A 56,732-nucleotide genomic window follows, 5' to 3' on the forward strand; every position below is an offset into this window, starting at 1 on the left:
GCACCGTCACCGCCGACCAGTTCAGCCTCATCGCGGGACTGCCGATCTTCCTCGTCGCCGTGGTCGGCGGACTCGGCGCGGTCGGCAACGGACTCTTCGCGGGCACCGCCTTCGTCGGCCCGACGAACGCCCTGATCGCCATCGCCCCGGGCACCGCGAACCTGGTCGCCCTGCTCCCGGGCCTCGCAGGCGTCGGACTCGGCCACAACCCCGACGGCATCGTCTCCCGCTTCCGCCGCCAGTGGGAGCCCCTCGCCCGCGACCGCATCGCCCTGCCCGCCCTGCTCTGCGTCCTCGCCCTGGCCTGGGCGCTGCGCTTCGAGGACGTGATCAACGACTGGACGTACTACGGCGGTTCACTCCTCCTCGCCTTCGCGCTGCGCACCTGGGCGGACGCCCGGCAGGCCGTTCCGGTCGAGCCGGAGATCGCCGTCGAGTGGTGGGGCCTACGGCGTGAGTGGCGCCCCGAGGACGAGGAGGTGCTGGCCCGTGGCATCGCTGCAGGTTAGCGGAGTGACCGTCTCCTACGGCGGAAACCGCGCTCTCGACGGGGTCGCCCTGACCGCCGAGGCGGGCCGGGTCACCGGACTCATCGGACCCAACGGGGCAGGAAAAAGTACCCTGTTCGACGTCGCCTCCGGACTGCGCAGACCCTCCTCGGGGCAGGTCCGGCTGGACGGCCGGGACGTCACCCGGGCCCGGCCCTCGGCCCGCGCCCGGCACGGACTGGCCCGCACCTTCCAACGCCTGGAACTCTTCGGCCGGTTGAGCGTGCGCGACAACCTCCTCGTCGCCGCCGAACTCGGACCCGAACGCCGCCGGGCGGACCAGGTCGTCACCGAGATCCTGCACCGCCTCGATCTCACCGGCCTCGCCGACACCTCACCGGACGCCCTCCCCACCGGAGTCGGCCGCCTGGTCGAGGTCGGCAGAGCGCTCGCGATCCGCCCGAAGGTGCTGCTCCTCGACGAACCCGCCGCCGGACAGGACGCGGAGGAGACCGAGCGCTTCGCGGAACTCCTGCGCGCCCTCACCGAGGACGGCACCGCCGTCGTCCTCGTCGAGCACGACATGAGCCTCGTGATGGCCGTCTGCGACGAGGTGTACGTCCTCGACCTCGGCAAGATCATCGCCGCCGGCCCGCCCGAGGTGATCCGCAGCGACGAAACGGTACTCGCCGCCTATCTGGGGGACGCGTGAGCGCACTTCTCGAACTGCGCGGTATCCGCGCCGCCCATGAACGCATCACCGTCCTGCACGGCGTCGACCTCGACGTCACCGCCGGACAGGTGGTGGCACTGCTCGGACCGAACGGCGCCGGAAAGACCACCACCCTGCGCGTCGCCGCCGGAGTCCACCCCGTCGAGTCCGGCCAACTCGTGCTCGGCGGACGGGACATGACCGGCGCCGACCCCCGCGACCTGGCCCGCGCCGGAGTCTGCCTCATCCCCGAAGGACGAGGCGTGTTCCCGAACCTCTCCGTCCGCGACAACCTCCTGATGATGACCTTCACCGGCCGCAGCCGTGAGGAGATCGAGGAGATCGCGTTCGCCCGATTTCCCGTCCTCGCGCAGCGCGCGGGACAGGCCGCGGGCACCCTCTCCGGCGGCGAGCAGCAGATGCTCGCCCTCGCCCGCGGTCTCACCACCGACCCCGCCGTCCTGCTGCTCGACGAACTCTCCATGGGGCTCGCCCCGTTGGTCGTCGGCCGGCTCTACGAGCAGGTCGGCGAGATCGCCCGGCAGGGCGTGGCAGTCCTGGTGGTCGAGCAGTTCGCCGCTGCGGTTCTCGACATCTGCGACCATGCCGCCGTCCTCGTCCGCGGCCGGGTCGAACGGCAGGGCCACCCCGACGGCGGCCTGCGCGCCGAACTGTCCGCTCTCTACCTGGGGAGTTCCACATGACGTCCACCGAGACGCGAGCGGACCGCTTCGTCCGCGAACTCACCGTCCTGAAAATCCCCGACCCGGCCGCCGGAAGGGCCGCTCTCTGGCTGCGCGCGGGCGCCGTCCTGATGACGATCGGCGTCGTCCTCGGAGTGAGCGCCTACTTCATCTCGCACAACACCAGCGACCCGCTGGTGCAGAACGACGCTCTCACCCTCGGCCTCGCCGCGGTCGCCGGAAGCGTCGTCGGCTCCGCGCTCTTCCTGCGGTACTCGCTCACCGGCTTCCTGCGGTACTGGATGGCCCGTCAGTCCTACGACGTGGAACTCCTCGCCGACCGCCTGCTCGAAAGGGAACTCCGCCATGACCCCACCGGCACCGACGCCGCGCCCCGGTGACCAACTCGCCAGCACCGTCTGCGGCACCCGCGTGGTCGTCATCCGCGCACCCGCCGACGCACACCCCCAACTGGCCTGCGGCGGCAGCCCGTTGGTCCCCGCGGCCGAAGCGCCCCCGGCGAAGCCCGGACCGGCCGGCACCACCACCCTCATCGGCAAGCGGTACGTCGACGCCACCGGGACGCTCGAACTGCTCTGCACCGCCTCCGGCGCGGGCGAACTGACCTGTGACGGCGCCCCCATGACCCTGAAGGCGGCCAAGCCGCTGCCCGCCTCCGACTGACCGACCCACCCCCGAAGGAGCCGTCATGGACCGCGACGACCTCATCCTCATCAGCGTCGACGACCACATCATCGAGCCGCCCGACATGTTCGTGAACCACCTTCCCGAGCGCTACAAGAAAGACGCGCCCCAACTGGTGCACCGGGACGACGGAACCGACGTCTGGCAGTTCCGCGGCGTCACCATCACCAACTCGGCGCTCAACGCCGTGGCCGGCCGGCCCAAGGAGGAGTACGGCGTCGAACCGCAGGGCCTCGACGAGATCCGCCCCGGCTGTTACGACGTGCACGAACGCATCAAGGACATGAACGCGGGCGGCATCCTCGCCCAGATGAACTTCCCCTCCTTCCCCGGCTTCTCGGCCCGGCTCTTCGCCACCGAGGACGCCGACTTCTCCCTCGCGCTCGTCCGGGCCTACAACGACTGGCACATCGACGAGTGGTGCGCCGCCTACCCGGGCCGCTTCATCCCGATGGCGCTGCCCGCCATCTGGGACGCGGAGCTGTGCGCGGCGGAGGTCCGCCGGGTCGCCGAGAAGGGCGTGCACTCGCTCACGTTCACCGAGAACCCCGCGGTCCTCGGCTACCCGAGCTTCCACGACCCGTACTGGAACCCGCTGTGGCGCGCGCTCTCCGACACGGACACCGTCATGTCGGTGCACATCGGCTCCTCCGGCAGGCTCGCCGTGCCGGCCGCCGACTCGCCGCCCGACGTGATGATCACGCTCCAGCCGATGAACATCGTCTCCGCCGCCGCCGACCTGCTCTGGTCGCGGCCGGTCAAGGAGTTCCCGAATCTGAAGATCGCCCTCTCGGAAGGCGGAACCGGCTGGATCCCGTACTTCCTGGAGCGCCTCGACCGCACCTTCGAGATGCACTCCACCTGGACCCTCCAGGACTTCGGCGGCAAGCTGCCCTCCGAGGTCTTCCGCGAGCACTTCCTGACCTGCTTCATCACCGACAAGCTGGGTGTACGGCTGCGCCACGACATCGGCATCGACAACATCTGCTGGGAGGGCGACTACCCGCACAGCGACTCCCTGTGGCCGGACGCCCCCGAGCAGCTGCACGACGTGCTCACGGAGTGCGACGTCCCCGACGACGACGCCCGGAAGATCACCTTCGAGAACGCGATGCGCTGGTACTCCTTCGACCCCTTCGCGCACATCCCGCGCGAGCAGGCCACCGTGGGCGCCCTGCGCAAGGCGGCCGAGGGCCACGACGTCACCACCCGGTCCCGCAGCCACCAACTCATCGAGCCCGCCGAGAAGTTGGAGGCGTTCCGCTCCAAGGCCCGGGCGGCCGTGGCGGCGGCCCGATGAGCGACCTGGTCCTGACGGAACGGGTCGGCGCCGTCCTCGTGGCGACCCTGAACCGTCCCGAGGTCCGAAACGCCATGAGCCCGGAGCTGATTGACGAACTGTCAGCTGTGCTGCGAGAGGCGGACACCGACCCGGCGGTCCGGGCGATCGTCCTCACCGGCGCCGGAACGGTCTTCAGCTCCGGCATGGACCTCAAGGCGTTCGCGAAGGGCGGCGGCAGGTTCGACGGCCTGGTGTGGTTCTTCCGCCAGGGCATCGCCACCCCGGTGATCGCCGCCCTCAACGGCTCGGCACTCGCCGGCGGCTTCGAACTCGCGCTGGCCTGCGACCTGGTGGTCGCCGCAGAGGACGCCAAGCTGGGCATCGCCGAGGTCAAACGCGGCCTCTTCGCGGCCGGCGGCGGTACGACCCTCGCCGACCGGGTTCCACTGGCCGTCGCCCTGGAAATGGGACTGACCGGCGACCTCGTCACGGCGGCGGACGCCAAGCAGTTCGGCCTGGTCAACCGAGCCGTACCGGCCGAGAAGGTGCGGGAGACAGCGCTGGCCCTGGCCGAGCGCATCGCCGAGAACGGCCCTCTCGGTGTCGCGATGACGAAGAAGCTGATGCGGGAACGCCGTTGGGCAGAACCGGCAGAGGTCGAGGCGGTGTTCAGGAGCGCCGACGCGGCGGAGGGGGCGCGGGCCTTCGCCGAACGCCGTAGTCCGGTGTGGACCGGGAAGTGACCCAACTCCGGTGTCTTCGGCGACTGTTGGAGACACCGGAGTGATGCTCAGGAGCGGACCGCCTCCTGAGCATCGGCGGTCGCGTCATCGGTATCGCTGATCTCGTCGACCAGTCCCCAGCGCAGTGCCTCTACGGCGCTCAACTCCGCCCCGGACAGGGCGAGATACGCCGTCCGCTCCCGGCCGACCCGTACCGGGATGCTCGCCGTGCCGCCCGCACCCGGAATCAGCCCCATCCCGATCTCCGGCAACCGGATCACCGTGTCCCGCGCGGCGACCACCCGGCCCGCGAAGGCGGCGAGTTCGATCCCCGCTCCGACACAGGCCCCGTGCAGATGCGCGGTCACCCGCGGAGCGCACCGGTGCAATAGCGCGGCCGGGCTGCGATGGACCCGCACGAGATGAGCGTGCGCCGGATCACGGGACGTACCGAACTCGGAGAGGTCACCCCCGCTGCAGAACGTTGGACCGTTCCCGTACACGTCGACGCGGGTGACCGACGGGTCGGCCACGGCCACCTGGAGCGCCTCGCACAGCGCGTCCCGCGTCGCCGCGTCGAACGCGTTGCGCACCCAGGGCCGGTCCAGCGTGATGGCCAGCCGAGAACCGTCACGACCGAGCCGTACGGGAGTCTCGGCCGGGCGGTGCGTACGCCGGGGAGCGGCGGCCAGCCAGGACCGGAAGTCCGTTCCGCCCTGGAGCGTCGAATAGGCCAGGGATTCGAGAACCAGCCTGTCCGGGACCGAGAGCCCGCTGCCCATCCGTAGCACCTGCACCAGCGCGACGGCCGCGGCGGGCCGACCCTCGACGATGTGCCCCAGCTCCCTAGCCGTGGCCTGCGGATCCGCGCACGACACCCACGGCCTGGGCGGATCGGGGACACCGGTGAGCAGTACGTCGTACCCGGCGATCGAGTCCTTGGGTGCTGCGGCCACACCGATCACGACACGGTCGCGTGCGTCTGGTTCCCATGCGGGGGTGCGGTCGAGATCGACGATCACGAAGGGCGACTCCACGGTGATCTCCCTCCAGGCGTGGACCGGAGTGTAATTTGAGATCACCTGTGGAGAGAAGAGGGTTCGACTCATGGAGAATCACGCTCTCCGCGCATGGATGGACACTGTCGAGCCTTACCTGGCCCCCCTCTCGGACGTCGCCCGCTCGTTCACCGATCTGACGGGTGTGCCGGTGGATCTGCCGAGCGCACTGTTCCTCCGGGCTCAACTGGCAGGTCTGGAACGCCCAGGAAGGACCTCGGCCAACGGCTCCTGCCACCTCCTTCGCACCGCCGACGGCTGGACCGCGGTGAACCTGGCCCGCCCCGACGACCTCAACGCCGTACCCGCACTGCTGGCACTGCTCGGCTCTCCGTCCGCGGAAACCGGGGGCTTGCACGAGGCCGTACAGCGGGTCACGGCTGCCGAAGCGGCCGAGGCCGCACAGCTGTTGGGCATCGCCGCCGCAGTACCTGGATCGGTCACCCAGGACGCACGGCCGGCGGTTCGTGCCGAGCACTGGGGCGAGCGGCGTGTGCGTGCGATGGCCGATCTGCGTGTCGTCGACTTCTCCGCACTCTGGGCGGGGCCGCTGTGCGCCCGGCTGCTGGGGCTGGCCGGCACGCGGGTCGTCAAGGTGGAGAGCGCGACGCGACCGGACGGCGCCCGCCTCGGGTCGCCCGCCTTCTACCGCTGGCTGCACGACGGCCACGACAACCTGGTGGTGGATTTCGCCCCAGGTGCGCTGGACGAACTCGTCGCCGAGGCCGACGTCGTCATCGAGGCCTCGCGACCGCGCGCGTTGCGCCGACTCGGTCTTCGCGCCGAGGAGTTCCTCGCCGCCCGCCCCGGCCGGGTCTGGGTCGGCATCACCGGCTACGGACGCGAGAGCGGCCGTATCGCCTTCGGTGACGATGCTGCCGTCGCCGGCGGACTGACCGGGCTCGGCCCGAACGGCGACCCCGTCTTCCTCGGTGACGCACTCGCCGACCCCGTCACCGGTGTCTTCGCCGCCCACGCCGCGGCCCGTTCCCTCGCCGGGGGAGGCGGAGAACTCCTCTGCGTCTCCATGGCCGCCTGCGCCGCGACCCTCGCCGAGGCGTACACACCGGTCCACCCGCCGTGCTGATCAGGAACGTGGAGGTGGCGGGCCACGGAGCGGCGGTGGACGTACGGATCGAAGGTGGGCGGATCGCCGAGATCGGGCCCGGGCTGCTGGGCCGGGGTGAAGTGGACGGCCGGGGCGGTGCGTTGCTGCCAGGGCTGCACGACCATCACATCCATCTCGCGGCGCTGGCCGCCGAAGCCGCCTCCGTGCGTGTCGGGCCGGGGGACGTACGAGACCGTACGGCGTTCGCGGCGGCCTTGGCGAGTGGGCCGCCGGGGGAGTGGGTGCGGGCCGTCGGCTACCACGAGGGCGTCGCGGGGGAGTTGGACCGGTGGACGCTGGACGCGCTCGTCCCGGATCGGCCGGTGCGGGTGCAGCATCGTACCGGCGCGCTGTGGGTGTGGAACAGCGCCGCGCTCCGGGCGGCCGGGCTGGAGGGCGACGGACGGTTCTGGCGCGAGGACGAGCGGCTGCGCGGGTTCGTGCCGCCCGTACGGCTGGATCTGGAGGGCGTGGGACGGCGGGCGGCGGCACTCGGCGTCACGGGGTTCACCAACGCCGACCCGCACCCGGCCGGCGGACTCACCCAGATGCTGTCGGTCCTTCCACAACGGCTCCTGGTGATGGGCGTCGACGAGCCCGTGAAGCTGATGCTCGACGATCCGACGCTCCCCACTCCGGCCCAACTCGCCCGCACCATAGGGGAGATCAGGCCCAGGCCGGTCGCCGTGCACTGTGTGACCCGGGTGCAGTTGCTGGTGACACTGCTCGCTCTGGACGAGGTGGGTCCGGCCGACGGCGACCGGATCGAGCACGGGTCGGTCATCCCGGCCGAGACGATCCCGTGGCTGCGACGGCTCGGGGTGACGGTGGTGACCCAGCCCCACTTCCCCGTCGAACGGGCCTCCGCGTACGCCACCGACGTGGACACCGACGACCGCCCTCACCTCTACCGCTGCCGCACCCTGACCGAGGCCGGCATCCCCCTCGCCGCCGGTACCGACGCGCCCTACGGCACCCCGGACCCCTGGGCGGTCATGCGGGCAGCGACCGAACGGGACGACGGTGAACGGCTCCAACCGGAGGCGGCGCTACGGCTGTTCACCGGCGAACCCCGACATCCGGCCCGCACAAGGCGGTTGGCAGTCGGCGCGGTCGCCGACCTGTGCCTGCTCCACGTACCGCTGCGTACGGCCCTCGACGCGTTGTCCGGTGAACTGGTCCGCGCCGCATACGTGTCGGGCCGCCGCATCTCGCCCGCATGACCTCTACACGCTGTAGCCGCCGTCGACTCCCAACGCCTGCCCGGTGATGAACCCGGCCCGGTCCGAGGCGAGGAACGCGACCGCCTCCGCGATGTCCGTGGCGTCGCCGAAACGGCGCATCGGGATGTTGCGCCGGGTGACGGCGAGGGCGTCCTCGTCGAGTTCGCCGGAGCTGATCAGGCGGCCGGCGATACCGTCGTTGAGCATGCCGGGCGCCACACAGTTCACGCGGACGCCGTAGCGGCCCTCCTCGGCGGCCAGCGCCCGGGCCACCGCCTCGACCGCGCCCTTCGCGCCCGACGACAGTCCGTCCCGTACCGGGAAGCGGCGGGTGGCGACGGTCGTCACGGCGACGATGTTGCCCCGGCTCTCGCGCAGCAACGGCAGTGCGGGATGGGCGAGGTTGAAGAACGCCACGGCGTCGCCTTCGAGTTGGGCACGGTACTCACTCGGCGAGACCCTGCTCAGGTGCCTCATCGGCACGTGCGGACCTGCCGCGTACACGAGCGTGTGGATGCCGCCGGGTGTCTCCGCCACGGCCTCGGCCGTGGCGGCCTCGTCGGTCAAGTCCAGCCGTATCGCCCGCGCTTGACGGCCCAGCTTCCCCACCTCGGCGGCGACGGCGTCCGCCGCCTCCTGGTTGGCCCGGTACGTGAGGACGATGTCGCTGCCCCGCTCCGCGAGGAGCCGTACTACCGCCGCCCCGATACCGCCCGAGCCGCCCGCCACGAACGCGACACCTGGTCTGCTGGAGAAGTCCGGCACCGTAACCGCCTCACAATCCGAGGGACTTGGCGATGATGACCTTCATGACCTCGCTGGTTCCGGCGTAGATGCGGGTGATGCGCGCGTCCGCGTAGAGCCGGGCGATGGGGTATTCCAGCATGTAGCCGTAGCCGCCGAACAGTTGCAGACAGCGGTCGACCGCGCGGGCCTGCATCTCGGTGCAGAAGAGTTTGACCTTGGCGGCGTCGGGCCCGCTCAGTTCGCCCCCGACGAGTTCGAGCACCGCCCGGTCCAACATGGCCTGTGCGGCCTCGATCTCGGCTGCCACGGCGGCGAGTTCGAACTTCGTGTTCTGGAAAGAGGCGACCGGTTTCCCGAACGCCTTGCGCTCCTTGACGTAGGCGATCGTCGTGTCCAGGGCAGCCCGCGCCTGCGCGACCGAACCCACCGCCACCGTCATCCGCTCCTGCGGGAGGTTGTGGCCGAGATAGCCGAACGCGGCACCCTCCTCGCCGAGCCGGTTGGTGACCGGCACCCGGACGTCGTCGAAGGCCAGCTCCACCGTGTCCTGCACCTTGATGCCCAGCTTGTGCAGCACCCGGCCCCGAGTGAAGCCGGGCATGCCGTCCTCGACGACCAGCAGGGTGAGCCCGGCGCGGCGGTTGTCCGGGTCGGTCGCCGTACGGGCCACGACGATCACCAGGTCGGCGAGGAGCCCGCCGGTGATGAAGGTCTTCGCGCCGTTGAGGACGTACGAATCCCCGTCGCGCACGGCGGTCGTACGGATCCCGGCGAGATCGGAGCCCGTGCCCGGCTCGGTCATCGCGATGGCCGTCAGCAACTTCCCGGAGGCCAGGCCGGGGAACCAGCGCTCGCGCTGATCCCGGTCGGCGTAGGTGAGGAAGTACGGCAGGACGACATCGAGTTGAGTCCGGACGGTCCCCAACGTCACCAGGGCGCGGGCCGATTCCTCCTGGAGGACGACGTTGTAGCGGTAGTCGTCGAGGCCGGCTCCGCCGTACTCCTCGGGGACCGCCGTGCCCAACAAGCCCAGCGAGCCCAGCTGTTCGAAGAGCGTGCGGGGGAGTCGGCCGGTCTCCTCCCACTCGGTGTAGTGCGGGACGACCTCCTTGGCGATGAAGTCCCTGGCGAGCCGGCGGAATGCCTCGTGGTCGTCGGTGAAGACGTCTCGGCGCACAACATCCCCTGTCAGGAAGCGAGTTCGACGACGGTGGCGTTGGCGGTGCCGCCGCCCTCGCACATGGTCTGCAGGCCGTAGCGGATGCCGTTCTCCCGCATGTGGTGGAGCATGCGCGTCATCAGGACGGCACCCGACGCGCCGAGCGGATGCCCGAGCGCGATGGCACCCCCGAGCGGGTTGAGGAGGGCCGGATCCGCTCCGGTCTCGGCCAGCCAGGCCAGCGGGATGGGCGCGAAGGCCTCGTTGACCTCGAAGACGCCCACCTCGGAGAGTGCGACTCCGGCCTTGCGCAGCACCTTCTCGGTCGCGGGGATCGGTCCGGTCAGCATGAGGACCGGATCGGAACCGGTGACCACACCCGCCCGGTAGTGCGCGATCGGTGTCAGCCCCAGCTCACGGGCCTTCTCCGGGGTGGTCACCAGCAGAGCCGCCGCACCGTCGGAGATCTGCGAGGAGTTGCCCGCGTGGATCACCCCGTCCTCCTGGAAGGACGGTTTCAGCTTCGCGAGAGTGGCGCTGCTGGTCCCTCGCCGTATGCCCTCGTCCAAGGTCACCGCGCCCGCGCCCGCGCCCGTGTCCGTGTCCGCGGTCACCGGCACGATCTGCGCGTCGAACGCCCCGCCGTCCTGCGCGGCCGCCGCCCGCTCGTGCGACAGCGCGGCGAACTCGTCGAGGACACCCCGGCCAAGGCCCCACTTCCGCGCGATCAGCTCGGCCGAGACACCCTGGTTGAAGGAGAAGTCCTCGTAACGGGCGAGGACTTGGGGACCGTACGGCATCCCGCCGGCCCGCGAGGCCCCGAGCGGGACCCGGCTCATCACCTCGACGCCGCCCGCGACCACGACGTCCTGCTGGCCGGACATGACCGCCTGGGCGGCGAAGTCCAGGGCCTGCTGGCTCGATCCGCAGGCCCGGTTCACCGTGGTCCCCGGGATGGTCTCGGGCCAGCCCGCGGCCAGCACCGCGTAGCGGCCGATGTTGCTCGACTGGTCGCCCAGCTGGCCCACGCAGCCCCACACCACGTCGTCCACGACCTCGGGATCCAGGCCCGTACGGTCGACGAGGGCGCGGAGGACGACGGCGGAGAGGTCGGCCGCGTGCACACCGGCCAGACCGCCGTTCCGTTTGCCGACGGCGGTGCGGACCGCCTCCACCACCACTGCCTTACGCATTACGTCTCCTTTGTCGCTGTAGGCGCGGCTGTTCCCGGCACTGCCCAGCACCCCGTGTAGCGAGGCGGGCGCTTCTCCACGAAGGCGGCATACGCTTCCGGGACGTCTGCCGTGGCGAAGTTCATGGCCTGCGCCCGCGCCTCACCGGCAAGGGCCTCGCGCAGCGTGCGATCGGCGTTCTCGTTGAGGAGCGCCTTGTTCTGTGCGAGAGCGACCGGGGCTCCGGCGACCAGCCGGGCGGTCAGATCGCCCACGAAAGCGTCGATCTTGTCGGCGTCCACGACCCAGGTCACCAGGTTCAGCGCGCGGGCCTCCTCGGCGTCGATCGTCTCGGCCAGCAGCGCCAGCCGTTTCGCCTGCTGCAACCCCACCAGCTTCGGCAGCAGCCAGGAGCCGCCGCAGTCCATGGACAGGGCACGGCGCGCGAAGATCTGCGAGAACGCGCTCTCCGGAGTGGCCACGACGAAGTCGCAGCCCAGGGCGAGATTCCAGCCCGCGCCGACCGCCACCCCGTGCACCTTGGCGATCGTGGGGATCGGCAACTCGTGCAGCATCAGCGTGACTTCGGTCAGAGTCCGCATCCGGTACAGGGGGTGCTCGTCGCTGACGCCCTTGCGGATGTCGGCCCCGGAGCAGAACGCGCCGCCCGCACCGGTGAGCACGAGCGCACGTACCGTACGATCGCTGCCCGCCGCGGTGAGCGCCGTTCGCAGAGCGTCCCACAGGTCGGCGTCGATGGCATTCTTGCGCTCCGGCCGGTTCAGCGTCAGCGTCCGGACACCGTCGGCGTCGCTCGTCAGAAGCACCGGCGGCCCGCTCAACGCACCGCTCCCTGTGCCCGGAGTACGGCGATCTCCTCGCCCGTGAGGCCGAGTTCGGCGAGTACGGCGTCGGTGTGCTGGCCGAGCGCGGGAATCGCGCCCATCGGCGGGTCGTACCCGGCGATGACCGGGGGCGGCAGCAGCGCCGGCACCGGACCGGACGGCGTGTCGATCTCCCGCCACCGGTTCCGTGCCTGGAGATGCGGGTGGGCGATGACGTCACTGGTCGTGTTGTAACGGGAGTTGCCGATCCCGGCCGCGTCCGCGCGATCCTGTACGTACGCGAGGTCGTGCCGTGCGCACCAGGCGCTGATCTCCGGCTCCAGCAGGGCGCGGTGCTCCACCCGTCCCGCGTTGCTCCGGAAGCGGGGGTCGTCCGCGAGGTCGGGGCGTTCGAGCAACTCCCTTGCCAGGCGCTGCCATTCACGGTCGTTCGTCGTCCCGAGGATCACGGTGTGGCCGTCGGCGGTGCGATGGGCGCCGTACGGTGCCACGGCCGGCGAACTCAGACCGAGCGGCTGCTGCTCGACCCCGGAGTGCCGGGTGTAGGTGAGCGGATAGCCCATCAGCTCCGTCATCGTGTCGAACAGGCTGACCGCGACGGACGAGGCCGCGGGCCCCACTCCGCGTTCCCTGCCGCACAGCAGCGCGACGACCGACAGCGCGGCGTACAGCCCGCTGCTCACATCGGCCATCGGGGGGCCGGGTTTGGCCGGTGCTCCCGGGGATCCGGTCACCGAGCAGGCGCCCGACTCGGCCTGTACGAGGAGGTCGTAGGCCCGCTTGTGGGAGAGCGGGCCGCCGGGGCCGTAGCCGTCGATCTCGACGGCGATCAGTTCGGGGTGACGGGTCGTCAAGTCGTCGGGGGAGATGCCCAGTTTGGCCGTGGTGCCGGGTGTGAGGTTGGAGACGAGGACGTCGGCGCGCTCCAGCAGGCGGTGCAGGACGCCCATGCCGCCGGGAGTCTTCAGGTCCAGGGCTACCGACTCCTTGCCCCGGTTGACCCAGACGAAGTGCGCCCCGAGTCCCTTGACCACGTCGTCGTAGTGGCGGGCGAAGTCGCCGCCCTGAGGGTTCTCGACCTTGATCACGCGGGCGCCGAAGTCGCCGAGCGTGCGGGTGCACATGGGGGCGGAGATCGCCTGTTCCAGCGCGACCACGGTGATTCCGGCCAGCGGCCCGGTCGTTGTCGTCATCTCTCAGCCCACGGCCGTGAAACTGGCACGGAGTTCGTCCTTCAGTACCTTCTGGCTCGCGTTGCGCGGGAGTTGGCCGACGAACCGGACATGCCGGGGGACCTTGAAGTTCGCCATGTTCTCGCGGGCCCAGGCGATGACCGCGGGCTCGGTCGTCGGGTGCTCCGGGTCCGCGACCACGAAGGCGCAGCCGACCTCGCCGAGGCGTTCGTCGGGAACGCCGATCACGGCGACCTGCTGGACGCATTCGCAGCCGAGAAGCAGCTTCTCTATCTCCGCCGGATACGCGTTGAAGCCGCCCACGATGTACATCTCCTTCTTCCGGTCGACGATGGCGAGGTTGCCGTCGTCGTCGAGCCGTCCGATGTCCCCGGTGTGCAGCCAGCCCTCGGCGTCGATCGTCGAGGCGGTGGCGTCGGGGTCGTCCCAGTAGCCGCGGGTGACGTTGTAGCCGCGCACGAGGATCTCGCCGTCGAGCCCGATCGGGACGTCGAGCCCGTCGTCGGCGACGATCCGGACCTGGACACCCGGGATGGCGCTTCCCGTGGTGCGAGCGACGGTCTCCTCCGAGTCCCCGACCCGCGTCGTGGTCACCAGCGCGGTGGACTCGGTGAGTCCGTAGGCACTCATCACGATGTCGAACGACAACTCCGTCTTCATGGCGCGGATCAGCGATTCCGGAATCGTCGTACCGCCCGTCATGGAGACGCGCAGCGAGGTCAGGTCGTGGGTGGCCCGGGCCGGATGGTTGACCAGGTCGTGGAAGATCGTCGGCGGGCCGAGGAGGATGCTCACCCGCTCCCGGGCGATGAGGTCCAGCGCCCGGCCGGCGTCGAAGACGGCCATGGGGATGACGGTCACCCCGTGCATCAGGGAGGCCAGCCACCCCGCCTTGTAACCGAAGCAGTGGAAGAACGGTGGGATCACCAGGAAGGTGTCGGACTCCCGGAACGTGTACTCCTCGGCCATCCACCCGTACGCGCGCAGGGACTGGCCGTGCGTGAGCATCACGCCCTTCGGGTGGCCCGTCGTGCCGGATGTGAACATCACGTCGGACACGTCGTCCGGCGTCAACCGGTCGATCGACTCATGGGCGGAGGAGGCCGAAACGCCGTGTCCCGCACCGAGAAAGTCGTTCCATGCCAGCTCGGCCGCCCCCTGCGGACCGAGAACCGACACCGTCTTGTGCAGGGCCGGCAGTTCCGGATCGGCCTTCCGCAGTTCGCCGATGTAGTCGTTGCCCAGGAAGGGTGAGGCGAACACGGCAGCCGCCTCCGACTTCCGCAGGATGTACGAGATCTCCTGCGCCTTGAACCGGGTGTTGAGCGGGACCAGTACGCCCCCGGCGCCGTGGATGCCCAGCGCGGCGAAGATCCACTCCCCCGAGTTGGGGGCGCACAGCCCGATCCGGTCCCCGGGCTTGATGCCGAGCGCGATGGTGGCGCGGACCGCGTCGACCATCTGGTCCTTCAGCTCCCGGAACGTCCAGCGGCGGTCCCCGTCGATGAGTGCCGTGGCGTCCCCGAAGCGTTCGGCGGCCAGCCTGATGACGTGGGGGATGCTCAGGAATTCGTCGTCGTAGCGCATCAGTTGGCTCCAGGGCTAGCCGTTCGAGGGGAGATGCAGGATCCGCTTGGCGATGATGTTCCGCTGGATCTGGGAGGTGCCGCCGTAGACGGAGGCCGCACGGGAGTAGAGGTAGTCGCCGAACAACTCACCGCCCTCCTGGGCCAGTTCGGCCGGGAACACCTCAAGTGCCGTGTCGTAGAGCCGTTGTTCGGTCCTCGTCATCAGCAGTTTGTCCACGGACGACTCGGGACCGGCGACCTGTCCGGCGAGGCGTTCGGCGGTGCGGCGGCGGGCGTGCGCCACCAGGACCTCGTAGTCGACGACACACCGGCCGATCCGCGACAGCAGCCCGTCGGGCAGACTGCCCCGCCGCTCGGCGGCGAAGCTCCGCAACCGCTCGACGAGTAGCCCGTACTTCGAGATGTGCCCGGTGTCGAGAGCATTGCGCTCGTACGACACCGTCGTCATCGCCAGTGCCCAGCCGACGCCCTCGGCGCCGACGCGCTCGGACTCCTCGATACGGACGTCGTCGAGGAACAGCTCGCAGAACTCGTCGTCGCCGTTGGCCGCGCGCAGCGGCCGTACCGTCACGCCGGGGCGGTCCAGGGGCAGGACGAACGCCGAGATCGACTTGTGGGCCGGTGCCGAGCGATCGGTGCGGGCCAGCAGCAGGCACAGGCCGGAGTACTGGGCGTAGCTGGTCCAGAGCTTCTGGCCGCGCACGATGTAGTGGTCGTCGTGCCGTTCGGCGGAGGTGCTCATGCCCGCCAGGTCCGAGCCGGCTCCCGGTTCGCTGAAGCCCTGGCACCAGACCTCGTCACCGGCCAACATCCTTGGCAGGAACCGCAGTCGTTGCTCCTCGGAGCCGAACTCCAGGAGGGCGTGGGCGAGATAGCCGATCCGGGGGACGCCCGGGGCCCGGCAGGCGCCGAGTTCGTCACTGATCGCGACCTGGTGCAGCGCGGTCAGGCCCCGGCCGCCGTAGCGCTCCGGGACGTCGAGTCCGACCCAGCCGCCCGAGTGCAGCAGCCGGTGCCAGCGGTGCAGGAAGACCGGGACCGGCTCGCCCGACTCCCGTTCAGGAAGCGGGTGTCGGTCCAGCCAGGCGCGGAACTCCTGGCGCAGCCGGTCCAGGTCGGCCGGGTCGCCGAAGTCCAGCGGGGTGTCGGTCATCGCGGCACCTCCGGTGCGGCCAGCGCGGGGAGCAGGTCGTCCGTCGTGGCGAGCAGCGTGGTGCCCAGCCGCACTTTGCGCAGATACAGGTGCGCGATGTGCTCCCAGGTCTGGGCGATACCGCCGAAGACCTGCATGCCGGCGTACACCGCCTCCAGCGCCGAGGAGTTGACCTCCGCCTTGGCGACGCGCGCCGCCGTCAGGGCCCGCTCCGGCGGTTCGTTGTCGAGACACCAGGCCGCGTAGCGCGTGACACTGGTGCCCGCCTCCACCAGGACCGTCGCGTCGGCGAGGAGATGCTGTACAGCTTGGAAGGAGCCGATCGCCTGCCCGTACTGGCGGCGGACGCGCGCGTATTCGACGGCTTGCTCCACGAACGAGCCCGCCGCGCCGACGAGTTCGGCGGTCACGACGACGAGTGCGTAGGCCTGCCAACGGAGTTGGTCCGGTGCCGTGAGGCTGCCGACGACCTCCACGGGAGCGTCGGACGGCACCGCACGCACCGAGCGCACGAGGTCCGTGCTCGGCGCCGACGGCCCCAACTCGACGCGGGAGACGGTCCCGTCGGTGGTGACGCGGAGCGCGCTGTCGGCTCCCTCGCTGTCCCAGGCGACGAGATCCGCCGACTCCGGCCCGGGGAAGCGTAGTTCGCGGGTGAGCGCGACGGTGGGCGTTCCCTGCGAGGTGTCGTCGCCGAGCAACCGGAGCAGTTCCGGAGCGAGCAGGACCGTACCGAGCAGGGACGTGGTGAGCGGGTGGCGGCCGTGTTCCTCCGCGAGCAGTGCGCACTCCTGGGTGGTCGCCGCTGGGGGAGAGGTGCGTCGTAGATCTCGCAAACCCATGTCGTCCAGGGCCTGTTGGGCTGCCGAACGGGTCGACGGCTTCACCTCGTCGGCCGAGGTCACGCCGTGCCGGGGTGCGAGTGAGCGCACCATGTCGCGGACGAGGGCGAACTCCTCGCGCTCCACGCTCAGCGCTCCTCGGGGGAGTTCGCGCGCCGCTCGGCGCGGGCCGCGAGGTCGGTGATGATGCGGATGTGGTCCGGGTTGGTCATCGTGGCCCGCTCGGCCATCAGGGCCGCCTCCATGCCGCCGCGCGAGACCTGTTCGACGACGGCGGCGAGGGCCAGCTTGGTGGCGCGGAGGGCTTCGGCGGGCTGGGCCGCGAGGCGGTGGGCGAGAGTGAGTGCTTCGCGCATCAGGTCGTCGGGCGGGACCGTGCGGTTGGCGAGGCCGAACTCGACCGCCTTGGCCGCCGGTATGCGGTCTCCGGTGAAGAGGTACTCCTTCACCCGCAGCAGGCTGGTGAGCAGCGGCCACAGGGTGACTCCGCCGTCGCCCGCCACCAGGCCGACCGACACATGCGGGTCCGCGAAGTAGGCGTCCTCGGCGATCAGTACGAGGTCGCAGGCCAGGGCGAGGCTGCAACCCAGGCCCACCGCGGGGCCGTTGACTGCGGCGATCACCGGCAGCGGGAAGCGGATCATCTCGGTCTGGATGGTGCGGTCGATCCGGATGGACCGCTCCCGCAACTCCGGGTCGGTGTGGTGCCGTAGGAGATGGTCGAAGTCGCCGCCCGCGCTGAACGCCCGTCCCGCGCCCGTGAGGACGACGGCCCGGGCCTTGGTGTCGTCCGCGAGTTCGCGCCACACCTCCGACAGTCGTCGGTGCAGCTCCTCGGACACGCCGTTCAGCCGGTCGGGGCGGTTCAGGGTGACGATGCGGACGTCTCCGTCGGCGGCCACGGTCAGCACGGAACTCACCTTGCTCATACCGCGATGGTATTAAAGGTCAGACCGAAACTGTCAATGGTGTTGCACGAAGAAGAGAATCACATTCTCATCTCCGGCGGAGTCAGTTCTCGGGATCGGTCAGCTCCACGCCGTCCCGGCGGTCCACCTCGGCGGCGGCCCGGGCGAAGCCGCACACATGGCGGGTCATACGGCGCATCGCCGCCTCGCTGTCGCCGTCCCGGATCGCCTCGGTGATCCGGGCGTGCGCGCGGGCGGTCAGCTCGCGGATGTCCGCGTCCATGAACTGCTCGATGTCGGTGGCCGCGTGGATCGACTGCGAGAGAGCGCTCATGAACCCGATGAGAAGCTCGTTCTCACCGGCCCTCGCCACGGCGTTGTGCCAGTGGATGTTCGCGCGCAGGAACCGCTGGATGTCGTCCCCCGCCGCCACCAACTCGGCGTGCGCGTCGTCCAGTTCCGCGAGGTCGACGTCCGTACGGCGCCTGGCCGCCAGCGCCGCGCAGGCCGGCTCGATCGCCTCCCGGGTCTCGTGCAGGTCCTCAAGCCGGATCCGCTGCCCCCGGATCACCAACCGCACGGTGTTCGCGAGCGATTCACGGCCAGGCCGGTGCACGAAGGCGCCGCCCCCGCGCCCCGGCCTGATCTCCAGGAGCCGTTCGACCTCCAGGACGCGCAGCGCCTCGCGCACCGTGGCCCGGCTCAGCCCCGTCTGCTCGACCAGTTGCCGTTCCGGCGGCAACGCCATGCCCTCCGTGAACTCCCCGGACAGGATCCGCTCGCGCACCTCCGCCGCCAGCACGTCCGAGGCCTTGGGAACCGTGAGCGTGTCGAAGCGCGGCCGGGGCTCACCGGCCGTGGCGCGCCCCCGGGCGGTGCGGGAAGGGTGCTCGGCGCTCTGCACAGGTTCGGGCCTCTCGTCGCAGGCCGCGCTCGTCGGCCTCTTTGGCTGAACCATTCAACACAGCACCCGCGTCACCTGTCACATCACCATGCCGCCGTCCACCGGCAGCACCTGACCGGTGATGAAGGAGGCCGCGTCCGAGGCGAGGAACACGAAACTGCCCGCGATCTCCGCCGGCTCCGCCCACCGGCCCAGCGGAATCCGGGCGAGCATCTGGGCCGCGAACTTCTCGTTGGTCCGGATGGTCTCCGTCATGGGTGTGGCCGCCAGCGGAGCGAGCGCGTTCACCAGCACCCGCCGCCGCGCCAGTTCACGGGCCAGGGACTTCGTCAGCCCGATGATCCCGGCCTTCGCGGCCGAGTAGTTGACCTGCCCGAGCGTGCCGACCAGGCCCGCCGACGAGGTGACGTTGATGATCCTGCCCTTCCCGTCGTCCGGCAGGAACGGCAGCGCGGCCTGCGCGCAGTGGAACGTCCCCATCACATGGATGTCGAGGACCCGCCGGAACGCGTCCTCCTCCAGCTTGTCGAACATGGCCGGGGCGATGACCCCGGCGTTGTTGACCAGGATGTGCAGCGTCCCGTCGGCGAGCGCCGCCGCGCGCGCCACGGCCGTATCGGCGGCGGACCGGTCCCGTACGTCGAGGGCGGCGCTGTCCGCCGTCAGGCCCGCCGCGTTGATCTTCCCCGCGACGGCCGCCGCGGCCGACTCGTCGACGTCGGTCACCAGCACCGCGGCGCCCGCGCGGGCCAGTGCCTCGGCGACCGCGGAACCGATGCCGCCCCCGGCGCCGGTGACCAGCGCCGACCGGCCCGTGAGGTCGAACAGCCCTGTGCTGTCGGTCATTCAGTAGCTCCTCGGGAGTCCCAGCGTGTGCGATCCCAGGTAGTTCAGGATCATTTCCTGACTGATCGGTGCGATCCGCATGAGGCGGGCCTCGCGGAAGTAGCGGGACACGCCGTACTCCTCGGAGTAGCCCATGCCGCCGTGGGTCTGCAGGGCCCGGTCGGCGGCCGTGAACCCGGCGTCCGCGCACAGGTACTTGGCGGTGTTCGCCTCGCGCCCGCAGGGCTTCCCGTTGTCGTACAGCCAGGTCGCCTTGCGCAGCACGAGTTCGGCCGCGTCCAGGCGGGCGAGGGAGTCCGCGAGGGGGAACTGGATGCCCTGGTTCATACCGATCGGGCGGCCGAAGACGACCCGCTCCTTGGCGTACCGCACCGCCTTGTCGAGCGAGGCCCGGCCGATGCCCAGGGCCTCGGCCGCGATCAGCATGCGCTCCGGGTTGAGGCCGTCGAGGAGGTAGCGGAAGCCCTGGCCCTCCTCGCCGACGCGGTCCTCGACGGGGATGCGCAGGTCGTCGATGAAGAGTTCGTTCGAGGTGACGGCGTTGCGGCCCATCTTCGGGATCGGGCGGATGTCGATCCGGTCGCGGTCGATGTCCGTCAGGAACAGGGTCATCCCGTCGGTCTTCTTAGCGACCTCGTCGGCCCTGCTGGTGCGGGTCAGGAGAAGGATCTTCTCCGATTCCATCGCCTTGGAGATCCACACCTTGCGGCCGTTCGCGACGTAGTGGTCGCCGTCCCGTCGTGCGTACGTCGTGATGCTCGCGGTGTCGAGTCCCGCGCCCGGTTCGGTGACGCCGAAGCAGACGTGCAGGTCGCCGTTGGCGATGCGCGGGAGTGTCCGGCGCTTCAGCTCCTCGGAACCGTGCACGACGACGGGATGCATGCCGAAGATGGACAGATGGATGGCGCTGGCCGCGTTCATGCCGCCGCCCGCCCGCGCCACCTCTTCGAGCAGCAGGCTGGCCTCGGTGATGCCGAGGCCGTGGCCGCCGTACTCCTCCGGGATCGTGATCCCGAGCCAGCCGCCGCCCGCGACGGTCTCGTAGAACTCCGTCGGGAACTCGTGCGCCTGGTCCTTCTCCATCCAGTACTGGTCGTCGAAGTCGCGCAGCAGTCCGGCGACGGACTTGCGGATCGTTTCCTGGTCGTCGGTCAGTTCGAAGTCCATGCACGGACCCTTCTCCGGTTCCGGCTGCGAAACATATCAAAGGTCAGACCGAAGCCGTAAGGGCCAGTCGATGGGCGGCGCCTACCGTCGAGTAATATCGCGCGGCAGGCCATCAGAGGAGGAACCGTGCCACGGTCCGAACGCTCGTCGCTGCTGCTCGCCGGACTGCTCGCGACCGCGGGGGTCGCCCACTTCGCCTCGCCGAAACAGTTCGACGCGACGATCCCGCGCGCCCTGCCGGGGGCGCCCCGGACCTGGACCTACGCGAGCGGTGCCGTCGAACTGGCGCTGGCCGCCGGGCTCGCCGTGCCGCGCACCCGGCGTACGGCCGCACTGGCCGCGGCGGCGTTCTTCGTCGGCGTGTTCCCCGCCAATGTGCAGATGGCGATCGACTGGCGGGACCGCCCGGCCCCGCAGAAGGCGGCGGCCCTGGGACGGCTGCCCCTGCAGATACCCCTCGTGCTGTGGGCCCGTAGTGTCGCGAAGAACAATGGGGAGGGACAGTCATGAGCGATCGTCTGAACGTCGGCGACAAGGTCGAGGACTTCACGCTGCCGGACGAGACCGGCGCGGAACGCAGCCTCACGGAACTGCTCGCCGAGGGGCCCGTGGTGCTCTTCTTCTATCCGGCGGCCCTGTCCGCCGGCTGCACCGCCGAGGCCTGCCACTTCCGTGATCTGGCGGCCGAGTTCGCTGCCGTCGGCGCCCGGCCCGTCGGCATCAGCGGCGACACGGTCGACAAGCAGCAGCAGTTCGCCGCGAAGAACACCCTCGGCATGCCCCTTCTCTCGGACGTCGACGGGACGATCCGGGAGCGGTTCGGCGTGAAGCGCGGGTTCTCGCTCGCGCCCACCAAGCGGGCCACCTTCGTGATCGGCGAGGACCGCACGATCCTGGAGGTCGTCACCAGCGAACTCCGGATGAACACCCACGCCGACCGCGCCCTCGCCGCACTGCGCGCCCACCGGAAGTGACACAGGGGCCGCGAATGCCGTATCGCGGTTGATGCGATGCGGTACAGGGACCATCCTGGACGATATGGAGCAGGCCTCCGCCGCGGCGGTCATCGATGCCCGGGGCATCGTGACGGGGTGGAGCGAGGGTGCCCGGACGCTGACGGGATACCCGGCCGAGGAGGCCGTGGGCCGGTCGGTGGCGGCACTGCTCGCCGAACCCCCCGCCGCCACGTCCGTGGCCGCACTGGCCGGCCCGGTGGTCCTACGACACCGGGACGGCTCCCCGCTCCCGCTCACCGTGCGGGCCTGCGCGATGCTCGGCGCGGACGGCACTCCGGACGGCTACGTCCTCACCGCCGACCCCGGCCCCACCCTCGCAGAGCAGGCCTTCGAGCAGGCGTCGATGTCACTGTCCGTCTTCGACACCGGGCAGCGCTATCTCCGCGTCAACGACGTCGCCTGCCGCGTGATGGGCGTCCCGGAGGACGTCCTGCTCGGCCGGTTCTTCCCGGAGAGCGTCGAGGGCACCGAACACAGCCAGGGCTTCCTCCGCAACCTGCGCCAGGTCGTCGAGACGGGCAGACCGCTCCGCTACGACAGCTGGGCGGGCGCCCCCGCCCTGAACCGGGAGCACGCCTGGAGCATCGAGATGTGGCCCCTCAGGGATGCCTCAGGTGAGTTGACGGCGGTCGCCCTCGCGGCGTTCGACAGCACCGAGCAGTACCGCGCCCGACAGCGGCTGGCCCTGCTCAACGAGGCGGCGACCTGCATCGGCACCACCCTCGACGTGGTGCGCACCGCCGAGGAACTCGCGGAGCTGCTGGTGCCCCGTTACGCCGACTTCGCCAGCGTGGATCTGCTCCCGTGGGTGCTCGGTGCCGACGAACCGCCGCAGGACCCGGAGGGTGAGATCGTGCTGCGCCGCGTCGCTCACCGTTCCGTCACCGAGGGAGCGCCGGACGCCGCCGTGCACCTCGGACAGGCGGACGTCTACCCGCTCTCCTCACCGCCCGTGCAGGCCCTGCGCGAGGGGCGGGCGGTGCGCGGCCAGGCGGGTGAACCCGACTTCGTCCGCTGGGTGGCGGACCGCAACGCCCGTTCCCCCGAAGGCCGTTCGCACCGCGAGGGCGTCCACTCGATGATCGCGGTGCCGCTGCGGGCGCGCGGCACCACCCTCGGCGTCGCGGTGGCCGTCCGCATGGCGCACCCGGACGACTACGCGGAGGACGACGCCGTACTCGCCGAGGAGTTGGCCAGCCGCGCCGCCGTCTGCATCGACAACGCCCGCCGTTTCGCCCGCGAACGCAGCACCGCGCTGGCCCTGCAGCACACCCTGCTGCCCAGAGGCCTGCCCGGACAGGCCGCGGTCGAGGTGGCCCACCGCTACCGGCCCTCCGGTTCGCTCGCGGGCATCGGCGGCGACTGGTTCGACGTGATCCCGCTGTCCGGCAGCCGGGTCGCCCTCGTCGTCGGCGACGTCGTCGGACACGGCATCGCGTCCTCGGCGACCATGGGCCGCCTCTGCACGGCCGTCCGCACACTCGCCGACGTGGACCTCCCGCCCGACGAACTCCTCACCCACCTCGACGACCTGGTCACCCACCTCGCGAGCGACGACACCGGCGACGAGGTCGCGGAACTCGGCGCGACCTGTCTCTACGCCGTCTACGACCCCGTCTCGCGCCGCCTCACCATGGCCGCCGCCGGACACCCACCGCCCGCCCTCGTCCTGCCCGACGGGACCGCGAGCCTCGTCCCCATGACCGCGGGACCACCGCTCGGAGTCGGCGGACTCCCTTTCGAGGCCGTCGAGTTGGAGCTGCCCGAGGGTGCCGTCGTCGCGCTGTACACGGACGGTCTGATCGAGGACCGGGACCGCGACGTCGACCACACCACCGCCGAACTGTGCCGCGCGCTCACCGCGTCCGCCGAATCCCTGGACGCACTCTGTGACTCGGTGCTGAAGGCGGTGATGCCGGAGGAACCGAGCGACGACGTGGCCCTGTTGCTGGCCCGCACCCGTGCGCTGGGCGGCGACCGGATCGCCACCTGGGACATCGAACCGGACCCCGCCCGCGTGGCCGGGGCCCGGCAGGCCGCCACCGACCAACTCGCGGCCTGGGGACTGGAGGAGGAGGCCTTCGTCACCGAACTGGTCGTCAGCGAACTGGTCACCAACGCCATCCGCTACGGCCAACCGCCCATCCAGCTCCGCCTGATCCGCGACCGCGCCCTCATCTGCGAGGTCTCCGACGGCAGTTCGACCTCACCGCATCTGCGCCGCGCCCACGCCTTCGACGAGGGCGGACGCGGACTTCTCCTCGTCGCCCAGCTCACCCAGCGGTGGGGGAGCAGACAGACCGGCAGCGGCAAGACGATCTGGGCGGAGCAGCCGCTGCCGCCCGACTGACCGGACCGCTCACTCGAAGGGGCAGCCGGGGTTCGGCGCGTCCTCCGAGAACGGCGATCCGTGCGGCAGGACGTACAGCACGTCCAGCACGAGCGGAGTCTTCCCCAGGTTGCGGCCGATGTGCACGTTGCCCGCCCCGGCCGGCTCCTGGATGGTGCTGCCCTTCCGGTACACGCCGTCGGAGGCGCAGCTGGAGTCGAAGTGACTGAGCGTGCCCTCCTTGACGATTCCGTACAGGGGACCGTCGTGGTAGTGCCAGCCCGTGGCCTGACCGGGCGGAATGGTGATCTCGCGCACCGTGTAGTCGGTGTCGCCGATCGTGGTCTGGCTGATCAGCTTGGCGGTGACACCCGGCCCGGCGGGGGTCGCCTGGGCGACGGTGCCGCCGGCCAGCAGGGCAGTGGTGGCCACCACTCCGGTCACGGCGGTACGGAACGCGGTGCGCATACGGGAACCTTCCGGTGAGATCTTGAGCCTCCGCCGTGAACATAGAGGCAGGGAAGGCGAGTTGGGGGTGGAAACACGCAACTTCCACCCCGGGACTCTCAGAATTCCTCGTGCGTTTCCGGGTCCCCGCCCAGGCGCTGCGGGGCGTGGTCGGAGAGGGCGGCCAGCTGCGCCGGGCCGAGTTCGAAGCCGAAGATGTCGAGGTTGGCGCGCTGCCGGTCCGGGTCGGCCGACTTGGGGATCGGGACCGCCCCGAGCTGGGTGTGCCAACGGAGCACCACCTGCCCCGGCGTCACACCGAAGGCCTCCGCGACCGTGACGACGGTCGGGTCGTCCAGCAGCGCGGAGCCGCGTCCGAGAGGGCTCCAACTCTCGGTGAGAACACCCTTCTCGACGCCGAAGGCACGCAGTTCGTCCTGCGGGAACAGCGGATGCAGCTCGATCTGGTTGACGGAGGGCAGCACGCCGGTCTCCTTCTCCAGCCGCTCGATGTGCTCGGGCGTGAAGTTGGAGACACCGATCGACCGGACGAGACCCTCCTCGCGGAGCTTGATCATCGCCTTCCACGAATCCACGTACTTGCCCACGCGGGGCAACGGCCAGTGGATCAGATACAGGTCCACGTACTCCACGCCGAGCCGCGCCCGGGACTCCTCGAAGGACGCGAGGGTCTCGTCGTAGCCGTGGTGGCGGCCCGGGAGCTTCGTCGTCACGACGATCTCCTCGCGCGGCACACCACTGCGGGCGATGCCCCGGCCGACACCGGTCTCGTTGCGGTAGTTCGTCGCCGTGTCCACCAGGCGATAGCCCATGCGCAACGCGCCGTCCACGGCCTCCTCGGCCGTCGCGTCGTCCATCGGCCAGGTGCCCAGACCGATGGCGGGGAGCTTCGTTCCGTCGTTGAGCGTGTGCGTCGGGATGCTGATCACGATCGACCTTCCCTTGACTGTGCGGTACAGCCAGTATGGGCGCCCGGGAGCCCTGTCGCCCGGTGCGGTGATCGCTGTCACGATCTTCTTGAACCCGGTACGACCTGGGTACGACCCGGTGGGCACGACCGACCGAGCAGGTACGACGACGGAGCGCGCATGACGAAGGACAGCGGTACGACGGACGACGCGATGCGGGTGGACGGCATGGAGGTGAAGCCGGCCGCCGGGCACATCGGGGCCGAGATCACCGGTGTCGATCTGGCCGGTGAACTCGACGACTCTGTGGTGGCCGCGATCCGGGCGGCGGTCCTGCGCTGGAAGGTCGTGTTCTTCCGGGACCAACGGCTCGATCACGCCGGGCATGTGGCGTTCGCGCGACGGTTCGGCGAACCGGTCGTGCTCGGCCGACGCGGCAGCGCCTCACCGGCCGGCTTCCCCGAGGTCGAGACGACCGCCGACCGGCTGGAGTTGGGCGGCCGGTTCGGCATGGAGCACGAGGAGTGGCTGGAGCGCCGCCGGCACACCCTGCTGCGCGGCTGGCACTGCGACCACGGCGCCCGCATCGACCCGCCGGCCGCGACGATCCTGCGCGCGGAGACCGTCCCGCCGTACGGCGGCGACACCACCTGGTCCAACCTGGCCGCCGCCTACGCCGGACTGTCGCAGCCGGTACGGGAGTTCGTGGACGGCCTGCGGGCCGAGCACCGGCTCGGCGTCGGCTATCAGCCGCGGCCCGGCGACGACGCGTACGTCCGCCATCTCCTGGACCACCAGGTCGCCTCGGTGCACCCGCTGGTGCGGGTGCATCCCGAGACGGGCGAGCGGGTGCTGTTCGTCAACGGCTACTACCTGGAGCAGATCACCGACATCTCCCGCGCGGAGAGCGCCGCGATCCTGGACATGCTGCTCGCCCAGGCGACCCGGCCCGAGTACACCGTCCGCTTCCGCTGGGAGCCGGGCAGCGTGGCCTTCTGGGACAACCGGGCCACGATCCACCTCGCCCCCAGCGACAACGCCCACCTCGGCTTTCCCCGGACCATGCACCGGGTGATGCTCACCGGCGACATACCGGTGGGCGTCGACGGCAAGCCGTCGGAGCCGGTCGTCGGTACGGAGCCGGGCCGCTGGTGAGGTCAGGCGGCGGGCTGCCAGCCGAGCGCGGGTCCCAACTTCGTCGCCATGTCGGTGAGGATCTGCACGTAGTCCTCCTGCTCGAAGGTGAACGGCAGCGCGAACGCCACCTCGTCGATCTCCCTGAACGCGGCGTGCGCGCCCAGGAGTTCGGCGATCTCCTCCGAGGTGCCGACGATGTCCGGCGCGAACATCAGCCGGGCCGGTCCCTGCGGTGACGTCGTACGGGGAGTGCGCTTGCGGGCGAACTCCTCGTACTTCGCGCGCTGTTCGGGCGACGCGGAGTCGGTGGGGATCACGACCAGGCCCTGGGAGACGCGGGCGGCCTCCCCGTCCGGGTGGTGGGCGCGGAACGTACGGACATGGGAGAGCTGGATCTCCGCGAAGTCCCTTGACTCGTCCGGCCCTTCGGCCTTGACGACGCTGCTCGTCAGGAAGTTCATGCCGTGCTCGCCGGCCCACTTCGCCGAGCTCGCGCTGCCGCCGCCGTACCAGAGGCGACGGCCCAGACCGGGGGAGTGCGGCTGGACCCGGTCGGAGAACACCTCGAAGCCCTCGACGCCGCTGAAGTCGGTGGCCGGTTTGCCGCGCACGAAGTCCAGCAGCCGCCGCACCCGCTCGTAGCTGAAGTCCTCGGCGTCGGCCGTGTCGGGGTACAGCGCTTCCTTGACCTGGTCGTAGTGCATCGGCGGGCCGACGCTGACGCCCGGGTTGATCCGGCCCCCGGACAGGATGTCGACGGTGGCCAGGTCCTCCGCCAGCCGCAGCGGGTTCTCCCAGCCCAGCGGGATCACCGCGGTGCCGAGTTCGATCCGGCTGGTGCGCTGCGAGGCCGCCGCCATGATCGCGACGGGGGAGGAGATGCCGTACTGGAGATGGCGGTGGCGCAGCCAGGCGCTGTCGAAACCGAGCCGTTCGCCGAGTTCGATGATCTCCAGCGTCGACTCGTGGCCCCGGCGCGGATCGGCCTCGTCGAAGAGGCCGATCGTGAGGAAGCCCAGCTTTCGCAGCGGGCGTGAGGTGGGCGGCACGGGCTCCTCCGGCGGTCGTACGTCAGTGCTGTTCTGTCCCGATTGTGGCAGGTGAACGTTGCGGGCGTGTGATCAGCGCAGCGGGATGACGATCTCGTCCTCGACCGGCGGGTCGACCTCCTGGGCGCGGTTGCCGGTGGCCGCGAAGCAGCGCAGCCGGACCGCCTCCGGGGTGACGTCCAGCTGCAGGAAGCACTTGAAGAACGGCGGGCTGTACGTCACCGAGCCGGGCGAGAACAGCTGCGTGTAGATCTTGCGCACCGGGAGCCGGAAACGCGAGGTGCGGTCGGGACGGCCGCCCGCGCCCAGCAGGCTCGCGACCAGCCGGATCCGCCGGGTGATACGGACCGGCGGGCCCGGGGTGCGGGTCGGCGGGATGCCGAGGCGCTCGCAGATCACGGCCGACGCCTCGGCCTCGGTGAGGGTGAAGAAGCGGCGCAGGTGCAGTCGGCGCCCGTAGAGCCTGCTGTAGAAGGCCAGGGAGTCGCCGCGCAGCGGATAGCAGCGGAAGTCCTGCTCGGTGACGCCCGCGATGTCGACGCGCGGGACGGTGTGGGTCGCGTGCATGAACGCGCCGCCGCCGCCCGAGACCACGTACTGGAGCGTGCGCCCGTCGTCCAACCGCACCGGATAGCGCTGGTAGTTGTGGATGTCCCCGCCGATCGCCGCCACGAAGTGGTGGTCCGGATCGCGGACGATGTCGTCCACCGTGCCGCCGCCGTCGATGGCACAGGGGTCGTACTTGCCGTCCACGTACAGGGGCGAGCCGGTGACAAGGATCTTCGGCGTCGGCCCCTTCGCCACCTCCCGCAGCCAGGCGCCCTGTTCGGCGTCGATCGTGCCCAACAGGCCGGTGTCGATGCCGATGATCCGCACCGGTCCCGCGTCGATCGTCCAGTACGGGCCCGGCTGGACGGCCTGTTGGAGCGGGGAGGAACGCAACTCCCGTTCCTTGTCCAGGTGTTCGCCGTCGGCCGGGCGGGGGTGGTGCCACAGCAGCGATCGCCACCAGGCCCGGGTCAACGGGCGCGGCCTCGACTCCGGTGCGGGCAGCGCGGGCGCGTCGTCGCAGAAGACGCGCATGAAGCCGCCGAGGCCCTCGTACCAGTCGTGGTTGCCGGGTATCGCGTAGATGGGTGCCGGATAGCCCTGGTACGGACGGAAGAACTTGGTGCCGTAGTCGTCCGCGGTGCCGACGGGATAGATGACGTCGCTCGCTATGACCGCGAAGTCCGTTCCCTGACTGGCCTTCAGAAACCTGGCACGACGGCGTATTGGGGATCGTCGCCCTCGCCCGTGTCACCGATGACCATGAAGGAGAAGGTGTCCGCGTCGTCGCGCCGGATCACCTTGTCGGCGGGGGCGCCGGCGGCCGTGCGCTGCGCGACCCAGCGGCTGCGGGTGTCGCCGGTCGGGTCCCCGAACCAGGAGGCCAGCACAGCGTTGCGCGCGGCCCACAGGGTCTTCGGATCGAGCCACGAGACCTTCTGGACGTGGGTCGGCATGAGCTGCTGGTACGCGCCGCGTTCCGCGGTGCCCCAACCGGCACCCTCGGCGGTATCACGTGAGGATTCAGACACCGGCGAACCGTAACAACGAGCCATGGCGGGGCGAGAGGCGGGGGCCTGGCAACATCAACTCGACGACGTACGACGGAAAGGCCCCCGTATGCCCGGCGAAGCCGACTTCATCGATCTGCTCCCCGACCCCGAACTCCGGTCGGACCGGCTGCTGTTGGGCATCCGCCACTTCGACGAACCCTTCCTGGTCACCGTCTCCCTCTCCCAGGGCCTGGGCTCCAGCGACCTGTGGCTGGACCGGGGCAGGGCGGGCAAGACGCGGCTCGCCGAGTTCCGGCGGATCGGCGACCGGGTCCTGTTCGCCGTACGCAACAAGCACTTCCTCACCTCCGGCGACGAGGCCGCCGTACGGGCCGGGGACGAGTCGTTCGCGCTGTCCGTGGTGTGGAGCGGGCCCGTGCTGCGGGAGGAGAACGGCGCGGTGGTCGTCGACGCGACCGGCCTGGTCGTCGCCGACCACGACCGGGTCGCCGAGCATCTGCACGCACATGAGCAGGGCGACTACACGATCGACGAGTCCGCGAGCCTCCCGCTCGTCGCCGACAGCCGCACCGGGCCGCGCGCCGTCCGGCTGCCCGCGCTCCTCACCTTCCGGGGCCCCGGCCGGGGCGGGGCGGTCCAGGCCGTGGCCGCCGACCCGCGCGCGATCACCGTCGTCCAGCAGCTCAACCTGATGCGGCTGCCCGCGAACCCGCTGCCCGTCCGCCGCTACCACCCCGCCTCGGGCGGCTACGGCATCGGCTACGCCGACCACGGCCTCGTCGGCGGGGCGGGCACCCAGGTCAGGTTCCAGCCTCGGTTCCGTGCCGAACCGGGCGGCGATCCGATCGTCTTCCAGGTGGACCCGGCCGTCCCCGAACCTTTCCGTTCGGCGGTCGTCGAGGGCGGCAACTGGTGGCAGCGGGCCTTCGCCCGGATCGGACTCCCGGACGCCTACCGGGTCGAGCCCGGAGGCACCGGCTTCGACCCCTACGACCCCGACGTCAACGGCGTGGTCTGGGTGCACCGGGCCGGCCGTGGCTGGTCCCTCGGGCAGGGGCTGACCGACCCGCGCACCGGCGAGATCCTGCACGCCCGGGTCCGGCTCGGCTCCCAGCGCGTCGAGCAGGTCCGCGCGCTCGGCGAGGCCCTCCTCGCTCCCTACGGCCGCCCGGACGAGGCCGAACGGCTCGCCGCCGTCGAGGAGTTGGTGCTCGCCCGGCTCCGCCAGCTGGCCGCGCACGAGATCGGCCACGCGCTCGGCTTCATGCACAACTTCGCCGGTACGGGCCACCCCGAACCGTCCGTCATGGACTACCCGCACGCCCGCATCCGTGTCACCGAGGAGGGCGAACTCGACCTCTCCGCCGCGTACGGCACCCAACTCGGGCCGTGGGATCACTACTTGGTCGCGCACGCCTACGGACGGTTCGGCGAAGGTGAAGCCGGGGGCGAGGAGGACACCGCGCTCGCCGCACTGCGCCGCGCAGCCGCCGAGGCCGGTCTCACCTACGTCTCCGACGAGGACGCCCAGGGCCCGCACGCCGCGCACGCCGACGCCGTGCCCTGGGTGAGCGGATCGGACGCCCTCCAGTCGCTGGAGACGATGCTGCGGGTCCGCCGTATCGCCCTGGACGGATTCTCCCGCGGAGTGCTGCCGCCCGACCGGCAGACCGGTGAACTGGAGGAACGCGCCGCGCTTTTGCACCTCCTGCACCGGCACGAGGTGGCGGCCGTGGCCCGGCTGGTGGGCGGGGTGCGCTACGCGTACGGCCTCGCGGGCGAGGCGGGCCGGGGCGCGGAGGCCGTCGACGCGGCCATTCAGCACACGGCACTGACCCGACTCGCCGAACTGCTGCGCGCCGAACAACTCGCCCTGCCGCACGCGGTGTTGGACACCCTGACCCCGCCCGCGATCCGCTACGGCCGGACGGAGCAGTACCTCGACACGGGCGCCGGACGGATCTTCGACCCCTTCGAAGCCGTACGGGCCGCGACCGCCCTGGTGACCCAGCAGTTGCTGGACCCGGCCCGGCTGAACCGGGTGGCCTGGCAGCACGCGGCCGACCCCGCTGTGCCCGGTGTCGCCGACCTCGTCGACGCGCTCCTCGCCGCGACCTGGCGCCGTAGTGACCCCGTGCCCGGGGAACTGCCCGGCGGGTCCGCCGTGCAGCACGCGGCGGACTGGACCCTCCTGAACCACCTGCTGACCCTGCTCGACGACACCGCGCTGCACACTCCGGTGCGAATGTCGTTGCGTGGTGCCGTGCGGCGGCTGGCGACGGAGCTGCGCTGCCAGGGCGATGAACAGGTCCGTGAGGCTGGGGAGTTGATCCGCGAAGTCCTCGCAGAGCCCGGCTCGGTACGGCTCGATCCGCTGCCCCGGGTGCCGCCGGGCGCGCCCAACTGAGAGGCCGCTATCGGGCTCTGCGGCGGCCGGTGGTCGAACTCGGGCCATGGCGACCGCTGTTGGTCACCACGGCCCGGGGCGCGGAGTCCCGTGGGGTGAGGGCCGGATCCGCTCCCTTGTCAGCGGTCTTCGGGGCGATGGGATGCCGGGCGAAGGAACGGTCCCAGTTGCCCTCGCCCATCACCAGCAGCGGGTCGAACATCACGACGACCCCGGCCAGCAGCAGGAAGATGACCGGGCCCAGCAGCATGGGCAGCAGCAGCGAGGTGGCCGAGTCGCCCGTCCAGGCCCCGCCGGTGCTGTGCAGATGGACGCTCACGGCGGCCATGGCCGTGTAGTGCATCCCGGACACGGCCACGCCCATCACCAGGCTGGCGCCCAGGCTCGCGAGGAAACCCCGGATGGAGACGGCCGCCCACAGCGCCGCCGTCGCCGCGACGATCGCGATCGCGATGGAGAGCGCGACCGTGCTGGTCCGGTACTCGATGGTGCCGTTCAACTTGAGGGCCGCCATGCCCAGATAGTGCATCGCGGCGACCCCGAGGCCGGTGATCACACCCGCCGCGGCGAGCGTGCCGGTGGTGGCGCCGCGATACCCCACGGCGAACACCCCGACGGCGACCATGACGATCGCCACGGCCAGACTCAGCACCGTGAGGCCGACGTCGTAGCCGATGCGGGTCTCCTCGACCTGGAAGCCGATCATCGCGATGAAGTGCATCGTCCAGATACCGCTGCCGATGGAGGTCGCGCCGAGCGCGAGCCAACCCGCCCTCCAGGAATGTTCGTTGTGCAGGGACCGCACCACGCAGCGCAGTCCCAGAGCACCTCCCAGGCAGGCCATCAGATAGGCCGCCACCGGAGTCACCGCACCGTAGCGGAACCCGTCGATCGTGCCTTGCATGAGCCAACTCCCCCCAGAGTTCTGGCTTCCTGTGGGGGGAGTATGTACGAATCGGGGGCGGGTCGCGCACCGCTTTCACATCTGCAGTTGACGAAGTCTCCACTTTCAGGGATCACTTGAGGCGCATCGAGGGCGATACGCGGACAGATGTGGTCAGGCGGTCAGGGCTGTTGCGGCTTCTCGCGGTCGATGAACTCGTTGGCCTTGTCCTGCGCCATGTCGACCTGCTTGGCGTGCTTGCCGCCCGTGCGTTCGTCGATCATGTCTCCCGCGCGGTCCACGCCCTGCTTGGCCTTGTCGGGGTGCTGACCCAGCATTCCCTTGACCTTTTCCATGAACGACATGGGTGTCCTCCTTCGGACGTGCGTTGGCCCTCCCAGCATCCCCCGCGTTCGCGCAAGCCGCATTTCGGTGCCGTGCGTCAGGCGGGCACCAGCGGTTCGTGTCCGTCGGTGGCGCGGGCATCGCGGGTGCGGGACACGGCGAGCGCGAGCGCTTGGAGGACCGCTCCGGTCAGGCCCACGGACAGGGCGAACCGGTAGCCGACGTGGTCGGCGAGGAGCCCGCCCAGGGGTGCCCCGATCGCCACCGTTCCCCAGTTGAACGAGCGGATGGTGGCGTTCATCCGGCCCCGCAGCCGGTCGGGCGTGACCGCCTGGCGGTAGCTCATCTCCACCGGGCTTTCGAGCGAGATCGCGGCGGACACCACGAAGAAGGCCGCCGACACGGAGACCAGTGCCCACGGCCCGCGATGGGCGAGGACCAGCGGCAGCCAGCCGATGGCGGCGACGAGCCGGCCCGCGATCAGCGTGGCACCGACGTCGAACCTCTTCGCCGCCCGTCCCGAGCACGCGCCGCCGAGCACTCCGCCGAGCCCCGCGCAGGCGTAGGTCACGCCCAGACCGAAGTCCCCGATCCGCAGGTCACGCAGCGCGAAGACGACGAAGACCGTACTGACCACGGTGTTGAAGAGGAGCATCAGGTGCGAGGTCAGCGCGATGGACGCCAGGGTCCGGTGCCGGTAGACCCAGGCCACCCCCTCCCGCAGCTCGCCGAGGAGACCGCGCCGCGCGCCCCGGTCGGGTACCGGATCATGGGCGCGCACCGAGGTGAGCAGCAGACCGGAGGCCAGATAGCTGGCCGCGTCCACGAGCACGGCGAGTGGTGCGCCCAGGAGCTTGATCAGCACGCCGGCGATCAGCGGTCCGGTCGATCCGGCCACCGCGTCGGCCTGTCCCACCCGGGCGTAGCCCGCGTTGAGGAGTTCTCGCGGGACCAGCTGCGGCACATAGGAGTGGTTGGCCGCGTCGAAGAAGAGACAGAGCACCCCGAAGGCGAAGACGCACGCGCACAGGGTGGCGATGTCGAGCCGGTCCAGTGCGTACAGCAGCGGAATCGCGCCGAGCAGAGCGGCCCGGCCGAGATCCATGGCCACCATCACCGGCTTGCGCCGGCACCGGTCCACCAGGACCCCGGCCACGAGGCCGAAGAGCAGGTAGGGCGCCCAGCGGGCCGCGTTGACCAGGCCCACCTCGGTGGCGGACGCGCTGAGCGTGACGGCGGTGAGGATCTGCAGGGCGAGCCCCGACACCTGGGAGCCGAACGCCGAGACGGCGGAGGCGGTCCAGAAACGTGCGTACCCGGGAACATCCACCAGACGCGGCATGATCGGACCGTACCCGGCGAGAAGCCGCCGTCACCTTCGGGGATCGCAAGTGGCTTGTCCGCGACGCCGGTTGGGCCGGGTGACAGAGGGAAAACCCTTGAGTGCCCCCACCCTGCGTGACATGGACGGGTCAACGCTGTCATCCTCCACGCAGTTACCCCACGGATCCTCCATGGATCGGTCAAAGTTCGGTCGGCCCCGCACAGCTCAGCTCTCCCGGACAGCAGACCCGGCTGTCCGGTCTGTCACCGGCCGCGTCCGCGGCCGTCGCAGGAGGAGTACGAGTGAGACGCATCCCCCGCAAGCGGACCGCGGTTGGAGCCCTGATCTCCACCGCCGCGCTCCTCGCCGTCGGCATCCAGTCGGTTCCGGCGAGCGCGAAGCCCGCGTCCCCCCACCCCAGCCCGCTGCGCACCGGCAGCCTGGAGGCCAAGCTCACCCCGGCGCAGCGCACGGCCCTGGTGAAGAGCGCCTCCGCGAACAGCACGAAGACCGCCCGCACCCTCGGCCTCGGCGCCCAGGAGAAGCTGGTCGTCAAGGACGTCGTCAAGGACAACGACGGCACGGTCCACACCCGGTACGAGCGCACCTACGCCGGTCTGCCCGTCCTCGGCGGCGACCTCGTCGTGCACACCCCGCCCGCCGCACAGGCGACCGGCACGGTGAGCGCGACCTTCAACAACAAGCACACCCTCACCGTCCCCTCCACCACCGCGTCCGTCGCCAAGTCGGCGGCCGAGACCAAAGCGCTCACCACCGCGAAGGCCCTCGACGCCAAGGCGCCGAGCACCGACAGCGCCCGGAAGGTCATCTGGGCCGGCGACGGCACGCCGAAGCTCGCCTGGGAGACGGTGATCGGCGGCTTCCAGGACGACGGCACCCCGAGCCAGCTGCACGTCATCACCGACGCCACCACCGGCAAGGAACTCTCCCGCTTCCAGGGCATCGAGACCGGCACCGGCAACACCCAGTACAGCGGCACGGTCTCGCTGAGCACCACGCTGTCGGGTTCGACGTACCAGCTGTACGACACCACGCGCGGCGGTCACAAGACGTACAGCCTCAACAACGCCACGTCCGGCACCGGCACCCTGATGACGGACGCGGACGACGTGTGGGGCACCGGCGCGGGTTCCAACACCCAGACCGCGGGCGCCGACGCGGCCTACGGCGCCCAGACGACCTGGGACTTCTACAAGAACACCTTCGGCCGCAGTGGCATCAAGAACGACGGCGTCGCCGCCTACTCGCGCGTCCACTACAGCACGGCGTACGTCAACGCCTTCTGGGACGACAGCTGCTTCTGCATGACCTACGGCGACGGCTCGGGCTCCACGCACGCGCTGACCTCGCTGGACGTGGCCGGCCACGAGATGAGCCACGGCGTCACGTCCAACACCGCCGGGCTCAACTACACCGGTGAATCAGGCGGGTTGAACGAGGCGACCTCCGACATCTTCGGCACCGGCGTCGAGTTCTACGCCAACAACTCGACCGACGTGGGCGACTACCTCATCGGCGAGAAGATCGACATCAACGGCGACGGCACGCCGCTGCGTTACATGGACAAGCCGAGCAAGGACGGCGGCTCCGCGGACAGTTGGTACTCGGGGGTCGGCAACCTCGACGTCCACTACTCGTCCGGTCCCGCGAACCACATGTTCTACCTGCTCTCCGAGGGCAGCGGCACCAAGGTCATCAACGGCACCACCTACACCAGCACCACCTCCGACGGAGTGGCCGTCGCCGGTATCGGCCGGGCCGCGGCCCTGCAGATCTGGTACAAGGCGCTGACGACGTACATGACGTCCACGACCAACTACGCCGGGGCCCGCACCGCCGCGCTCAGCGCCGCCGGGGCGCTGTACGGGACAAGTTCCGCGCAGTACGCGGGAGTCGGCAACGCCTTCGCCGGCATCAACGTCGGCAGCCACATCACCGTGCCGACCAGTGGTGTCACGGTCACCAACCCGGGCAGCCAGTCCTCCACCGTCGGTACGGCGGTGAGCCTGCAGATCGCGGCCAGCTCCACCAACAGCGGCACCCTGACGTACGCCGCGACCGGACTGCCGACCGGCCTGTCGATCAGCTCCACGGGCGCCATCACCGGCACCCCGACGACGGCGGGCACGTACAGCACCACCGTGACCGTCACCGACAGCACCGGGGCGACCGGTACCGCGTCCTTCACCTGGACCGTCAGTTCCAGTGGCGGGGGCGGCAGTTGCACCTCGACGCAGTTGCTGGGCAACGCGGGCTTCGAGTCGGGCAACACGACCTGGACCGCGACCAGTGGGGTCATCACCACCGACACCGGTGAAGCGGCCCGCACCGGTTCGTACAAGGCCTGGCTCGACGGATACGGCTCGACCCACACCGACACACTGTCCCAGTCGGTGACGATCCCCAGCGGCTGCACGGGGACCACGTTCACCTTCTACATCCACATCGACACGGCCGAGACCACCACCAGCACGGCTTACGACAAGCTGACGGTCACCGCCGGATCGACCACCCTGGCCACGTACTCGAACCTCAACGCGGCCACCGGATATGTCGCGAAGTCCTTCAGTCTGTCGGCCTTCGCGGGGACCACGGTCGCGCTGAAGTTCAGCGGGGTCGAGGACTCCTCGCTCCAGACCAGCTTCGTGATCGACGACACCGCCGTCACGACCAGCTGATCCGCTTCCCCTGTTCCGTCCGGCACCCCGCACGCGCCCCCAGGCGTGCGGGGTGTTCCGGTCTTGTTCAGCTCAGCGGGTCCAGCGTCAGGTAGGCCTGCTGCGGGTTCCCGTCGTTCACCAGGGACTCCTGGGCGCCGACGTCGTCGAACGCGAACGCGTACGCCTTGCCGTCGGCCATCTGCGCGTGGATCTTGCGGGCGTAGTGGTTGGTCACCACGTCCTGGTAGAAGTTCGCCGTGGTGGTGTCCGGCTGGTTGGGGTTGACCAGGAGCGTGGAGCGGTTGTAGCCCGCGCACAGCGTGCGCGAAATCGGCCCGCGTACCAGGTCGTTGGGGGCGTCGAGGTACTTGTAGCAGCCGAAGATGCTGGCCGCGTCCGGCTTCTGGAAGGTGGTGACGACCGCACCGGAGCTGTTGGTGAAGTTCATGACGTTGCCCGACACCCGGCCGTAGTACTTCGTGTTCGGCTGGTCGGCGAACGGCGTCACGGTCAGGGTCGATGACGAGTACTTCGACCAGACGCGGTTGATGTAGTCGTCCATGACGGTGGTGGGCAGGGCGCCCGTCTCAATGCCGTACGTCGGTGAGAGCGCTCGCAGAACCGTGCCGTCCGACCGGGTCTGGATCAGGTTGGCCCAGCCGCCCGGCTGTCCGCGCAGCGCGTTGAAGAACCCGGTGTAGCCACCCGACTTGAGGTGCCCGGTGCTGGCCGTGCTCCCGTCGGACCGCTGCACCCCGACCGCGTACGGCGCGGAGAACATGTCCACCTGGGTGCTGTTGATCCACAGCCCGGAGTCGTTCAGCGTGTACTCGGACCAGTTGAAGAGGATGTCGCGGTTCGGGTCGGTCGGGTTCTGCACGGCCGGCTGCACCAGGCCGCCGGTGGTCAGCTTGAACACGAGCTTCTGGCCGTACGAGAAGTAGATGCGGCCCGAGAACTTGGGGATCCGGATGGTGGTGGACTGTCCGGCCGCCGGGCCCGCGATCGACGCGTCCGGTGCCGGGGTGGGCGGGTTGCCGCCGGCCGGCCAGGCGTGGAACGTGCCGGCCGCGTCGGCCCAACCCTGTTGGCCGGTGGCCAGGTTGGTGCCCAGGTTGTAGATGTAGACCGCGTCGCCGCGGCCCGAGTTGTTGGTGATCTTCAGCGGGATCGTGGCGGGCACCGCCGCGTCCGCCGTCAGCGGTGTGGCCAGCGCGAGCATCGTGGCCACCGCGGTCGCGGCGCCCAGTCGGCGCAGGATTCTGCCGAGCACTACTCACCTCCGTGTGGGGGGTGTACGAGAAATTGGTCCGTACCTGTGTGAGAGCGCTCTCAGAGTCGCGCCGAGGCGGGAGCATGTCAATGAGTTGAACGAAAGGTGCCCACGGCAACTCGCGTCGTGGGCACCTGGATTGAATCAGTGAAAGCGGTCTGTCGATCAGCACGTACGGTTCAGCAGGTCGAGCAGCGCGACCCGGTGACGCTCGTCGGCCTCCGCGTTGTACGACGACGTGTCGGCCTGCGTGTAGCCGTGCTGCGCGCCCGGATAGACCTCGCAGCGGTGCCGGACGCCCGCCGCGGTGAGCGCGTCGTCGAACCGCTTGATCTGGTCCTCGGGCAGCGAGGGGTCCTGGTCGGCGTGGCCGAAGTACAGCTCGGCGGTGATGTGTTCGGCGGCCAGGTGCGGGCTGTTCGGGTCGTCGGTGGCCAGCCGTCCGCCGTGGAAGCCGCCCACCGCGGCCACCCGGTCCGGGTGGGCGCCGGCGGTGTAGAGCGCGAGGCGGGCGCCCATGCAGTAACCGGTGATCGCGACCGGCCCGTCGGCGACCACGGGGGACTCGGCCAGCCAACGGAGATAGGCACCGGCGTCCCGCTCGATCAGATCGGGCGTCAGCCCCATGATCAGCGGACCGACCTTCTGGAAGATCTCCGGCCGCGCCTCGGGATCGATGAACTCCGGCAGCTCGACCACCGGCGCGCGACCGTGCCGGTAGAACACGTTCGGCACGAGGACCGTGTAACCGGCCTCGGCCAGCCGGTCGGCCATCGACTTCAGGTGCGGACGCAGTCCGAAGGCGTCCTGGTAGAGCAGCACGGCCGGACGGGGGCGCTTGTCACCGCGATGCACCAGATAGGCGTCGGCGATGCCGTCCTCGGTGCGGATGTCCACGGCTGTGCCCTGTACGGCGGTCATGGCGGGGGTGCCTCCCAGCGGTTCGGCGCCGGGCCGGCTGCCGACCCGGAGCGGCATGTTCCGATCATCGTGGCACGCCTGCCCGAGGCCCCTTCGCCGGGGTCACTCGAAGCGGGAGACGTCCCCCGCGCCCTTGCGGACGATCTCCGCCTCACCACTGGAGAAGTCGATGACCGTCGTCGGTTCCGTGCCGCAGTCCCCGGAGTCGAGCACCGCGTCGACCACGTGGTCGAGCCGGTCCTTGATCTCCCAGCCCTGGGTCATCGGCTCCTCCTCGTCGGGCAGAAGCAGGGTGCTGGACAGCAGCGGCTCGCCCAGCTCGGCCAACAGCGCCTGGGTGACGACATGGTCGGGGATGCGCACGCCCACGGTCTTCTTCTTCGCGTTCAGCAACTGCCGCGGCACCTCCCTCGTCGCCGGGAGGATGAAGGTGTAACTGCCGGGCGTGGACGCCTTGATGGCCCGGAACACGTCGTTGTCGATGTGCACGAACTGGCCCAGCTGGGCGAAGTTCTGGCACACCAGCGTGAAGTGGTGCCGGTCGTTCAGATGGCGGATCGTACGGATCCGCTCCATGCCCTCACGGTTGCCGAGCTGGCAGCCCAGCGCGTAACAGGAGTCGGTCGGATACGCGATCAGCGCACCCGACCGCACACTGTCCGCGACCTGCGAGATGGTGCGAGGCTGCGGGTTGTCCGGGTGCACGTCGAAGTACTTGGCCACCCGCCGAGCTTATGCCGTACGGCCACGGGTCGCCGCGCGGGCCCTCACGTCACCCGAATCGCACGGGCGTACCCCGGCGAAACCGGGGAAGCCGACAAGTGCGCTCGGGGCTCTCCCCCGAACCCGGGCAGCACGGCTCCGCCTGCGGCTCCCCTCCGAGGCCGCGGCGGAGCCGTTCCGGCGCCGGGTGTGCGAGCGGCTGTACGGATCCACCGGCGGTGCTCAGCCGTGCAGCCGTACCGGGATCTCCTGCCAGCCGAAGGCGATGAAGGACGGCACCTGGCGCAGAGTCTCCGCACCGACGGCGAGGCGGGCGTCCGGGAAACGGTCGAAGAACGCGGGCAGCGCGGTCAGGGCCTCCACGCGGGCGAGCGGCGCGCCGATGCAGCGGTGCACGCCGATGCCGAAGGACAGGTGGTCGTCGGCGCCGCGGGCCGCGTCGAAGACGTCCGCGTCGGGGCCGTAGTGCGCGGGGTCGAGCCCGGCCGCCGCGTACGTGGTGATGATGGCGTCCCCGGCCGGGACGGTGATGCCGCCGACAGTGAGGTCACTGACCGCGAACCGGAGCGGCAGTGAGGCGATGGACGGGTGGACGCGCAGGGTCTCGTCCACGACCGCGTCCCAGGTGATCTTCCCGGAGCGTACGTCCGCGAGCTGCTCGGGGCGCTTGAGCAGGGCGACGATCGCGTTGCCGATGAGATTGACCGTCGTCTCGAAGCCCGCGCCGATCACCAGCAGCAGGGTGTACAGCAGTTCCTCGTCGCTGAGCCGGTCGCCGTCCTCGTCCCGGACCCGGATCAGTTCCGTGGTCAGGTCGTCGCCGGGGTGCTCGGTGCGGTGGCCGATCAGCGCGGGCAGTACGGTGCCGATCTGCTGCTGGACGAACGCCGCGTGCTCCGGGGTCGGGTCGGAGGTGTCCATGATGGCCGCTATCAGCCGCCCGGTGTCGGCCACCAACTCGTCCGGCACGCCGAAGAGTTCACAGATGATCCGCATCGGCAGGGGCTGGGCGAGCGCGGCCCTGATGTCGACCACCTCGGTCTCGTCGGCCGCGGCCGCGGCGAGCAGTTCCGCCGTGATCGTCTCCACCCGGGCCCGCATGGCCTCGGTGCGCCGGTGCGTGAAGCTCGGGGCCACGAGCTTGCGCAGACGGGCGTGGTCGGCACCGTACGTGGAGAGCATGTTGACGACGCCGATCCAGCCCAACACCCAGCCCCAGGAGGGGTGTTCGCCCATCTCGGGCCACAGGCGCCAGTGCAGCCGGGGGTCCCGGCTGACCTGCGGGTCGAGGATCAGTTCCTTCAGGACGTCGTAGCCGGTGGGCGCCCAGGCGGGGATGCCGCCGGGCAGTTCGACGGGCACGATCGGGCCGAGGGCACGCAACTTGGCGCTCTCGGCGGCCATGTCGGCGCCGAACGGGTCGAGGACGATGCGGTCGGACACGGTCACGACGGGTCTCCTGGCTGGTCGGGGGAGCGGGGGCTGAACCGCACGGGCAGCGACGTGAGCGAACGATGGAAGGGGCCGGGCCGCCAGGTCAACTCCGCACGCGGTACGACGGGTTCGAGGTCGGGCAGCCACAGGGTGAGCCGCTCGATCGCCTCCGTCGCGATGAGCAGCGTGTGCCGCTTGACCGGGCAGGCGTGCGGACCCGCCGACCACGACAGGTGCGAGGCGTCCTTGGGATGCCGGCCGCTGACGACCTCCTGCTCGGCGAAGTGCGCGAGCGCGCCGTACGAGACGACGACCGGGATCGCCGGCCTGATCCACGTGCCGTGGAAGGTGACGGGCGAACGGGCGTAGTGGATCCCGTAGTTGGCGAGCGGGGTCTCGTGGTGCAGGACCTCCACCACGGCGTCCATCACCGGGCGGGCGCCACTGGTCAGCGTGGAGCAGTAGACCGAGGTGCCGAGGATGCGGGACAGGGCGTTGGACACCAGGTTCGCGGTCGGCTCGTGCCCCGCGCCCAGAGTGAGGAACACCTGCCAGGCGACCTCCTCCGGACTCAGCCCGGCCGGATGGTCCAGGAGCCAGCTCGTCAGGTCGTCGCCGCGCGACTCCGCCTTGGCGGCGATGAGTTCGAGGACATAGCCGCCGAACTCGGCCTCGCCCTCGGCCGCTCGGTCGCCGCCCTCGATCATCATGCCCAGCGCCCGGTCCAGCCGCTCGCCCTGGCTGTCGGGCAGTCCGAACAGGCTGTTGAACACCAGCGCCATCAGCGGCCGGGCGAACTCGCCCACCAGATCGGCCTGTCCGCGCGGCCCGATCCGGCTCACCAGGACATGGACCGCCCGGTGCACGCGGGCCCGCAGGTCGTGCGGTTCGATCCGGTCGAAGGCGTCGATCAGCGAGGCACGGTAGCGGACGTGCGCGGCGCCGTCCGCGAACAGGGAGTTGGGCCGCCAGCGCATCATCCCGAGGACCGGCGAGTCCTCGGCGACCGTCGACTCCCACGGCCGGGGATCGTGCGAGAACGTCACGGTGTCACGCAGTAGTTCCAGCGCGGCCCGCCGCTCGGTGACGACGTACGCCGGTACGCCCGGGGCGAGTTCGGCCCAGCCGACCGGGCCCTGGGCGCGCAGGGCGGCGTAGTAGCCGTAGGGATCCAGCGCGAAGCCGTCCTCCCACAGCCGGACGGGTCGGGTGGGGGAAGAAGTGGTCACCGGTGCTCCGGGGGGTCGCGGTCGATCAGGTGCTGGACCAGGGCGAGCAGCGCGTCGATCGAGGAGTTCGCGTCCCGGGCGTCGCAGGTCACCAGCGGGGTGTCCGGCGCCAGGTCCAGGGCGGCGCGCAGCTGTTCGTCGGTGTGGTGCCGGGGCGCGTCCGGGAAGGTGTTGAGGGCGACGGTGTACGGCAGCCCGCTCTCCTCCACCAGACCGAGCATGTCGAAGGAGGCGTCGATCCGGCGGCCGTCGACCAGGACCAGCGCCCCCAGCGCGCCGTGGGAGATGTCCTCCCACAGCGCCCGGAACCGCTCCTGGCCGGGCGTCCCGAAGAGGTACAGCACGATCCCGCCCGGCAGGCTGAGCCGCCCGAAGTCGATGGCGACGGTCGTCGTCGACTTCTCCCGCACGCCATCGAGATCGTCCACATGGACGGACGCCTCGGTGAGCTGCTCCTCGGTGTGCAGCGGCCGGATCTCCGACACCGAGTCGATCAGGGTCGTCTTGCCCACCCCGAACGGACCCGCGATCAGGATCTTCACCAACTCCTGGGCGGTGTCCGGCAGATGGATGCCACTAGTCGTGCTTGAGGGCGCGTAGGCCATCGGCCACTCTCTTCAGCAGGTCGGGGTCGAAGCGTTCGGCGGGCGGGATCGGGGCGCGGGCGAGCACCAGGTTCCGGTCGAGGAGACCGGCGGCCAGGACCCGGACGGCGGAGACCGGCAGCTCCAGCAGGGCCGCCGCCTCCAGCACCGTCAGCGAACCGCCGTACAGGGCGTCCAGCAGGGCGAGTTGGGCCGCGGGCAGCCCGGCCGGCACGGGCTCGCCGCTGCCGGAGAGCACCGTCAGGCGTTCCAGTTGCGGGCGGCTCGGCCGGGCCACCCCGCCGGTCGACAGATACGCGGGGACCAGAGGACGGCCGCCGCGGCGGCCCGTCATGCCGACGCGCCGCCGTCAACTCCCCGCGGAGCGGCGGCCATCGTCTTCTCGCCCAGCCGCGCCACCTGCGAGTGCACCCGGTGCGCGAGCAGGTCGAGCCGCACCTCGGTGTCGCCGTAGGCCGCCACACAAGTCCCGTGATCCGTGGGGACGATGAGCACGTACCCGTGGTCCGACTCGATCACCACCTGCCGGATCTCGGCGTCCTCCCGGTCGGCGAACGCCGCCGCGGCGGTACGGCACGCCCCCTGCACCGTGCTGGTGATCGCCGCCACCCGCTCGCCCGAGGCCTGGGACAGCGCGTCGGTGTACCCCCGCACCAGCCCGTCCCGGGTCAGCAACACCGCGGCCACCACATGCGGCACCTCCAGGATCGGATCGAGCACCCATGCCATGTCGCCCCCATCGCGGCTGGTCATCTAGCCGCTCCCCCCTCGTAGTCGTTCCCGTGTTTCTTCTGATCGAGGTCGCGCACCGCCGGCCGCGGTCCTACGGACTCTTCGTCCACGGCGCTCGCGGCGCCCTCATTCGCGGCGCGCGCGGCGGCGGTGCCGGACTGGAGCGCGCCGAGCGCGGCGGCGGCCTGCTCCGGGCGCCACTCCGGCTGGGCCGGGGCGGACTGGGTGTCCTGGGCCGGACGGGCGCTCCGCGCGTTCGCGGCGGCGACCGCGGTGCGGCGGCGCCGTCGCGGGAGTCCGCCGGCGTCGGGCAGGGCCTGGTGACCGGGCACCTCGGCCGCGGCCCGTTCGTCGCGTTCGGAGCCGTAGGAGTGGGTCGGGGCGGGTGCGGGCGCCCGGGTGGGAGCGGGGGCCGGGCGGGTGGAGCGCGGGGCGCCCGCCGCGGGAGGCTGCCGCTCGGGGTCGATCCGGCTCAGGAGGTGGCTGTCGACGCGCAGGACCGCGCGGACACCGCCGTACGGGGAGGGCGAGGACACGTCGACACCGAGGTCGAACTGCCGGGTGAGGCGCCCGATCGCGGCGAACCCCATGCGCGGCGGGTCGCCCAGGTCGGTGAGCAGGACCGGGTCGGTACCGGCCACCGTCCGCCGGGCGTGCTCGCGCTCGTCCGGGGTCATGCCCACGCCCGCGTCGTCGACGGTGACACAGACCCCGTGATGGACGTGCTCCAGATTGACCACGACCTCGGTGTCCGGGGCCGAGTGCCGCAGCGCGTTGTCGAGGAGTTCGGCGACGATGATCGCGACCGGTTCGACGGCGTGCGAGACCAGCGCGGTACCGGTTTCCAGGTGGTTGTGCACCCGCACCCGGTGGTACCCGGCGAGCCGGGCCTGCCCGCCGGTCACCGCCTCCACGAGGTGCGAGTCCTCACGGGCGAGCCCGACCCAGGCCCCGCACACGACGGCCGTGACCTGCGCCCGGCGCAGCGACTGCTCGTTCTCGTGGTCCAGCATGAACAGGGTCTGGGCCAACTCCGGGTCGTCGTACCGCTGTTGGAGCGCGCGCAGGGCGTCCTGCAGGCGGTACAGCGCGGCCTGGATCTCCCGGGTGGCCCCGCGCATCCCGGCCTGCGCCGCGGCGTCGATCCGGGTGCGCTGCGCGGTGAGTTCCGAACGCACCGTGCCCAGCACGTTTTCGAGGGCGATCCCGAGGGGCGAACCGATGAACTGCGGCTGCGCAGGTCCCGGCACGGCCACCCGCGGATGCGTCAACTGGCGGGCGACGGCCGGAATGCGCTGGACGGCGAGATGCTCGACCTCGGCCTCCAACGCCGCCTGAACGCCGACCAGTCGGTCCCGCAGTTCCGCGATCTCCGCGCGCTGTGAAGCACGTTGACGCCGCGATCGCAGCAGTCCGGCGCCGAGCGCCAGCGCGGACAGCGTGCCGGCGGCGAGCGCGCCGGTCACCAGGTCCGGTAATTCGGTCATCGAATCGAGTCCAAGAAGAGTCGGGCAGGGCTGGGTTCGAGCCCCTGAGGCGGGGTGCCCGGAGCACAGTACACACCGTCATCGACCGCTCTCGCACGGTGTAGCGGGAGTTCCCTCCGAAACTGACAGGCCTCTGTTCACTTCTGCGTCAAGTGTCTGAAATGGCTTGTGGGGAAAGGGAGTTGAGTTGCCGGCGGATGACGCATCGGGCGCGAGGACGGAGCGGTGCGGGGGGTGTCGCGGGCCCGCTGCACCGATCGGGCCGCGCGATCGGACGCGCGCACGAATCGATCGTCGCAACAGCAGATTCCGCGGCAGACTCTTGCCCTTGCGATACTTTCAGTCGTATCGTCCGGACATTCCGTCGCCGACACCACCGGGGTACCCCATGGACCGCACTCGCCTCCAGGACCTGCTCGCCCGGGAGAGCGCCGAGGCCGAGCGGCGCAATCCGCGCTCGAAGGCCGCCTACGCCCGTGCCGAGCATCTCTTCGGGCGGGTGCCGATGACCTGGATGAACAAGACCGCCGGAGCCTTCCCCCGCTACCTCGACACCGCCCGGGGCGCCCGCGTCACCGACATCGACGGCCACGAGTACATCGACTTCGGCCTCGGCGACACCGGAGCCATGGCCGGCCACTCGCCCGCCGTGGTCGCGGAGGCGGTGCGGCGCCGGTTCGCCGAACAGGGCGGCGCCACGGCGATGCTGCCCACGGAGGACGCCGAGTGGGTCGGCGCGGAACTCACCCGCCGCTTCGGGCTCGCCCGCTGGAGCTTCTCGCTGACCGCGACCGACGCCAACCGCTGGGCGATCCGGCTCGCCCGGGCCGTCACCGACCGCCCCAAGATCCTGGTGAACAGCTACAGCTACCACGGCAGCGTCGACGAGTCGCTCATCGTCGTCGGGCCGGACGGTCGGGGTCAGGCCCGCCCCGGCAACGTCGGCGCCCCCTGCGACGTCACGCTCACCAGCCGCGTCGCCGAGTTCAACGATCCCGCCCAGCTGGAACGGGAGTTGGCGCACGGCGATGTCGCAGCCGTCCTCATGGAGCCCGCGCTCACCAACATCGGCATCGTGCTGCCCGAGCCCGGCTACCTGGGCGCCGTACGCGAACTCACCGCGCGCCACGGTACGTTGCTCATCATCGACGAGACCCACACCTTCTCCGCGGGACCGGGCGGCTGCACCGCGGCCTGGGACCTCGAACCCGATCTGCTCACCATCGGCAAGGCGATCGGCGGCGGCATCCCGGCCGGTGCCTACGGCCTCTCCGTCGAACTCGCCGACCGGTTGCTCGGCCGCGCCGATCTGGACCTGGTCGACATGGGCGGGGTCGGCGGCACCCTCGCGGGCAACGCGCTCTCCGTCGCCGCGATGCGCGCCACGCTCGAACACGTCCTGACCGACGAGGCGTTCGCCCACATGGCGAAGTTGTCCGAACGTTTCGCGGCAGGTGTGCAGGAGGGAATCGACGCCCACGCGCTGCCCTGGACGGTGAGCCGCCTCGGCGCCCGCAGCGAGTACCGCTTCGCCTCTCCGGCGCCGCGCACCGGCACCGAGTCCGAGGCGGCGGGCGACCCGGAGTTGGAGGACTTCCTGCACCTCTACCTCGCCAACCGGGGCATCCTGCTCACCCCGTTCCACAGCATGGCGCTGATGTGCCCCGACACCACCGAGCAGGACGTCGACACCCACACCCGGGTCTTCGCCGACGCGCTCGCCGAACTTGCCGTCTGACACAGGGAGTTGGAGAACAGGCACGTGGACGACATCGACCGGGCCATCTTGCGCGAGCTGCAGACCGACGGACGTATCGCCTACGCCGACCTCGGACCGAAGGTCGGTCTGTCGGCGTCGGCGGCCCGGCAGCGGCTCCAACGCCTCCTGGATTCCAAGGCCGTTCAGGTCGTCGGGGTGACCGACCCGATGGCCATGGGCGGCCAGGCCATGGCCATGCTCGGCATCGAGGTGGACGGCGACCCGCGTACGGTCGCGGACGAACTCGCCCTGCGCGACGAGGTGGTGTACTCCGTGCTCACCTCCGGCGGCTTCGACCTGTTCGCGGAAGTGGTCACCCCGGGACCACGCGACCTGCTGGACTTCGTCAACGACGTGGTGCGGCCGGTCGAAGGGGTCAGGAGCGTGCAGTCGTTCCCCTACTTCGGCATCCACACCCACCGGTTCCTGTGGGACGTGGGATGACCGCCCTCTGAACACGGGCCCGAGATGCCGGAGTGATCCCGTGGGCGTCTAATGGGGATGTCGGAAATGTCCCCTGGCGGAAAAGGCCGAGGTCATGGCGCCCACGGAATCCAGTGCAGGGGGCAGCGGGACCAAAGCCAAGGGGGTGCTGCGGCGGCTGGGGGAGTGGTGCGCCCGGCACTTCGTGATCGTCATCGTCGCGTGGCTCGTCGCGCTGGCCGCACTCCAGGTCCTCAACAGGTCCTTCGGGGGCGACTATTCGGACGACTTCTCGCTCAACGACGTACAGTCCCACCACGGCCAGCAGGTCCTGAAGGAACACGACCCGGCGGCCGGCGGCTACGGCAGCCAGATCGTCCTCCACGACAAGGACAAACAGCTCACCTCGCTGAGCTCGCAGATGTCCGAGACGGTCGGCGACCTGCAGAAACTCCCGCACGTCCTGTCGGTCCAGAACCCGCTGCCCCAGCCCGGAACACAACCGCCGACGTCGACCGGTCCGAACGTGGGACCCCTGTCGTCCGACGCGAAGACCGGCTACATCACCATCCGCTTCGACGTCCAGCCGTCCACTCTCGGTGACGGCTACCTCCACGGCGTCGACAACTCCGTCAAGCCGCTGCGCGCAGCCGGCGCCCAGGTCGAGTACGGCGGACCGCTCGGCGAACTCGCCCGGCCCGCAGCCGACGACCGGGTCAGCGAACTCATCGGGTTCGCCGTGGCGATCGTCGTCCTGCTGATCGGCTTCGGCAGTGTGATCGCCGCCGCGATGCCTCTGGTGACCGCGCTGATCAGTGTGATCGGCGGACTCGCCTGCCTCGGACTGCTGGCCGCGGCGTTCACCTTCGCGACGGTCTCCCCGACCCTCGCGACGATGATCGGCATCGGCGTCGGCATCGACTACGCCCTCTTCCTGATCACCCGTCACCGGCAGAACCTCATGAACGGCAGCGATCCCGTGCGCGCCGCCGGACAGGCCACCGCCACCAGCGGCCGGGCCGTCCTCGTCTCCGGCTGCACCGTGATCATCGCGCTCGCCGGACTCTTCGTCTCCGGCGTGCCCTTCATCGGCAAACTCGGACTCGCCGCCGCCGTGACGGTCGTGTCGGCGGTCGTCGGCGCGCTCACTCTCGTGCCCGCCCTGCTCGGGCTGATCGGCAAGCGGATCGACCGCTACCGGGTGCGCCGCCCGGTCGCCGAGACGGACGCCGAACCGGGCGCCGAACCCACGGGCACCTGGCACCGCTACGCCCAGCGCGTGGAACACCGGCCGTGGACCTTCCTCGCGGCGGGCATCGCGACCGTGGTCGTCCTCGCCATCCCGGTCTTCTCGATCCAGCTCGGGCATATCGGCGACGGCGCCGACCCCACCTCGTTCACCGACCGCCGCGCCTACGACCTGATGACCGACGCCTTCGGACCCGGCTCGAACGGCCCCCTCACCGTCGTCATCGACCAGACGTCGGTCCCGTCCTCCCAGCGCCAGAACCTCACCACCCAGGCGCAGAAGACCCTCGACGGGGTACAGGGCGCCGCCAAGGTCACCCCGCTGACGACCACCAAGGACGGCGACGTCCTGGTCGGCACCGTCTACTCCAAGCAGTCCCCGCAGAGCGCGAGCACCACCGACCTCACCAACCGGCTCGTCCACGACACCCTCCCGGACGCGGTCTCCGGCACCTCCGCCAAGGGCTACGTCACCGGCACCACGGCCGCCCAGGTCGACTTCCGCGACATCGTGTCGAGCCGGCTGCCCCTGATCATCGGCGTGGTCGTCGCCCTGGCCTTCCTGATCATCCTGGCCGTCTTCCGCGGCCTCCTCGTCGCCCTCAAGGCCGCCGTCCTCAACGTCCTCTCGATCGCGGCCTCCTACGGCGTCGTCGTCGCCGTCTTCCAATGGGGCTGGGGCGGCCCGTCGTTGGGCGTCTCCGGCAAGGTCCCCATCGAGAGCTACGTCCCGATGATGATGTTCGCGATCATCTTCGGCCTGAGCATGGACTACGAGATCTTCCTGCTCTCCCGCGTCCACGAGGCCTGGCTGCGCACCGGCGACGCCGAGGCGTCCGTCGCGCACGCCCTGGAGATCACCGCGCGCGTCATCACCTGCGCCGCCCTGATCATGGTGAGCGTCTTCGCGGCCTTCGTCCTCAGCGACAACATCGTGGTCAAGATGCTCGGCCTCGGCCTGGCCGTCAGCGTGCTCATCGACGCCACGGTCGTACGCCTGCTGATGGTGCCCGCCGTCATGACCCTGCTGGGCCGGCACGCCTGGTGGACACCCCGGTTCCTGGACCGGATCCTGCCGCACATCGACGCCGAGGGTGAGCACGAGGGGGCGTGAGCATCAGCCCTCGGGCGTCAGGACGAGCATGGTGACGTCGTCCCGGATCTCCTCCGAGTGCCGCAGCACATCGGCCCACACCCGCTCCGCCAGATCGGCCGGGTCGCCGTCGGCGAGCGCCGCCAGCCGCCCGGTGAACGGATAGAAGGCACCGGAGGCGTCCCGTGCCTCCCACACCCCGTCGGACGCCAGGAACAGCCGGTCCCCGGGCAGCAGCGGCACGGTGACCGCACCGAGCGGACCCGAGTCGGCCAGACCGAGACCGAGCGGCGTCCACGGCACGATGTCGATCTCCACGACCCGCCCCTCGCGCAGCACCACCGGAGCCGGATGCCCGCAGGCCACGATCCGCACCGCCCGCGCGTCCCCCGAGAACTCCAGCAGTACGGCCGTGGCGAACAACTCCGCGTGCGGCGACCGCGCGGAGTCCACCACGAACCTGCGGTCGAGCCGCGCCGCCACCGACTCCAGCTCCGGCCGGTCGAGCACCGCCTCCCGGAACGCGCCGAGCAGCGAAGCCACCGTCGCCACGGCCGACAGCCCGTGCCCCTGGACATCCCCCATCACCGCCCGCACCCCGAACGGCCCGTCCCGCACGTCGAAGAAGTCACCCCCGACCAGCGTCCCGCGCTGCGCCGCCCGGTACAGCCCCGCACACCGCACCCGCCCCACCCGCTCCGGCAACGGCGGCACGACGGCCCGCTGCGCGGCCTCGGCGACCGCACGCTCCAGATCGAGCTGGGCGTCGCGCCGACTCCGTACGAACGAGACGAACACGCTCAGCAAGGCGACGAAGCAGATGGTCAGCAGGTCAGTGTTGCCCGGATCGTTGAGGTGGAAGGCCGGAACAGTCAGCAGCGTGACGGTGAGGCCACCGTAGAGCACGGTGGCCACCGGGCCGTACGACAGACCGGCCAGCGGCGGAATCGCACCCAGCACAAAGCCGATGTCCAACCGGTTCGGACCCACCAGCGTCGCCACGCCCACCCCGACGACCAGCACGGCCGGCAGCACCCGCACCCACAGGGGAGCGGGCGCGCCCCGCAGCCAGCCGCGCCGGGTCGGCTCCCGGTTCCGGCGGGACACGAGACCCCGCACCATTCCCACACCACCACGCTCCTACGACGGGACCGGCCCCGCACGCCGAGCGCCAAATCGACAGATCAACTGAAAGATCCGTCAGATCGGTCCATATTCACCAATCCGCAAGGGGTGGCCGTTCCGAATCCTCGAACGTCAGGGAAGTTGGCACGGAGGACGGACGGTATGACACCAATCGCCAGGAGCGGTGCGCGGCGCAGGAGCCTCGCGACCCTCGTAGCAGGTGCGCTGGCCGCCGGGGGACTCGCAGCCGCCGGCATGACCACGCTGGAACCGGGGGCGGCTTCCGCCTCCAGTCACCGGGAGGCCCCGCTGATCTCGGGGCACCCCAAGTACGACAACACGGACGCGTACGCCTTCGTCAGTCCGGACGATCCGGCGACGACGACGATCATCGCGAACTGGATCCCGTTCGAGGACCCGGCGGGCGGCCCGAACTTCTACACGTTCGCGGACGACGCCCAGTACGACATCCACATCGACAACAACGGTGACGCGCAAGGTGAGTTGCTGCTGCGCTACACCTTCAAGACGCACACGAAGAACAAGAAGACGTTCCTGTACAACACGGGCCCGGTCACCAGCCTCGACGACCCGGACCTGAACGTCACCCAGACCTACGACATCGACCTGCTCAAGCTGCACAACCAGAGCCTCGTCTCGAAGACGAAGCTCGCCGACGACCTACCGGTGGCCCCGTCGAACGTCGGCAAGGCGTCGATGCCCGACTACGGCACGCTGCGTCAACAAGCGGTCCGTCAACTCGCCCACGGAGGGCGGACGTTCGCAGGCCAGGCGGACGACCCGTTCTTCCTGGACCTGCGCGTCTTCGACCTCCTCTACGGCGGCAACCTCTCCGAGGTCGGCAACGACACCCTCAAGGGCTACAACGTCAATTCCATCGCCCTGCAACTGCCCACCGACATGATCACCGAGTCGAAGCGGCAGCCGGTCGTCGGCATCTGGTCGACCACCCAACGCAAGAACGCCCAGGGGGACTTCGAGCAGGTCTCACGGCTCGGCAACCCGCTGGTCAACGAGGTCGTCAACCCACTGAAGGACAAGGACAAGTTCAACGCGTCCTCGCCTTGGAACGACGCCCAGTTCCTGAAGAACGTGACCAACCCGGAACTGCCGAAGCTCATGGAGGCCATCTACAAGATCAAGGCACCCGCGGAACCGCGCAACGACCTCGTCGACGTCTTCCTCAAGGGTGTCAAAGGCCTCAACCAGCCGCCCGGCGTACGACCGGCCGAGATGCTGCGCCTGAACACCTCGATCAAGCCGACCGCCGCGCCGAAACGGCTCGGTGTCCTCGACGGCGACAACGCGGGCTTCCCGAACGGGCGCCGGCTCACCGACGACGTCGTGGACATCTCGCTCCAGGTCGTCGAGGGCGAACTGGTCGGCGCCAAGAACGACTTGGGGGACGCGGTCGACACCAACGACCAGAAGTTCGGCGACTCCTTCCCCTACCTGGCCCAGCCCGTCGCCGGTTCGCGAGGCCCCCTCGCGAAGGGCACGGCCGGTGGCAACAGCGTCCGCGACCAGGTGGGCAACGCCCTGCAGCCGACCGGCTCGGCCGACGGCACGAGCAACACCGGCCTGATCGCCGCGTCGGTGGGCTCGGGCGCGGCGGGCATCCTGCTGATCGGCGCGGGCCTGGTGTGGTGGCGCCGGCGCATGCAACGGCCCAGCTGAGCGGCACGGAACGGGAGAGGGCGAGGGCCGCGCTCCCGCCCTCTCCGGCTTCAGAACGGCGTGAGTGTCAGCCGCATCCCCGTCGGTGCCGTGTCCTGCACGTACGACGCGAAGTCCGCCACGTCGTCGAAGGCGAAGCCGTAGGCCCGGCCGTCGGCGGTGGCCGCGTGCACCGCCTTCGCGTAGTGGTTCGTGAGGTCGGTGCGGTAGAACTCCGAGGCAACGGTGGTCGGTTGGGCGGAGTTCGACAGGAGCGTGGAGCGGTTGAAGCCCGCGCCGAGGACGGCCGCGACCGGGCCGGTGGTGCCGTCGTTCGGGGCGGCGAGGTTGCCGTCGCAGAACAGCACGTCCCGGGTCGACGGCTTCGCGAAGGAGACCGAGGCGGGGCCGGTGAAGGCGAACCGGTCGGCGCGCACCTGCCCGGTGAAGGCGCCGGCATTGGTGGTGACGGTGAGGTCCTTGCCGGTGTAGGTGCTCCACACCTCGTCGATGTACGGCGCGAAGTGGTCCGCCGCGAACAGGCCCGCGTCCAGTCCGTGCCCCGGCGCGATGACCCGGGTGTCTCCCACGACCAGCGGGGCGAACGCCTCGACCTGCCGTACCGCGGCGAACACCGACGCCCGCCCGCCGTCGCGCAGCGTGCCCGTCGTCTGGTCCTGTGCGCCGGTCAGCCGGATGCTCAACGGCACGCTGAACATGTCGACCATCGTCGTGTTGCAGAACATGCCCGACGCGTTGTGCGTGAACTCGGCGCAGTCGTGCAGGACTTGGTAGTTGGGGTCGGAGCTGACCCAGCCGGCCGGGTACTGGAGCGCCGGGTTGCCGTCGCCGTCCGCCACGGCCTTGAACTTGAGCTTCGCGCCGAGGGAGACGTAGATGCGGCCCGACAGGTACGGCAGCGAAATCGTGGTCTCCGCACCGGAGTCGAGACTGATCGCGTAGTCCGTGAAGCCGTCGGCACCGTTGTCCGAGAGCGCTATCGGCGCGAGTGTCCCGTCGGGGGCGACCCGCACCTGCTTGCCGTCCACGTTGCCGACGATGTAGACGTGCACGTTCGCGTTGTCGAACGAACCACTGTTGTTGACCAGCGTCAGTGGAAGCCCGCCTGCCTCGGCCCGATCGGCGTTCGTCTCCATGGACTTGGTGTCCGCGAGGGCGTGCGGAGCCAGCGCGGCGAGTGCGGGAGCGGCCACCGCGGCTCCACCGAGAGCGAAGAGGAGCTTGCGGCGGCCGAGCGTGCGCTGATGGCGGGGAGTCGGGGGAGTCATGTGGGGGGCCTCCGGGCGAGTCGGGCCGTGCGGAGCGGACGGTGCCGACGCTTTGAGAGCGCTCTCACAGCGTGCGTCGACACCGCCGCCGAGGCCTGATATTACGCACCACCGCTGCCTCGGCCAACGGGTCGTGGACAAGCCGTCACCGCGCTGACCTGCGGGAACGAGGTGAGATGGGTTGCTTAACCCGTGCTTAAGGATCACTTAAGCGCACGGCGAAGCGTTCACCCGCACTTCATCACCCGTACCCGGGTGCCTCTTCCCTCCCCTCGCGCGGCCACCTAGCCTCGCGACGCCCCCTGTCTCTCAGGCCTGTGTCTTCGGCCCCATGTCCCTTCCCCGAAAGGCGACTTGACGCATGCTTCATCAACTACTGGGCACGGCAAGGCGGTTCGGCATCGGAGTCGCGGCCGTGGCGGTCACGACCACGCTCGCCACAGCCGCGCCCTTCCCCGCCCTCGCCGCGGCGACCGGCACCTCCGGCGAGTTGTCCTCCCTCGTCGACCCGCTGATCGGCTCGTCCAACGGCGGGAACACCTACCCCGGCGCCACCCTTCCGGGCGGCATGATCGCCTGGTCCCCGACCAGCACCACCGGCGACCAGACCAGCACCGGAGCCGCCAACGGCTACGAGTACGGCGCCACCCGCGTCCGCGGTCTGAGCCTCACCCATGTCAACGGCGCCGGTTGCAACCCCGGCGCGGCCGGTGACGTACCGATCATGCCGTTCGTCGGCGACGTCACCTCGTCACCGTCGGCGGACACCAAGGACGCCGTCTACGCGTCTGCCTTCTCGCACGCCGACGAGAAGGCCGCTCCCGGCCGCTACACCCTCGGCCTCGCCTCCGGCGCCACCGCCGACCTGGCCGTGAGCAAGCGCGCCGGAGTCGCCGACTTCACCTTCCCCGCCGACCGCCCCGCGAGCCTGCTCTTCCGTGTCTCCAACTCCCTCAACGGCAGCGCGGACGCGCACGTCGACATCGACACCGCCCACCGCAAGGTGACCGGCTGGGTCCTCACCGGCGCCTTCTGCGGGCGCCGCGCCAACGGCGGTGTCAACAACCGCAAGAGCTACTACCGGCTCTACTTCAGCGCCTCCTTCGACCGTGCCTTCTCCTCGGTCGGCACCTGGCACGACAGCACGGTGTCACCCGGTTCGACGACCGCCTCCGGAGGCGAGGGATACGCCACCGGCGCCGACCGCGCGGGACGCGGCTCCGGCGGCTGGGTCGGCTTCGACACGGCGGCTGACAACGATGTCCACATGCGGATCGGCATCTCCTACGTCAGCCTCTCCGGAGCCGAGACCAACCTCCGCCAGGAAATCGCCCCGCACGCGCGCGTGGCCGACGTCGCCAAGGCGGGCGCCCGCGCGTGGGACCGCGAGTTGAGCACCGTACGCGTCGACGGCGGCACCCCCGCCCGCCGCCAGACCTTCTACACGGCGCTCTATCACGCCCTCATGCAGCCCAACCTGATCAGTGACACCGACGGCCGCTACTGGGGCATGGACCAGGCCGTCCACCGGCTGGCTCGCGGTCAGCGGGCGCAGTACAGCAACTTCTCCGGCTGGGACCAGTACCGCGCCCAGATCCAACTGCTCGCGCTCCTGGAGCCCACCGTCGCGGGCGACTTCGCCCAGTCGCTCTACAACTTCGCCCAGCAGAACGGCGGAGTCTGGGACCGCTGGGTGCACATCAGCGGCGCCACCCACGTCATGACGGGCGACCCGTCCGCCGCGACCCTGGCCACCTTCTACGCCATGGGCGTACGCAACTTCGACTACCAGGGAGCCTTCGACTCCCTGGTCCACCAGGCCACCGTGCCCAAGCCGGACGAACTCTCGGACGCCGGCTGCCCCGGCCAGTGCGTGGGCCAACGCCCCAACCTCGCCCAGTACATGACCTCCCACTACGCCGCCCAGAACGCGTGCCACTGCTGGGGCGGTGCCGCCGAGACCCTGGAGGACGCGGTCGCCGACTCCGCCCTCGCCCAGTGGGCGGAACTGCTGGGGCGGTCGGATGAGGCGCAGGCCTTCGAAGCGCGAGGCGCGTACTGGCGCAATGTCTTCAACCCCGCCACCGGCTACATCCAGGCCCGCAATCTCGACGGCGCCTGGGTGACCCCGTTCAACCCGGCGAGCGACCTCGGCTTCGCCCAGGGCTCGGCCGCCGCCTACGTGTGGATGGTCCCGCAGGACGTGCGGGGCCTCGCCGAGGCGATGGGCGGACGCGAGACGGCCGCCACCCGGCTCGACGCCTTCTTCCACACGGCCGACGGCGCATGGTCGGTCCGGGGCGGCGATGCCTTGCGTTACGACCCCACCAACGAGCCCGACATCCACGCCCCTTGGCTCTACAACTCCCTCGGACAGCCCTGGAAGACCCAGGCAACGGTCCGCCAGATCCTCGACACCGCGTACGGCACCGGCCCCAAGGGCCTGCCCGGCAACGACGACCTCGGCACCATGTCCGCCTGGTACGTCCTCTCCGCCCTGGGCATCTATCCGCGCACCCCGGGCAGCGCCGACCTGCTGCTCGGCGCACCGCTCTTCCCGAAGGCGGTCCTGGACCGGCCGGGCCGCACGGACATCGTCATCACCGCGCCCGACGCCGACGACAGCCACCCGTACGTCGACGCCGTACGGCTCGACGGCCGCGACGCCACCCGCTCATGGACCGGCGCGGCCTTGACCCTCAAGGGCGGCAGGCTGGACTTCCGGCTGGCCACCGAACCGAACACGACCTGGGCGACCGATCCGGAGGGCCTCCCGAACTGAACCGCACCGGCCGGCGGACTCGTCGTCCGCCGGCCGCAGGAGGCTCGCCGGAGGGGTGTCCGGGGGCCGCAGGAGGCTCGCCGGAGGGGTGTCCGGGGGCCCGTTACGACTTCGAACGAGGCTGGGTCGTCGGGATCCGGTGGGTGAAGAACATCGCGAGCAGCGAGGTGAGGGCGAGGATCGCCAGTGCGGCGCGCAGGCCGTCGAGTCTCGCGTCGGCGTTCGCGTCGAGCGCCGCCTGCGTGACGTCCGCGCTCGTGCCCTCCTTGTCGAGAGCCGCCTTGAGCTGGGCGTCCGACAGGAAGGGCACGCCGCTT

General features: G+C 70.5%; 51 protein-coding genes and 1 pseudogene (2 of these 52 cut by a window edge). 20 read left to right on the forward strand and 32 right to left on the reverse strand.

The window, feature by feature from the left end; translation table 11 throughout:
• The 7 genes in view from ACIBJH_RS26835 to ACIBJH_RS26865 are tightly spaced (at most 25 nt apart) and all read left to right on the forward strand, a layout consistent with a single transcriptional unit that may run on beyond the window.
• Window positions 1–509, forward strand: partial view of an ABC transporter permease gene (locus ACIBJH_RS26835; RefSeq protein ID WP_399119419.1) — the final stretch only. Its footprint begins 1,606 nt before the window's first position; only the last 509 of its 2,115 coding nucleotides appear in the window; the start codon falls outside the window, past its left edge; the stop codon is at window positions 507–509.
• Window positions 490–1,200 (forward strand): ABC transporter ATP-binding protein, encoded by a 711-nt coding sequence (locus tag ACIBJH_RS26840; RefSeq protein WP_399119420.1) that lies wholly within the window; start codon window positions 490–492, stop codon window positions 1,198–1,200. The genes ACIBJH_RS26835 and ACIBJH_RS26840 overlap by 20 nt, the downstream gene beginning before the upstream one ends.
• Window positions 1,197–1,904 carry an ABC transporter ATP-binding protein gene (locus ACIBJH_RS26845; protein ID WP_399119421.1) on the forward strand — a complete coding sequence of 236 codons (708 nt, stop codon included), beginning with the start codon at window positions 1,197–1,199 and terminating at the stop codon, window positions 1,902–1,904. Before ACIBJH_RS26840 ends, ACIBJH_RS26845 begins: the two co-directional genes overlap by 4 nt.
• The gene (locus tag ACIBJH_RS26850) at window positions 1,901–2,284 is read left to right on the forward strand and encodes a hypothetical protein (protein ID WP_399119422.1); all 384 of its coding nucleotides are present in this window, start codon (window positions 1,901–1,903) and stop codon (window positions 2,282–2,284) included. Before ACIBJH_RS26845 ends, ACIBJH_RS26850 begins: the two co-directional genes overlap by 4 nt.
• Complete coding sequence (locus ACIBJH_RS26855; protein WP_399119423.1) at window positions 2,250–2,567, forward strand: hypothetical protein; 318 nt, start codon at window positions 2,250–2,252, stop codon at window positions 2,565–2,567. The genes ACIBJH_RS26850 and ACIBJH_RS26855 overlap by 35 nt, the downstream gene beginning before the upstream one ends.
• Window positions 2,568–2,592: 25 nt before the next feature.
• A complete protein-coding gene (locus ACIBJH_RS26860) occupies window positions 2,593–3,888 on the forward strand; it encodes an amidohydrolase family protein (RefSeq protein WP_399119424.1) in 1,296 nt (431 codons plus the stop codon).
• Window positions 3,885–4,613: an enoyl-CoA hydratase-related protein gene (locus ACIBJH_RS26865; protein WP_399119426.1), complete on the forward strand. Its 729-nt coding sequence runs from the start codon at window positions 3,885–3,887 to the stop codon at window positions 4,611–4,613. Before ACIBJH_RS26860 ends, ACIBJH_RS26865 begins: the two co-directional genes overlap by 4 nt.
• A gap of 47 nt (window positions 4,614–4,660) precedes the next feature.
• Here ACIBJH_RS26865 and ACIBJH_RS26870 read toward each other — a convergent pair whose 3' ends face one another.
• A complete protein-coding gene (locus ACIBJH_RS26870; RefSeq protein WP_399119427.1) occupies window positions 4,661–5,629 on the reverse strand; it encodes an enoyl-CoA hydratase/isomerase family protein in 969 nt (322 codons plus the stop codon).
• Between the two features lie 70 nt (window positions 5,630–5,699).
• On the opposite strand from ACIBJH_RS26870, the gene ACIBJH_RS26875 reads away from it, so the two are divergent.
• Both ACIBJH_RS26875 and ACIBJH_RS26880 read left to right on the forward strand, forming a co-directional pair.
• Entirely contained in the window at window positions 5,700–6,737 is a 1,038-nt protein-coding gene (locus ACIBJH_RS26875) for a CoA transferase (RefSeq protein WP_399119428.1), read from the forward strand.
• Entirely contained in the window at window positions 6,731–7,981 is a 1,251-nt protein-coding gene (locus ACIBJH_RS26880) for an amidohydrolase family protein (RefSeq protein ID WP_399119429.1), read from the forward strand. The genes ACIBJH_RS26875 and ACIBJH_RS26880 overlap by 7 nt, the downstream gene beginning before the upstream one ends.
• Before the next feature lie 3 nt (window positions 7,982–7,984).
• Here ACIBJH_RS26880 and ACIBJH_RS26885 read toward each other — a convergent pair whose 3' ends face one another.
• The 12 genes from ACIBJH_RS26885 to ACIBJH_RS26940 all read right to left on the reverse strand — a co-directional run bounded on the left by ACIBJH_RS26885 (window position 7,985) and on the right by ACIBJH_RS26940 (window position 20,506).
• Window positions 7,985–8,710, reverse strand: coding sequence for an SDR family NAD(P)-dependent oxidoreductase (locus ACIBJH_RS26885; RefSeq protein WP_399119642.1), 726 nt, complete (start codon window positions 8,708–8,710; stop codon window positions 7,985–7,987).
• Between the two features lie 46 nt (window positions 8,711–8,756).
• The gene (locus tag ACIBJH_RS26890; RefSeq protein ID WP_399119430.1) at window positions 8,757–9,905 is read right to left on the reverse strand and encodes an acyl-CoA dehydrogenase family protein; all 1,149 of its coding nucleotides are present in this window, start codon (window positions 9,903–9,905) and stop codon (window positions 8,757–8,759) included.
• An 11-nt stretch (window positions 9,906–9,916) separates the two neighbouring features.
• Window positions 9,917–11,080: a thiolase family protein gene (locus ACIBJH_RS26895; RefSeq protein WP_399119431.1), complete on the reverse strand. Its 1,164-nt coding sequence runs from the start codon at window positions 11,078–11,080 to the stop codon at window positions 9,917–9,919.
• Window positions 11,080–11,901: an enoyl-CoA hydratase/isomerase family protein gene (locus ACIBJH_RS26900; protein ID WP_399119432.1), complete on the reverse strand. Its 822-nt coding sequence runs from the start codon at window positions 11,899–11,901 to the stop codon at window positions 11,080–11,082. The genes ACIBJH_RS26895 and ACIBJH_RS26900 overlap by 1 nt, the downstream gene beginning before the upstream one ends.
• Window positions 11,898–13,097 carry a CaiB/BaiF CoA transferase family protein gene (locus ACIBJH_RS26905; RefSeq protein WP_399119433.1) on the reverse strand — a complete coding sequence of 400 codons (1,200 nt, stop codon included), beginning with the start codon at window positions 13,095–13,097 and terminating at the stop codon, window positions 11,898–11,900. The genes ACIBJH_RS26900 and ACIBJH_RS26905 overlap by 4 nt, the downstream gene beginning before the upstream one ends.
• Before the next feature lie 3 nt (window positions 13,098–13,100).
• Window positions 13,101–14,684 (reverse strand): FadD3 family acyl-CoA ligase, encoded by a 1,584-nt coding sequence (locus tag ACIBJH_RS26910; RefSeq protein ID WP_399119434.1) that lies wholly within the window; start codon window positions 14,682–14,684, stop codon window positions 13,101–13,103.
• A gap of 15 nt (window positions 14,685–14,699) precedes the next feature.
• Window positions 14,700–15,839 carry an acyl-CoA dehydrogenase family protein gene (locus tag ACIBJH_RS26915; protein WP_399119435.1) on the reverse strand — a complete coding sequence of 380 codons (1,140 nt, stop codon included), beginning with the start codon at window positions 15,837–15,839 and terminating at the stop codon, window positions 14,700–14,702.
• Window positions 15,836–16,807 carry an acyl-CoA dehydrogenase family protein gene (locus tag ACIBJH_RS26920; RefSeq protein ID WP_399119436.1) on the reverse strand — a complete coding sequence of 324 codons (972 nt, stop codon included), beginning with the start codon at window positions 16,805–16,807 and terminating at the stop codon, window positions 15,836–15,838. Before ACIBJH_RS26920 ends, ACIBJH_RS26915 begins: the two co-directional genes overlap by 4 nt.
• A gap of 2 nt (window positions 16,808–16,809) precedes the next feature.
• A complete protein-coding gene (locus ACIBJH_RS26925) occupies window positions 16,810–17,610 on the reverse strand; it encodes an enoyl-CoA hydratase/isomerase family protein (protein WP_019070026.1) in 801 nt (266 codons plus the stop codon).
• 82 nt (window positions 17,611–17,692) lie between these two features.
• Window positions 17,693–18,547, reverse strand: a complete 855-nt coding sequence (locus ACIBJH_RS26930) for a FadR/GntR family transcriptional regulator (RefSeq protein ID WP_399119437.1) — start codon at window positions 18,545–18,547, stop codon at window positions 17,693–17,695.
• 24 nt (window positions 18,548–18,571) lie between these two features.
• Window positions 18,572–19,339, reverse strand: a complete 768-nt coding sequence (locus ACIBJH_RS26935; RefSeq protein WP_399119438.1) for an SDR family NAD(P)-dependent oxidoreductase — start codon at window positions 19,337–19,339, stop codon at window positions 18,572–18,574.
• A complete protein-coding gene (locus ACIBJH_RS26940; RefSeq protein WP_399119439.1) occupies window positions 19,340–20,506 on the reverse strand; it encodes an acyl-CoA dehydrogenase family protein in 1,167 nt (388 codons plus the stop codon). It lies immediately after the preceding gene.
• Window positions 20,507–20,632: 126 nt separating this feature from the next.
• Here ACIBJH_RS26940 and ACIBJH_RS26945 point away from each other — a divergent pair, with 126 nt between their 5' ends.
• The 3 genes from ACIBJH_RS26945 (at window position 20,633) to ACIBJH_RS26955 (ending at window position 23,872) form a co-directional block, all read left to right on the forward strand.
• Window positions 20,633–21,016 (forward strand): DoxX family protein, encoded by a 384-nt coding sequence (locus ACIBJH_RS26945; RefSeq protein ID WP_093631096.1) that lies wholly within the window; start codon window positions 20,633–20,635, stop codon window positions 21,014–21,016.
• Complete coding sequence (locus ACIBJH_RS26950; RefSeq protein ID WP_399119440.1) at window positions 21,013–21,480, forward strand: peroxiredoxin; 468 nt, start codon at window positions 21,013–21,015, stop codon at window positions 21,478–21,480. Before ACIBJH_RS26945 ends, ACIBJH_RS26950 begins: the two co-directional genes overlap by 4 nt.
• A 64-nt stretch (window positions 21,481–21,544) precedes the next feature.
• On the forward strand, window positions 21,545–23,872 hold the full coding sequence (locus tag ACIBJH_RS26955) for a SpoIIE family protein phosphatase (RefSeq protein ID WP_399119441.1): 2,328 nt from the start codon (window positions 21,545–21,547) through the stop codon (window positions 23,870–23,872).
• A gap of 9 nt (window positions 23,873–23,881) precedes the next feature.
• Here ACIBJH_RS26955 and ACIBJH_RS26960 read toward each other — a convergent pair whose 3' ends face one another.
• Together ACIBJH_RS26960 and ACIBJH_RS26965 are read right to left on the reverse strand one after the other, a co-directional pair.
• Window positions 23,882–24,319 carry a cupin domain-containing protein gene (locus ACIBJH_RS26960; RefSeq protein ID WP_399119442.1) on the reverse strand — a complete coding sequence of 146 codons (438 nt, stop codon included), beginning with the start codon at window positions 24,317–24,319 and terminating at the stop codon, window positions 23,882–23,884.
• A 98-nt stretch (window positions 24,320–24,417) separates the two neighbouring features.
• The gene (locus ACIBJH_RS26965; RefSeq protein ID WP_399119443.1) at window positions 24,418–25,248 is read right to left on the reverse strand and encodes an aldo/keto reductase; all 831 of its coding nucleotides are present in this window, start codon (window positions 25,246–25,248) and stop codon (window positions 24,418–24,420) included.
• 159 nt (window positions 25,249–25,407) lie between these two features.
• Here ACIBJH_RS26965 and ACIBJH_RS26970 point away from each other — a divergent pair, with 159 nt between their 5' ends.
• Window positions 25,408–26,382 (forward strand): TauD/TfdA dioxygenase family protein, encoded by a 975-nt coding sequence (locus tag ACIBJH_RS26970; RefSeq protein WP_399119444.1) that lies wholly within the window; start codon window positions 25,408–25,410, stop codon window positions 26,380–26,382.
• A 2-nt stretch (window positions 26,383–26,384) separates the two neighbouring features.
• Here the strand turns inward: ACIBJH_RS26970 and ACIBJH_RS26975 are convergent, their stop codons facing one another.
• Entirely contained in the window at window positions 26,385–27,413 is a 1,029-nt protein-coding gene (locus ACIBJH_RS26975; protein ID WP_399119445.1) for an LLM class flavin-dependent oxidoreductase, read from the reverse strand.
• Window positions 27,414–27,485: 72 nt separating this feature from the next.
• Window positions 27,486–28,993: pseudogene (locus ACIBJH_RS26980) on the reverse strand (metallophosphoesterase family protein).
• 88 nt (window positions 28,994–29,081) lie between these two features.
• Between ACIBJH_RS26980 and ACIBJH_RS26985 the strand changes: the two are divergent.
• Window positions 29,082–31,382: a zinc-dependent metalloprotease gene (locus ACIBJH_RS26985; protein ID WP_399119446.1), complete on the forward strand. Its 2,301-nt coding sequence runs from the start codon at window positions 29,082–29,084 to the stop codon at window positions 31,380–31,382.
• A gap of 7 nt (window positions 31,383–31,389) precedes the next feature.
• Here ACIBJH_RS26985 and ACIBJH_RS26990 read toward each other — a convergent pair whose 3' ends face one another.
• From ACIBJH_RS26990 to ACIBJH_RS27000, 3 genes are all read right to left on the reverse strand, one after another.
• Entirely contained in the window at window positions 31,390–32,286 is an 897-nt protein-coding gene (locus ACIBJH_RS26990; RefSeq protein WP_399119447.1) for an MHYT domain-containing protein, read from the reverse strand.
• A 161-nt stretch (window positions 32,287–32,447) separates the two neighbouring features.
• Window positions 32,448–32,630, reverse strand: coding sequence for an antitoxin (locus ACIBJH_RS26995; protein ID WP_399119448.1), 183 nt, complete (start codon window positions 32,628–32,630; stop codon window positions 32,448–32,450).
• Window positions 32,631–32,707: 77 nt separating this feature from the next.
• On the reverse strand, window positions 32,708–33,952 hold the full coding sequence (locus ACIBJH_RS27000; protein ID WP_399119449.1) for an MFS transporter: 1,245 nt from the start codon (window positions 33,950–33,952) through the stop codon (window positions 32,708–32,710).
• A 284-nt stretch (window positions 33,953–34,236) separates the two neighbouring features.
• On the opposite strand from ACIBJH_RS27000, the gene ACIBJH_RS27005 reads away from it, so the two are divergent.
• Window positions 34,237–36,633 carry a M4 family metallopeptidase gene (locus ACIBJH_RS27005; RefSeq protein WP_399119450.1) on the forward strand — a complete coding sequence of 799 codons (2,397 nt, stop codon included), beginning with the start codon at window positions 34,237–34,239 and terminating at the stop codon, window positions 36,631–36,633.
• Window positions 36,634–36,700: 67 nt separating this feature from the next.
• Here the strand turns inward: ACIBJH_RS27005 and ACIBJH_RS27010 are convergent, their stop codons facing one another.
• From ACIBJH_RS27010 to ACIBJH_RS27050, 9 genes are all read right to left on the reverse strand, one after another.
• The gene (locus tag ACIBJH_RS27010) at window positions 36,701–37,888 is read right to left on the reverse strand and encodes a glycoside hydrolase family 64 protein (protein ID WP_399119451.1); all 1,188 of its coding nucleotides are present in this window, start codon (window positions 37,886–37,888) and stop codon (window positions 36,701–36,703) included.
• A 165-nt stretch (window positions 37,889–38,053) separates the two neighbouring features.
• Window positions 38,054–38,809, reverse strand: coding sequence for a dienelactone hydrolase family protein (locus ACIBJH_RS27015; protein ID WP_399119643.1), 756 nt, complete (start codon window positions 38,807–38,809; stop codon window positions 38,054–38,056).
• Window positions 38,810–38,911: 102 nt separating this feature from the next.
• Window positions 38,912–39,532, reverse strand: coding sequence for an L-threonylcarbamoyladenylate synthase (locus ACIBJH_RS27020; protein ID WP_399119452.1), 621 nt, complete (start codon window positions 39,530–39,532; stop codon window positions 38,912–38,914).
• Between the two features lie 222 nt (window positions 39,533–39,754).
• A complete protein-coding gene (locus tag ACIBJH_RS27025; protein ID WP_399119453.1) occupies window positions 39,755–40,981 on the reverse strand; it encodes a cytochrome P450 in 1,227 nt (408 codons plus the stop codon).
• Window positions 40,978–42,195, reverse strand: coding sequence for a cytochrome P450 (locus tag ACIBJH_RS27030; RefSeq protein ID WP_399119454.1), 1,218 nt, complete (start codon window positions 42,193–42,195; stop codon window positions 40,978–40,980). Before ACIBJH_RS27030 ends, ACIBJH_RS27025 begins: the two co-directional genes overlap by 4 nt.
• A complete protein-coding gene (locus tag ACIBJH_RS27035) occupies window positions 42,192–42,800 on the reverse strand; it encodes a GTP-binding protein (protein WP_399119455.1) in 609 nt (202 codons plus the stop codon). The genes ACIBJH_RS27030 and ACIBJH_RS27035 overlap by 4 nt, the downstream gene beginning before the upstream one ends.
• Entirely contained in the window at window positions 42,772–43,134 is a 363-nt protein-coding gene (locus ACIBJH_RS27040) for a DUF742 domain-containing protein (RefSeq protein WP_399119456.1), read from the reverse strand. The genes ACIBJH_RS27035 and ACIBJH_RS27040 overlap by 29 nt, the downstream gene beginning before the upstream one ends.
• Window positions 43,131–43,553 carry a roadblock/LC7 domain-containing protein gene (locus ACIBJH_RS27045; protein WP_399119457.1) on the reverse strand — a complete coding sequence of 141 codons (423 nt, stop codon included), beginning with the start codon at window positions 43,551–43,553 and terminating at the stop codon, window positions 43,131–43,133. The genes ACIBJH_RS27040 and ACIBJH_RS27045 overlap by 4 nt, the downstream gene beginning before the upstream one ends.
• Window positions 43,550–45,019 (reverse strand): sensor histidine kinase, encoded by a 1,470-nt coding sequence (locus ACIBJH_RS27050; RefSeq protein WP_399119458.1) that lies wholly within the window; start codon window positions 45,017–45,019, stop codon window positions 43,550–43,552. Before ACIBJH_RS27050 ends, ACIBJH_RS27045 begins: the two co-directional genes overlap by 4 nt.
• Before the next feature lie 388 nt (window positions 45,020–45,407).
• On the opposite strand from ACIBJH_RS27050, the gene ACIBJH_RS27055 reads away from it, so the two are divergent.
• The 3 genes from ACIBJH_RS27055 (at window position 45,408) to ACIBJH_RS27065 (ending at window position 49,563) form a co-directional block, all read left to right on the forward strand.
• A complete protein-coding gene (locus ACIBJH_RS27055; protein ID WP_399119459.1) occupies window positions 45,408–46,757 on the forward strand; it encodes a transaminase in 1,350 nt (449 codons plus the stop codon).
• A 24-nt stretch (window positions 46,758–46,781) separates the two neighbouring features.
• Window positions 46,782–47,222, forward strand: coding sequence for an Lrp/AsnC family transcriptional regulator (locus ACIBJH_RS27060; protein ID WP_317887292.1), 441 nt, complete (start codon window positions 46,782–46,784; stop codon window positions 47,220–47,222).
• Window positions 47,223–47,316: 94 nt separating this feature from the next.
• Window positions 47,317–49,563: an MMPL family transporter gene (locus ACIBJH_RS27065; protein ID WP_399119460.1), complete on the forward strand. Its 2,247-nt coding sequence runs from the start codon at window positions 47,317–47,319 to the stop codon at window positions 49,561–49,563.
• Between the two features lie 3 nt (window positions 49,564–49,566).
• On the opposite strand, the gene ACIBJH_RS27070 is transcribed toward ACIBJH_RS27065, so the two are convergent.
• Window positions 49,567–50,664: a PP2C family protein-serine/threonine phosphatase gene (locus ACIBJH_RS27070; protein ID WP_399119644.1), complete on the reverse strand. Its 1,098-nt coding sequence runs from the start codon at window positions 50,662–50,664 to the stop codon at window positions 49,567–49,569.
• Window positions 50,665–50,829: 165 nt separating this feature from the next.
• Between ACIBJH_RS27070 and ACIBJH_RS27075 the strand changes: the two genes are divergently transcribed.
• Window positions 50,830–52,365 carry a DUF4331 family protein gene (locus tag ACIBJH_RS27075; RefSeq protein WP_399119461.1) on the forward strand — a complete coding sequence of 512 codons (1,536 nt, stop codon included), beginning with the start codon at window positions 50,830–50,832 and terminating at the stop codon, window positions 52,363–52,365.
• A gap of 50 nt (window positions 52,366–52,415) precedes the next feature.
• On the opposite strand, the gene ACIBJH_RS27080 is transcribed toward ACIBJH_RS27075, so the two are convergent.
• Entirely contained in the window at window positions 52,416–53,633 is a 1,218-nt protein-coding gene (locus ACIBJH_RS27080; protein WP_399119462.1) for a beta-1,3-glucanase family protein, read from the reverse strand.
• A gap of 361 nt (window positions 53,634–53,994) precedes the next feature.
• On the opposite strand from ACIBJH_RS27080, the gene ACIBJH_RS27085 reads away from it, so the two are divergent.
• Complete coding sequence (locus ACIBJH_RS27085; protein WP_399119463.1) at window positions 53,995–56,415, forward strand: GH92 family glycosyl hydrolase; 2,421 nt, start codon at window positions 53,995–53,997, stop codon at window positions 56,413–56,415.
• A 103-nt stretch (window positions 56,416–56,518) separates the two neighbouring features.
• Here ACIBJH_RS27085 and ACIBJH_RS27090 read toward each other — a convergent pair whose 3' ends face one another.
• Window positions 56,519–56,732, reverse strand: the 3' portion of a protein-coding gene (locus ACIBJH_RS27090) for an MFS transporter (RefSeq protein WP_399119464.1). It continues 1,400 nt past the right edge of the window; the window shows 214 of its 1,614 coding nt (coding positions 1,401–1,614); its start codon lies beyond the right edge, outside the window — the gene reads right to left on this strand; its stop codon occupies window positions 56,519–56,521.

It is taken from the genome of Streptomyces sp. NPDC050548 (genome assembly GCF_044457385.1).
GTDB lineage: Bacteria > Actinomycetota > Actinomycetes > Streptomycetales > Streptomycetaceae > Streptomyces.

What these genes read in the sequence shown, in the direction of transcription:
- ACIBJH_RS26850 (WP_399119422.1), top strand. Translation starts at nt 1,901, where the DNA reads ATGACGTCCACCGAGACGCGAGCGGACCGCTTCGTCCGCGAACTCACC.
- ACIBJH_RS26855 (WP_399119423.1), top strand. Translation starts at nt 2,250, where the DNA reads ATGACCCCACCGGCACCGACGCCGCGCCCCGGTGACCAACTCGCCAGC.
- ACIBJH_RS26860 (WP_399119424.1), top strand. Translation starts at nt 2,593, where the DNA reads ATGGACCGCGACGACCTCATCCTCATCAGCGTCGACGACCACATCATC.
- ACIBJH_RS26865 (WP_399119426.1), top strand. Translation starts at nt 3,885, where the DNA reads ATGAGCGACCTGGTCCTGACGGAACGGGTCGGCGCCGTCCTCGTGGCG.
- ACIBJH_RS26875 (WP_399119428.1), top strand. Translation starts at nt 5,700, where the DNA reads ATGGAGAATCACGCTCTCCGCGCATGGATGGACACTGTCGAGCCTTAC.
- ACIBJH_RS26895 (WP_399119431.1), bottom strand. Translation starts at nt 11,080, where the DNA reads ATGCGTAAGGCAGTGGTGGTGGAGGCGGTCCGCACCGCCGTCGGCAAA.
- ACIBJH_RS26905 (WP_399119433.1), bottom strand. Translation starts at nt 13,097, where the DNA reads ATGACGACAACGACCGGGCCGCTGGCCGGAATCACCGTGGTCGCGCTG.
- ACIBJH_RS26910 (WP_399119434.1), bottom strand. Translation starts at nt 14,684, where the DNA reads ATGCGCTACGACGACGAATTCCTGAGCATCCCCCACGTCATCAGGCTG.
- ACIBJH_RS26915 (WP_399119435.1), bottom strand. Translation starts at nt 15,839, where the DNA reads ATGACCGACACCCCGCTGGACTTCGGCGACCCGGCCGACCTGGACCGG.
- ACIBJH_RS26925 (WP_019070026.1), bottom strand. Translation starts at nt 17,610, where the DNA reads ATGAGCAAGGTGAGTTCCGTGCTGACCGTGGCCGCCGACGGAGACGTC.
- ACIBJH_RS26930 (WP_399119437.1), bottom strand. Translation starts at nt 18,547, where the DNA reads ATGGTTCAGCCAAAGAGGCCGACGAGCGCGGCCTGCGACGAGAGGCCC.
- ACIBJH_RS26935 (WP_399119438.1), bottom strand. Translation starts at nt 19,339, where the DNA reads ATGACCGACAGCACAGGGCTGTTCGACCTCACGGGCCGGTCGGCGCTG.
- ACIBJH_RS26940 (WP_399119439.1), bottom strand. Translation starts at nt 20,506, where the DNA reads ATGGACTTCGAACTGACCGACGACCAGGAAACGATCCGCAAGTCCGTC.
- ACIBJH_RS26950 (WP_399119440.1), top strand. Translation starts at nt 21,013, where the DNA reads ATGAGCGATCGTCTGAACGTCGGCGACAAGGTCGAGGACTTCACGCTG.
- ACIBJH_RS26955 (WP_399119441.1), top strand. Translation starts at nt 21,545, where the DNA reads ATGGAGCAGGCCTCCGCCGCGGCGGTCATCGATGCCCGGGGCATCGTG.
- ACIBJH_RS26960 (WP_399119442.1), bottom strand. Translation starts at nt 24,319, where the DNA reads ATGCGCACCGCGTTCCGTACCGCCGTGACCGGAGTGGTGGCCACCACT.
- ACIBJH_RS26970 (WP_399119444.1), top strand. Translation starts at nt 25,408, where the DNA reads ATGACGAAGGACAGCGGTACGACGGACGACGCGATGCGGGTGGACGGC.
- ACIBJH_RS26985 (WP_399119446.1), top strand. Translation starts at nt 29,082, where the DNA reads ATGCCCGGCGAAGCCGACTTCATCGATCTGCTCCCCGACCCCGAACTC.
- ACIBJH_RS26990 (WP_399119447.1), bottom strand. Translation starts at nt 32,286, where the DNA reads ATGCAAGGCACGATCGACGGGTTCCGCTACGGTGCGGTGACTCCGGTG.
- ACIBJH_RS26995 (WP_399119448.1), bottom strand. Translation starts at nt 32,630, where the DNA reads ATGTCGTTCATGGAAAAGGTCAAGGGAATGCTGGGTCAGCACCCCGAC.
- ACIBJH_RS27000 (WP_399119449.1), bottom strand. Translation starts at nt 33,952, where the DNA reads ATGCCGCGTCTGGTGGATGTTCCCGGGTACGCACGTTTCTGGACCGCC.
- ACIBJH_RS27015 (WP_399119643.1), bottom strand. Translation starts at nt 38,809, where the DNA reads ATGACCGCCGTACAGGGCACAGCCGTGGACATCCGCACCGAGGACGGC.
- ACIBJH_RS27035 (WP_399119455.1), bottom strand. Translation starts at nt 42,800, where the DNA reads ATGGCCTACGCGCCCTCAAGCACGACTAGTGGCATCCATCTGCCGGAC.
- ACIBJH_RS27040 (WP_399119456.1), bottom strand. Translation starts at nt 43,134, where the DNA reads ATGACGGGCCGCCGCGGCGGCCGTCCTCTGGTCCCCGCGTATCTGTCG.
- ACIBJH_RS27045 (WP_399119457.1), bottom strand. Translation starts at nt 43,553, where the DNA reads ATGACCAGCCGCGATGGGGGCGACATGGCATGGGTGCTCGATCCGATC.
- ACIBJH_RS27050 (WP_399119458.1), bottom strand. Translation starts at nt 45,019, where the DNA reads ATGACCGAATTACCGGACCTGGTGACCGGCGCGCTCGCCGCCGGCACG.
- ACIBJH_RS27055 (WP_399119459.1), top strand. Translation starts at nt 45,408, where the DNA reads ATGGACCGCACTCGCCTCCAGGACCTGCTCGCCCGGGAGAGCGCCGAG.
- ACIBJH_RS27065 (WP_399119460.1), top strand. Translation starts at nt 47,317, where the DNA reads ATGGCGCCCACGGAATCCAGTGCAGGGGGCAGCGGGACCAAAGCCAAG.
- ACIBJH_RS27070 (WP_399119644.1), bottom strand. Translation starts at nt 50,664, where the DNA reads ATGGTGCGGGGTCTCGTGTCCCGCCGGAACCGGGAGCCGACCCGGCGC.
- ACIBJH_RS27075 (WP_399119461.1), top strand. Translation starts at nt 50,830, where the DNA reads ATGACACCAATCGCCAGGAGCGGTGCGCGGCGCAGGAGCCTCGCGACC.
- ACIBJH_RS27080 (WP_399119462.1), bottom strand. Translation starts at nt 53,633, where the DNA reads ATGACTCCCCCGACTCCCCGCCATCAGCGCACGCTCGGCCGCCGCAAG.
- ACIBJH_RS27085 (WP_399119463.1), top strand. Translation starts at nt 53,995, where the DNA reads ATGCTTCATCAACTACTGGGCACGGCAAGGCGGTTCGGCATCGGAGTC.